The sequence below is a fragment of the Rhodococcus sp. 06-221-2 genome, assembly GCF_002258365.1.
GTDB lineage: Bacteria > Actinomycetota > Actinomycetes > Mycobacteriales > Mycobacteriaceae > Rhodococcoides > Rhodococcoides fascians.
Map to the genome: position 1 here is coordinate 115343 of NZ_NOYJ01000025.1, position 57671 is coordinate 173013.

General features: G+C 65.9%; 56 protein-coding genes (2 of these 56 running past the window's edge). 43 read left to right on the forward strand and 13 right to left on the reverse strand.

Annotated elements, in window-relative coordinates; translation table 11 throughout:
• The 3 genes in view from aroC to aroB are tightly spaced (at most 10 nt apart) and all read left to right on the forward strand, a layout consistent with a single transcriptional unit that may run on beyond the window.
• Positions 1 to 231, forward strand: partial view of a chorismate synthase gene (aroC, locus tag CH281_RS13165; RefSeq protein ID WP_027496973.1) — the 3' end only. 957 nt of this gene lie to the left of the window's left edge; the window shows 231 of its 1188 coding nt (coding positions 958-1188); its start codon lies beyond the left edge, outside the window; its stop codon occupies positions 229 to 231.
• Positions 228 to 782, forward strand: a complete 555-nt coding sequence (locus CH281_RS13170; protein ID WP_027496974.1) for a shikimate kinase — start codon at positions 228 to 230, stop codon at positions 780 to 782. The genes aroC and CH281_RS13170 overlap by 4 nt, the downstream gene beginning before the upstream one ends.
• A gap of 10 nt (positions 783 to 792) precedes the next feature.
• A complete protein-coding gene (aroB, locus tag CH281_RS13175) occupies positions 793 to 1905 on the forward strand; it encodes a 3-dehydroquinate synthase (RefSeq protein ID WP_032387325.1) in 1113 nt (370 codons plus the stop codon).
• Between the two features lie 101 nt (positions 1906 to 2006).
• On the opposite strand, the gene CH281_RS13180 is transcribed toward aroB, so the two are convergent.
• A complete protein-coding gene (locus CH281_RS13180; protein WP_027496976.1) occupies positions 2007 to 2657 on the reverse strand; it encodes a B-4DMT family transporter in 651 nt (216 codons plus the stop codon).
• A gap of 115 nt (positions 2658 to 2772) precedes the next feature.
• Here CH281_RS13180 and CH281_RS13185 point away from each other — a divergent pair, with 115 nt between their 5' ends.
• The 16 genes from CH281_RS13185 to CH281_RS13260 all read left to right on the forward strand — a co-directional run bounded on the left by CH281_RS13185 (position 2773) and on the right by CH281_RS13260 (position 20190).
• Entirely contained in the window at positions 2773 to 3864 is a 1092-nt protein-coding gene (locus CH281_RS13185; RefSeq protein WP_094694467.1) for a M24 family metallopeptidase, read from the forward strand.
• A 76-nt stretch (positions 3865 to 3940) separates the two neighbouring features.
• Positions 3941 to 4504, forward strand: a complete 564-nt coding sequence (gene efp, locus CH281_RS13190; RefSeq protein WP_027496978.1) for an elongation factor P — start codon at positions 3941 to 3943, stop codon at positions 4502 to 4504.
• A gap of 1 nt (position 4505) precedes the next feature.
• Positions 4506 to 5060 (forward strand): transcription antitermination factor NusB, encoded by a 555-nt coding sequence (gene nusB, locus CH281_RS13195; protein WP_032365740.1) that lies wholly within the window; start codon positions 4506 to 4508, stop codon positions 5058 to 5060.
• A 141-nt stretch (positions 5061 to 5201) separates the two neighbouring features.
• Entirely contained in the window at positions 5202 to 5789 is a 588-nt protein-coding gene (gene pyrR / locus CH281_RS13200; protein WP_094694469.1) for a bifunctional pyr operon transcriptional regulator/uracil phosphoribosyltransferase PyrR, read from the forward strand.
• Positions 5786 to 6754: an aspartate carbamoyltransferase catalytic subunit gene (locus CH281_RS13205; protein ID WP_032408284.1), complete on the forward strand. Its 969-nt coding sequence runs from the start codon at positions 5786 to 5788 to the stop codon at positions 6752 to 6754. Before pyrR ends, CH281_RS13205 begins: the two co-directional genes overlap by 4 nt.
• Positions 6751 to 8067 carry a dihydroorotase gene (locus tag CH281_RS13210; protein ID WP_032400778.1) on the forward strand — a complete coding sequence of 439 codons (1317 nt, stop codon included), beginning with the start codon at positions 6751 to 6753 and terminating at the stop codon, positions 8065 to 8067. The genes CH281_RS13205 and CH281_RS13210 overlap by 4 nt, the downstream gene beginning before the upstream one ends.
• Before the next feature lie 4 nt (positions 8068 to 8071).
• On the forward strand, positions 8072 to 8578 hold the full coding sequence (locus tag CH281_RS13215) for a PH-like domain-containing protein (protein WP_027496983.1): 507 nt from the start codon (positions 8072 to 8074) through the stop codon (positions 8576 to 8578).
• Positions 8464 to 9705, forward strand: coding sequence for a glutamine-hydrolyzing carbamoyl-phosphate synthase small subunit (gene carA, locus CH281_RS13220; protein ID WP_373453881.1), 1242 nt, complete (start codon positions 8464 to 8466; stop codon positions 9703 to 9705). Before CH281_RS13215 ends, carA begins: the two co-directional genes overlap by 115 nt.
• Positions 9705 to 13046: a carbamoyl-phosphate synthase large subunit gene (carB, locus tag CH281_RS13225; protein ID WP_032365742.1), complete on the forward strand. Its 3342-nt coding sequence runs from the start codon at positions 9705 to 9707 to the stop codon at positions 13044 to 13046. Before carA ends, carB begins: the two co-directional genes overlap by 1 nt.
• On the forward strand, positions 13043 to 13873 hold the full coding sequence (gene pyrF, locus CH281_RS13230; RefSeq protein WP_032408281.1) for an orotidine-5'-phosphate decarboxylase: 831 nt from the start codon (positions 13043 to 13045) through the stop codon (positions 13871 to 13873). Before carB ends, pyrF begins: the two co-directional genes overlap by 4 nt.
• A 205-nt stretch (positions 13874 to 14078) precedes the next feature.
• Positions 14079 to 14399: an integration host factor, actinobacterial type gene (mihF, locus tag CH281_RS13235; RefSeq protein ID WP_027496987.1), complete on the forward strand. Its 321-nt coding sequence runs from the start codon at positions 14079 to 14081 to the stop codon at positions 14397 to 14399.
• Between the two features lie 5 nt (positions 14400 to 14404).
• Positions 14405 to 15016: a guanylate kinase gene (gene gmk, locus CH281_RS13240; RefSeq protein WP_032391446.1), complete on the forward strand. Its 612-nt coding sequence runs from the start codon at positions 14405 to 14407 to the stop codon at positions 15014 to 15016.
• 72 nt (positions 15017 to 15088) lie between these two features.
• A complete protein-coding gene (rpoZ, locus tag CH281_RS13245; protein ID WP_008716576.1) occupies positions 15089 to 15394 on the forward strand; it encodes a DNA-directed RNA polymerase subunit omega in 306 nt (101 codons plus the stop codon).
• A 23-nt stretch (positions 15395 to 15417) separates the two neighbouring features.
• Positions 15418 to 16671 (forward strand): bifunctional phosphopantothenoylcysteine decarboxylase/phosphopantothenate--cysteine ligase CoaBC, encoded by a 1254-nt coding sequence (gene coaBC, locus CH281_RS13250; RefSeq protein WP_094694473.1) that lies wholly within the window; start codon positions 15418 to 15420, stop codon positions 16669 to 16671.
• 180 nt (positions 16672 to 16851) lie between these two features.
• Positions 16852 to 18066 (forward strand): methionine adenosyltransferase, encoded by a 1215-nt coding sequence (gene metK / locus CH281_RS13255; protein ID WP_032365746.1) that lies wholly within the window; start codon positions 16852 to 16854, stop codon positions 18064 to 18066.
• A 156-nt stretch (positions 18067 to 18222) separates the two neighbouring features.
• Positions 18223 to 20190, forward strand: coding sequence for a primosomal protein N' (locus CH281_RS13260; protein WP_174557248.1), 1968 nt, complete (start codon positions 18223 to 18225; stop codon positions 20188 to 20190).
• Between the two features lie 96 nt (positions 20191 to 20286).
• Here CH281_RS13260 and CH281_RS27525 read toward each other — a convergent pair whose 3' ends face one another.
• Positions 20287 to 20709 (reverse strand): hypothetical protein, encoded by a 423-nt coding sequence (locus CH281_RS27525; RefSeq protein WP_032408279.1) that lies wholly within the window; start codon positions 20707 to 20709, stop codon positions 20287 to 20289.
• Here CH281_RS27525 and CH281_RS27530 point away from each other — a divergent pair.
• From CH281_RS27530 to CH281_RS13275, 3 genes are all read left to right on the forward strand, one after another.
• Positions 20704 to 21123: a PadR family transcriptional regulator gene (locus tag CH281_RS27530; RefSeq protein ID WP_032365748.1), complete on the forward strand. Its 420-nt coding sequence runs from the start codon at positions 20704 to 20706 to the stop codon at positions 21121 to 21123. The two genes, CH281_RS27525 and CH281_RS27530, sit on opposite strands and share 6 nt — an antisense overlap.
• An 87-nt stretch (positions 21124 to 21210) precedes the next feature.
• The gene (fmt, locus tag CH281_RS13270; protein ID WP_032408278.1) at positions 21211 to 22134 is read left to right on the forward strand and encodes a methionyl-tRNA formyltransferase; all 924 of its coding nucleotides are present in this window, start codon (positions 21211 to 21213) and stop codon (positions 22132 to 22134) included.
• Positions 22131 to 23600, forward strand: a complete 1470-nt coding sequence (locus CH281_RS13275) for an RsmB/NOP family class I SAM-dependent RNA methyltransferase (protein ID WP_032388415.1) — start codon at positions 22131 to 22133, stop codon at positions 23598 to 23600. Before fmt ends, CH281_RS13275 begins: the two co-directional genes overlap by 4 nt.
• Here the strand turns inward: CH281_RS13275 and CH281_RS13280 are convergent, their stop codons facing one another.
• A complete protein-coding gene (locus CH281_RS13280; RefSeq protein WP_032408277.1) occupies positions 23601 to 23990 on the reverse strand; it encodes an MmcQ/YjbR family DNA-binding protein in 390 nt (129 codons plus the stop codon).
• 36 nt (positions 23991 to 24026) lie between these two features.
• Here CH281_RS13280 and rpe point away from each other — a divergent pair, with 36 nt between their 5' ends.
• The 16 genes from rpe (at position 24027) to CH281_RS26605 (ending at position 40453) form a co-directional block, all read left to right on the forward strand.
• Positions 24027 to 24701 carry a ribulose-phosphate 3-epimerase gene (rpe, locus tag CH281_RS13285; RefSeq protein ID WP_032391441.1) on the forward strand — a complete coding sequence of 225 codons (675 nt, stop codon included), beginning with the start codon at positions 24027 to 24029 and terminating at the stop codon, positions 24699 to 24701.
• 38 nt (positions 24702 to 24739) lie between these two features.
• The gene (gene ribD / locus CH281_RS13290; protein ID WP_032391612.1) at positions 24740 to 25732 is read left to right on the forward strand and encodes a bifunctional diaminohydroxyphosphoribosylaminopyrimidine deaminase/5-amino-6-(5-phosphoribosylamino)uracil reductase RibD; all 993 of its coding nucleotides are present in this window, start codon (positions 24740 to 24742) and stop codon (positions 25730 to 25732) included.
• Entirely contained in the window at positions 25733 to 26344 is a 612-nt protein-coding gene (locus CH281_RS13295; protein WP_032391440.1) for a riboflavin synthase, read from the forward strand.
• Positions 26345 to 26431: 87 nt separating this feature from the next.
• Positions 26432 to 27733 (forward strand): bifunctional 3,4-dihydroxy-2-butanone-4-phosphate synthase/GTP cyclohydrolase II, encoded by a 1302-nt coding sequence (locus CH281_RS13300; RefSeq protein WP_052053351.1) that lies wholly within the window; start codon positions 26432 to 26434, stop codon positions 27731 to 27733.
• The gene (gene ribH / locus CH281_RS13305) at positions 27730 to 28227 is read left to right on the forward strand and encodes a 6,7-dimethyl-8-ribityllumazine synthase (RefSeq protein ID WP_032382074.1); all 498 of its coding nucleotides are present in this window, start codon (positions 27730 to 27732) and stop codon (positions 28225 to 28227) included. The genes CH281_RS13300 and ribH overlap by 4 nt, the downstream gene beginning before the upstream one ends.
• On the forward strand, positions 28224 to 28697 hold the full coding sequence (locus CH281_RS13310; protein ID WP_027497001.1) for a PH domain-containing protein: 474 nt from the start codon (positions 28224 to 28226) through the stop codon (positions 28695 to 28697). Before ribH ends, CH281_RS13310 begins: the two co-directional genes overlap by 4 nt.
• 80 nt (positions 28698 to 28777) lie before the next feature.
• A complete protein-coding gene (uvrC, locus tag CH281_RS13315; protein ID WP_052053350.1) occupies positions 28778 to 30871 on the forward strand; it encodes an excinuclease ABC subunit UvrC in 2094 nt (697 codons plus the stop codon).
• Positions 30872 to 30957: 86 nt separating this feature from the next.
• Complete coding sequence (rapZ, locus tag CH281_RS13320; protein WP_032365838.1) at positions 30958 to 31824, forward strand: RNase adapter RapZ; 867 nt, start codon at positions 30958 to 30960, stop codon at positions 31822 to 31824.
• On the forward strand, positions 31821 to 32849 hold the full coding sequence (locus CH281_RS13325) for a gluconeogenesis factor YvcK family protein (RefSeq protein ID WP_052053305.1): 1029 nt from the start codon (positions 31821 to 31823) through the stop codon (positions 32847 to 32849). Before rapZ ends, CH281_RS13325 begins: the two co-directional genes overlap by 4 nt.
• Positions 32840 to 33823, forward strand: a complete 984-nt coding sequence (gene whiA, locus CH281_RS13330; RefSeq protein WP_027497005.1) for a DNA-binding protein WhiA — start codon at positions 32840 to 32842, stop codon at positions 33821 to 33823. The genes CH281_RS13325 and whiA overlap by 10 nt, the downstream gene beginning before the upstream one ends.
• A 121-nt stretch (positions 33824 to 33944) precedes the next feature.
• Positions 33945 to 34964 (forward strand): type I glyceraldehyde-3-phosphate dehydrogenase, encoded by a 1020-nt coding sequence (gap, locus tag CH281_RS13335; protein ID WP_008716538.1) that lies wholly within the window; start codon positions 33945 to 33947, stop codon positions 34962 to 34964.
• 5 nt (positions 34965 to 34969) lie between these two features.
• A complete protein-coding gene (locus CH281_RS13340) occupies positions 34970 to 36181 on the forward strand; it encodes a phosphoglycerate kinase (RefSeq protein WP_027497006.1) in 1212 nt (403 codons plus the stop codon).
• Positions 36182 to 36184: 3 nt separating this feature from the next.
• Complete coding sequence (gene tpiA / locus CH281_RS13345; protein ID WP_032372465.1) at positions 36185 to 36970, forward strand: triose-phosphate isomerase; 786 nt, start codon at positions 36185 to 36187, stop codon at positions 36968 to 36970.
• A 119-nt stretch (positions 36971 to 37089) separates the two neighbouring features.
• Entirely contained in the window at positions 37090 to 37323 is a 234-nt protein-coding gene (gene secG, locus CH281_RS13350; RefSeq protein ID WP_027497008.1) for a preprotein translocase subunit SecG, read from the forward strand.
• A gap of 51 nt (positions 37324 to 37374) precedes the next feature.
• Positions 37375 to 40206 (forward strand): phosphoenolpyruvate carboxylase, encoded by a 2832-nt coding sequence (ppc, locus tag CH281_RS13355; RefSeq protein ID WP_032372464.1) that lies wholly within the window; start codon positions 37375 to 37377, stop codon positions 40204 to 40206.
• A gap of 61 nt (positions 40207 to 40267) precedes the next feature.
• On the forward strand, positions 40268 to 40453 hold the full coding sequence (locus CH281_RS26605) for a hypothetical protein (RefSeq protein ID WP_139278435.1): 186 nt from the start codon (positions 40268 to 40270) through the stop codon (positions 40451 to 40453).
• 53 nt (positions 40454 to 40506) lie between these two features.
• On the opposite strand, the gene pgl is transcribed toward CH281_RS26605, so the two are convergent.
• The 5 genes from pgl to tkt are packed head-to-tail and all read right to left on the reverse strand — an operon-like array spanning position 40507 to position 46935.
• Positions 40507 to 41250: a 6-phosphogluconolactonase gene (gene pgl / locus CH281_RS13360; protein WP_094694475.1), complete on the reverse strand. Its 744-nt coding sequence runs from the start codon at positions 41248 to 41250 to the stop codon at positions 40507 to 40509.
• A complete protein-coding gene (gene opcA, locus CH281_RS13365; RefSeq protein WP_027497011.1) occupies positions 41243 to 42151 on the reverse strand; it encodes a glucose-6-phosphate dehydrogenase assembly protein OpcA in 909 nt (302 codons plus the stop codon). The genes pgl and opcA overlap by 8 nt, the downstream gene beginning before the upstream one ends.
• Positions 42148 to 43704, reverse strand: coding sequence for a glucose-6-phosphate dehydrogenase (gene zwf / locus CH281_RS13370; RefSeq protein WP_032372462.1), 1557 nt, complete (start codon positions 43702 to 43704; stop codon positions 42148 to 42150). Before zwf ends, opcA begins: the two co-directional genes overlap by 4 nt.
• 3 nt (positions 43705 to 43707) lie before the next feature.
• Entirely contained in the window at positions 43708 to 44832 is a 1125-nt protein-coding gene (gene tal, locus CH281_RS13375) for a transaldolase (RefSeq protein WP_094694477.1), read from the reverse strand.
• Positions 44833 to 44835: 3 nt separating this feature from the next.
• Entirely contained in the window at positions 44836 to 46935 is a 2100-nt protein-coding gene (tkt, locus tag CH281_RS13380; protein ID WP_032372782.1) for a transketolase, read from the reverse strand.
• 442 nt (positions 46936 to 47377) lie between these two features.
• On the opposite strand from tkt, the gene CH281_RS13385 reads away from it, so the two are divergent.
• Positions 47378 to 48382 (forward strand): heme o synthase, encoded by a 1005-nt coding sequence (locus CH281_RS13385; protein WP_027497015.1) that lies wholly within the window; start codon positions 47378 to 47380, stop codon positions 48380 to 48382.
• Positions 48383 to 48410: 28 nt separating this feature from the next.
• Here the strand turns inward: CH281_RS13385 and CH281_RS13390 are convergent, their stop codons facing one another.
• Entirely contained in the window at positions 48411 to 49376 is a 966-nt protein-coding gene (locus CH281_RS13390) for a quinone oxidoreductase family protein (RefSeq protein ID WP_032372461.1), read from the reverse strand.
• 135 nt (positions 49377 to 49511) lie between these two features.
• Here CH281_RS13390 and CH281_RS13395 point away from each other — a divergent pair, with 135 nt between their 5' ends.
• Positions 49512 to 49886, forward strand: coding sequence for a hypothetical protein (locus CH281_RS13395; RefSeq protein ID WP_027497017.1), 375 nt, complete (start codon positions 49512 to 49514; stop codon positions 49884 to 49886).
• A 190-nt stretch (positions 49887 to 50076) separates the two neighbouring features.
• On the opposite strand, the gene CH281_RS13400 is transcribed toward CH281_RS13395, so the two are convergent.
• The 4 genes from CH281_RS13400 to mptB form a co-directional block, all read right to left on the reverse strand.
• Complete coding sequence (locus CH281_RS13400; protein ID WP_094622132.1) at positions 50077 to 51081, reverse strand: COX15/CtaA family protein; 1005 nt, start codon at positions 51079 to 51081, stop codon at positions 50077 to 50079.
• Positions 51082 to 51148: 67 nt separating this feature from the next.
• Positions 51149 to 51949, reverse strand: coding sequence for an ABC transporter permease (locus tag CH281_RS13405; RefSeq protein WP_032372459.1), 801 nt, complete (start codon positions 51947 to 51949; stop codon positions 51149 to 51151).
• A complete protein-coding gene (locus CH281_RS13410; protein WP_032372458.1) occupies positions 51946 to 52890 on the reverse strand; it encodes an ABC transporter ATP-binding protein in 945 nt (314 codons plus the stop codon). Before CH281_RS13410 ends, CH281_RS13405 begins: the two co-directional genes overlap by 4 nt.
• Positions 52887 to 54545, reverse strand: coding sequence for a polyprenol phosphomannose-dependent alpha 1,6 mannosyltransferase MptB (mptB, locus tag CH281_RS13415; protein ID WP_230595128.1), 1659 nt, complete (start codon positions 54543 to 54545; stop codon positions 52887 to 52889). The genes CH281_RS13410 and mptB overlap by 4 nt, the downstream gene beginning before the upstream one ends.
• A gap of 172 nt (positions 54546 to 54717) precedes the next feature.
• Here mptB and CH281_RS13420 point away from each other — a divergent pair, with 172 nt between their 5' ends.
• The 3 genes in view from CH281_RS13420 to sufD are tightly spaced (at most 24 nt apart) and all read left to right on the forward strand, a layout consistent with a single transcriptional unit that may run on beyond the window.
• On the forward strand, positions 54718 to 55644 hold the full coding sequence (locus CH281_RS13420; protein ID WP_371828217.1) for a helix-turn-helix transcriptional regulator: 927 nt from the start codon (positions 54718 to 54720) through the stop codon (positions 55642 to 55644).
• Positions 55641 to 57086 carry a Fe-S cluster assembly protein SufB gene (gene sufB, locus CH281_RS13425; protein ID WP_027497021.1) on the forward strand — a complete coding sequence of 482 codons (1446 nt, stop codon included), beginning with the start codon at positions 55641 to 55643 and terminating at the stop codon, positions 57084 to 57086. The genes CH281_RS13420 and sufB overlap by 4 nt, the downstream gene beginning before the upstream one ends.
• Positions 57087 to 57110: 24 nt before the next feature.
• A protein-coding gene (sufD, locus tag CH281_RS13430; protein WP_094694594.1) for a Fe-S cluster assembly protein SufD crosses the window boundary here: on the forward strand, positions 57111 to 57671 show its start. The gene runs 630 nt beyond the window's last position; the window shows 561 of its 1191 coding nt (coding positions 1-561); the start codon lies at positions 57111 to 57113; its stop codon lies off the right edge, out of view.

The following is a 57671-nucleotide window of genomic DNA, read 5'->3' on the forward strand; positions in this document are numbered from 1 at the left end:
GTTCCCCGCGCCCTGTCGACGGTGGACATGTCGACCGGCGACGAAGCGGTCGCCATCCACCAGCGCTCGGACGTATGCGCTGTTCCGGCCGCCGGGGTCGTGGCAGAGACGATGGTTGCCCTCGTGCTCGCGCAGGCAGCGTTGGAGAAGTTCGGTGGGGATTCGCTGGCGGAGACGACGAGCAACGTCGACCACTACGTGAAGGGCACCGCCGCCCGACCTCCGCGATGAGCCCGTACGCGGTCCTCGTCGGACCGCCGGGTGCAGGGAAATCGACCATCGGACGGCGACTGGCCCAGGCGTTGAATCTGGATCTGTTCGATACCGACGTGGCCATCGAACGAAAAACCGGGCGAACCATTGCGGATATCTTCTCGCACGACGGTGAGCCTGCATTTCGCGAGATCGAAGAGCGGATAGTCGCCGATGCCCTGGCCTCGCACGACGGCATTCTTTCCCTCGGCGGCGGAGCCGTGTTGTCGGCTGCAACCCGGAAGCTGCTTGCTGCGCACACTGTGGTCTATCTGGAAATCAGTGTGTCGGAGGGGCTTCGGCGAACGGGAGCCAACACGTCTCGGCCACTGCTCGCGGGCCCGGACCCGCGCGCCAAGTACCAGGAATTGATGCGTCACCGCCGCCCGCTCTATCGCTCGGTTGCCACCGTGCGAGTGCGGACGGACAGTCGTAGTCCGGCCCGAGTCGTGAATCAGTTGGTGGCCAAGCTCACTGCTCTCGCACCGGTGCCCGTTCGCGAAGTGAACGACGAAACCCCCAGTAGATGAAGGTGATTCGATGACAGAGCCCGTACGCGTCCAGGTCGAGAGTGCCAACCCTTACCCGGTGATCATCGGCCGAGGCCTGTTGACGGACCTCGTCGACGAGCTCGCCGGAACCGCGACGGTCGCGATCTTCCATCAGCCACCCCTGGCCGAGACGGCCGAAGCAGTGCGAGCAGCGTTGGCGGACAAGGGGATCGATGCACACCGCATCGAAATTCCGGACGCCGAGGACGGCAAGGACCTCGCGGTCGCCGGATTCTGTTGGGAGGTGCTGGGACGCATCGGCCTGACCAGAAGTGACGCCATCGTCTCGCTCGGCGGCGGCGCGGCCACCGATCTCGCCGGTTTCGTTGCGGCGACGTGGATGCGCGGCGTTCGAATCGTCCACGTTCCGACGACTCTGCTGGCCATGGTCGACGCCGCCGTCGGTGGAAAGACCGGAATCAACACCGATGCCGGCAAGAACCTGGTCGGCTCGTTCCACGAACCGGCCGCGGTGCTGGTCGACCTCGCGACACTCGAGACAGTGCCGAAGAACGAGATCGTGTCGGGCCTGGCCGAGGTGATCAAGACCGGCTTCATCGCCGACCCGGCGATTCTGGACATCATCGAATCAGACCCCGCCGCGGCGCTCGATCCGACCGGCGACGTACTGCCGGAGCTCATCAGACGGTCCGTGGAAGTCAAGGCCAGGGTCGTGGCCGCCGATCTGCGGGAATCGAATCTACGGGAGATCCTGAACTACGGGCACACCCTCGCCCACGCCATCGAGCGACGCGAGCAGTATCGCTGGCGGCACGGAGCCGCGGTGTCGGTCGGGCTCGTGTTCGCCGCCGAGCTCGGTCGTCTGGCGGGCCGGCTCGACGACGCGACCGCGGACCGCCATCGGACGATTCTCGAATCGGTCGGTCTGCCGGTGACCTACGACGAGCACGCATTCGCGGATCTGCTCAAGGGAATGCAGACGGACAAGAAGAACCGCGCAGGCCTGCTTCGATTCGTCGTCCTCGACGGATTGGCCAAGCCCGGTCGACTCGAGGGCCCGGACCCGGCTCTGCTCGTCGCGGCTTTCTCGGCTGTGGGGCGCGAGGCTCCGGCGGCCGGTGGTTCCGCCATCATGTTGTAGATCCAGGTGTTGTACGCCTGCGACACGCTTTGAACACACAACGGGCGGTGGTCGATGCATCGGTGCATCGACCACCGCCCGTTGGACGTGTGCCGCGTGGATCAGGAGCCGTCGGCGCTCCCGTGACGGTTGCCGCGCTTGTCCATCCGGGGCTTGCCGTCGGCGTCGACAGCCGAGAACACCTCGGTGTCGGCCTCGCCGTGCTCGGGTGCCCATTGCGGTTCGGCCTGCGACCGTGTGCCCGCCTGGTCCGCCCGCTCGGCCGAGCCCGCGTTCACCAGCTGGCGCTCGTGTGCTCGCTCGGCGTCGGAGGTGGCCAACTTCTTCTTCGCCTCGCGGTTGACGATCTGCCTGCCGACGAACATCGCGATGCTCGCGACGACGAACACCGTCAGGATCGTGAACGCTGCACCCGAGGTCAGCTCGAAGATCAGTCCGTTCTGGCCCAGGCTGAAGTCGACGAAGAAATCGATGATCCAACTGATCAATCCGGCAAGCAGGCCGCCGACCACAGCAGCCTTCAGCCAGACCATCGTCAGGTCCTCGCCCTTGTCCGGGTCGGGGTTCCTGCGTCGGTCGCGGATCCCGTCGATGCCGGCCCAGACGGCGATGACGAGCACGACGAGGGCATACGCCACCCATCGCAGCGCCGAACCGCTCAGAGGCCACATCGACACCGCTGCCCCCAGCAGCAGTCGAGCGACGACGTTGATCAAAGCCATACCTATGCCACGCACTGCCCACCCAGTCATGCGGCACAGCATATCCGCACGTGGCCGATTGTGTGTCGGGGCCCACAGGTTCGCCGTGGGGGCGGCGCAGCCGAGGCTCCCGATCCGTTGACGGCCGACCAGTAATGTCGGGAACATGTCTGCTGATTTCGGCGCCCGCCGCGGTGCCTTGCGAGAGCTGTTGATCCAGGACGGCCTCGACTCGATTCTGATCACCGACCTGCTCAATGTGCGCTATCTGACCGGCTTCACCGGCTCGAATGCCGCGCTGCTCGTGTCGACCGGTGGTGACGAGCGAACAGTGATCTGCACCGACGGCCGCTACGTCACCCAGGTCGCCGAGCAGGTTCCCGATCTGCGCGCAGAGATCGACCGCGCGTCGGCGCTGCACCTGCTCGGTGCCGGTATTTCCGGTCGCGGCACCCGTGTCGGCTTCGAGAGTCATGTGGTCACGGTCGACGCCCATCGCGCGTGGGCCGAGCTCGACGGCGGCCTCGAACTGGTGCGCGCGCCGGGAGTCGTGGAATCGCTGCGCATGGTCAAGGACGAGTACGAGGTGGGTGTGCTTCGAGACGCGTGCCGCGCCGCCGACGACGCGCTCGCCGAGCTTCTGAGCGGCGGCGGGATTCGCGCGGGCCGGACCGAGCGTGAGGTGGCTCGCGAGCTCGAATCGCTGATGCTCGATCACGGTGCCGACGCCGTCTCGTTCGAGACCATCGTCGCCTCCGGAGTGAACTCCGCGGTGCCGCATCACCGCCCGACTGACGCCGTCCTGGCCGAGGGAGACTTCGTGAAGCTGGACTTCGGTGCGCTGGTGGCCGGGTACCACTCGGACATGACGCGGACCTTCGTCATCGGTGCGCCGGCGCAGTGGCAGCGCGAACTATACGAACTGGTGCAGCGGTCGCAGGCCGCAGGCCGAGAGGCGCTGGCACCCGGTATCGAGACCGCTTCGGTCGACGCCGCATCGCGGTCGGTCATCGAGGAGGCAGGGTACGGCGAGTACTTCCTGCACGGGCTCGGTCACGGAGTCGGCCTCGAAATTCACGAAGCGCCGGGAATCGCGAAGTCGAGCACCGGTACACTGCTGAGCGGTGCAGCGGTCACCGTCGAACCGGGTGTCTACTTCTCCGGCCGCGGCGGCGTTCGGATCGAGGACACACTCGTCGTTCGCGACGAGGGTCCGGAACTGCTCACCCTGACAAGCAAGGAACTCACGTCCGTCTAGCGCGCGGGCGGGAGCGAATCCCGCACGTGACCGACGGCGCGTCACGCGCACAAACGATTGAGGAGACGCGAAGCAAGTGGCTTCCACCAGCGATTTCAAGAACGGACTGGTTCTCAACCTGGAGAACCAGCTGTGGTCGATCATCGAATTTCAGCACGTCAAGCCCGGTAAGGGGCCTGCGTTCGTGCGAACCAAGCTCAAGAACGTGCTGTCGGGCAAGGTCGTCGACAAGACGTTCAACGCCGGTGTGAAGGTCGAGACCGCAACGGTCGACCGACGCGACATGACGTACCTCTACCACGACGGTAGCGACTACGTGTTCATGGATGCCGACACCTACGACCAGCTCTCCATCGGTGAGGCGACCGTCGGCGACGGCGCGCGATTCCTGCTCGAGAACCTTCGCGTCCAGGTCGCGATGCACGAGGGCGTCCCGCTGTACGTCGAGCTTCCCGTCACCGTCGAGCTCGAGGTCAAGCACACCGACCCCGGCCTGCAGGGAGACCGCTCGACCGGTGGCACCAAGCCGGCCACGCTCGAGACCGGAGCCGAGATCTCGGTGCCGTTGTTCATCAACACCGGCGACAAGCTCAAGGTCGATTCCCGTGACGGCAACTACCTCGGGCGTGTGAACTCCTAACGTGTCATCGAAGAAGTCGACATCCTCCGGTTCGCAGAACGGCGTCCCCGGCGCGAAGAAGCTGGGTGCGCGCCACAAGGCCCGCAAGCGTGCCGTGGATTTCCTGTTCGAGGCAGAAGCGCGCAACGTCGACCCGGTGAATCTGACCAGCGAACGGATCGAACTCGCGCGCGGCGACGACACGATCGCACCGGTCAGTGAGTACACCTCCACGCTGGTCGAGGGGGTGGCAGAGAACCTGGACCGACTGGACGGCGTGATCGCCGATCATCTCAAGGACTGGACGATCGGTCGCCTGCCCGCAGTCGATCGGGCGATCTTGCGGGTCGCGGTGTGGGAGCTCTTCCACGCCACCGACGTCCCACCGGTCGTTGCTGTCGACGAGGCCGTCGAGCTGGCCAAGCAGCTGTCCACCGACGATTCGCCGGGCTTCGTCAACGGTGTACTCGGCCAGATCGTGCTCGTGGCACCGCAGGTTCGCGCCGCTGCGGCTGCTGTGTCGTCGCGTCCCCAGGCCGCAGGCCCGGACGATGCGACGGTCGACTCCGATCTGTGACACACCCGTCCACGGCAGTGTGACCGAACGCTCTGCGAGCCTGGTGGGTTCGGTTCGCAGAGCGTTGCTAGGCTTTACGCAGTTCTAGTGCCAGACATCCTTTAACGATCCGTCCAGAGAGGCGGAGAAGGAGGTCGTAGTTTGCCTGCGCCCGAAAGTTCATCCGCCGATTCTGCCGTCCGTGAGCTGCTGTCCGCAGCCGATGTAGGTCGGACCATCTCTCGCATGGCTCACCAGATCATCGAGAAGACCGCGCTCGACGCTTCCGACTCGCCGCGTGTCGTGCTACTGGGCATTCCCACTCGCGGTACCACCCTGGCCGAGCGTCTCGCCGAACGTATCGAGGCGTTCTCCGGCGTGCGGCCCCCGCTCGGCTCGCTCGACATCACCCTGTACCGCGACGATCTGCGCAACAAACCGCACCGTCCACTCGAACGCACCTCGGTGCCGACCGGCGGAGTCGACGATGCTTTGGTCGTTCTGGTCGACGACGTGCTGTTCTCCGGCCGTACCGTCCGCTCGGCGCTCGACGCGCTGCGCGATCTCGGACGCCCTCGCGCCGTCCAACTCGCGGTCCTGATCGATCGCGGCCACCGCGAACTTCCCCTCCGGGCGGATTACGTGGGCAAGAACGTGCCCACGGCCCGCTCCGAGGACGTCTCGGTACTGCTCTCCGAGCACGACGGGCGGGATGGCGTCAGCTTGTCCGAGGGAGGATCGACGCGATGAAACACCTGCTGTCGGTCGCCGACCTCACTGCGGAATCCGCCACCGAACTGCTCGACGAGGCCGAGCGTTTCGAGCAGGCACTGCTCGGTCGCGAGGTCAAGAAGCTGCCGACGTTGCGCGGCCGGACGATCATGACCGTCTTCTTCGAGAACTCCACCCGAACTCGGGTGTCGTTCGAGGTCGCGGGCAAATGGATGAGCGCCGATGTGATCAACGTCAGTGCCAGTAGTTCGTCGGTATCCAAGGGGGAGTCCCTCCGCGACACTGCGATGACCCTGCGCGCGGCCGGTGCCGACGCACTCATCGTCCGCCACCCTGCGTCGGGTGCCGCGCACCAGATCGCTCGGTGGACCGCCGACCAAGGCGCTGGTCTCGATGGTCGTTCCACCGGTGCCGGTCCGGCGGTCATCAATGCGGGCGACGGTACCCACGAACACCCCACACAGGCGTTACTCGACGCGCTGACGGTCCGGCAACGCCTGGGCGATATCTCCGGTCGCCGGATCGCGATCGTCGGCGATGTTCTGCACAGCCGGGTAGCGCGATCGAATGCGATTCTCCTGTCCACCCTCGGAGCCGACGTCGTGCTGGTAGCGCCGCCGACTCTGCTGCCGGTCGGTGTCGAGGGCTGGCCGGTTCGGGTCTCGCACGACATCGATGCCGAGCTACCCGGGTTGGACGCGGTGTTGATGCTTCGGGTGCAGGCCGAGCGGATGAACGGCGGGTTCTTTCCGTCGGCGCGGGAGTACTCGATCACGTACGGGCTCTCGCAGCGCCGACTCGACTTGCTGCCCGAGCACGCCGTGGTGCTGCATCCGGGGCCGATGCTGCGCGGTATGGAGATCGCGTCCTCGGTGGCCGACTCGCCCAAAACTGCAGTCTTGCAACAAGTTACGAATGGAGTTCACGTGCGGATGGCAGTACTGTTCCGATTGCTGGTCGGTTCGGACGGGGGAGCATCATGACCGCTCCGGCACCGTCGGTACTGCTGCGTGGAGTCCTGCTGTACGGCGAGGGCCCCGAAACGAACGTCCTGATCACTGGCGAGGAGATCGTCGAGATCGGGCCTGACGTCGACGCCGACGGTGCCGACGTGGTCGAGGCGCGCGGCCAGGTTCTGCTGCCCGGCTTCGTCGACATGCACACCCATCTGCGGGAGCCCGGTCGGGAAGACACCGAGACCATCGAATCCGGCTCCGCCGCAGCCGCTCTGGGTGGGTACACCGCCGTGTTCGCCATGGCCAACACCTCGCCGGTCGCGGATTCGGTCGTCGTGACCGACCATGTGTGGCGCCGCGGACAGGAAGTCGGGCTCGTCGACGTGCACCCCGTCGGGGCCGTCACCGTGGGGCTCGAAGGCAAGCAGTTGGCCGAGATGGCCACGATGGCTGCCGGGGTCGGTCGGGTCAAGATGTTCTCCGACGACGGCCACTGCGTCGACGACCCACTGATCATGCGTCGCGCACTGGAGTATTCGAGTTCGCTCGGAGTGTTGATCGCCCAGCATGCGGAAGAGCCGCGATTGACCGTCGGTTCGGTCGCTCACGAGGGTCCCAACGCCGCCCGGCTCGGTCTCACCGGTTGGCCGCGTGCCGCCGAGGAATCGATCGTCGCGCGCGATGCCCTCCTCGCTCGGGACGCGAATGCGCGGGTGCACATCTGCCATGCCTCCACTGCCGGCACCGTCGAGTTGCTGAAATGGGCTCGGGGGCAGGGAATTTCGATCACCGCCGAGGTAACGCCCCATCACCTGCTCCTCGACGACTCGCGTCTGGAGACGTACGACGCCGTCAACAAGGTGAACCCGCCGTTGCGCGAGAAGTCCGACGTGGACGCGTTGCGCAGGGGTCTGGCCGACGGCGTGATCGATTGTGTGGCAACCGATCACGCGCCGCATGCCGAGCAGGACAAATGCTGTGAGTTCTCCATCGCGCGGCCCGGGATGCTCGGACTGGAGACCGCGCTGTCGATCGTCGTCGACACGATGGTGAACCCGGGTCTGCTGGACTGGCGCGGTGTGGCGAGGGTCATGAGCGAACGCCCGGCCGAGATCGTCGGCCTGGCCGATCAGGGCCGTCCGATCGAGGTGGGCGAAATCGCCAACCTGACGCTGGTCGATCCGCAGGCCGACTGGACGGTGTCGGGCAAGAAGCTCGCCAGCGTCGCACACAACACACCGTTCGAGGACATGAGCTTCTCGTCCAAGGTGACCACGACCGTCTTCCGTGGACGTATCACCGTCCGCGACGGAGTCGTGGCGAACAGGGCAGGGGAGTAGAGCCGTGGACAGAGTTCTCATCGTCATCGGCTTCATCCTGTTCTGGGCGCTGATGATCGCGCTGATCTTCTGGGGTTGGCGCGGGCGTCAGAAGCGTCAGGAAGGACGCATCGGCGAGTTCCCGGCCGTGCCGGACGATCTGGGTGCCAACCGAATCCAGCCGGCCACCGGGCTCTACGTCGGCAGCACCATTGCGCCGAGTTGGCAGGACCGGATCGCCGTGGGCGACATCGGCCACCGCGCCACCGGCGAGCTGTCACGACACGAGAAGGGAATCCTCCTCGATCGGGACGGCGAGTCACCCATCTGGATTCCGAACGAATCGATCCGGGCGATCCGTACCGAGCGCGGACTCGCAGGCAAGGTCATGACCAAGGACGGTCTCCTGGTCATCCGATGGGAATTGCCGACGGGGACCGAAATAGACACCGGCTTCAGGGCCGACGACAAGCAGATCTACCCGGTGTGGACAGAGGGTTTCACCGGAGAAACCAAGGAGGAAACCGCGTGAGCAGCGCAGTTCTTGTTCTGGAGGACGGCCGGACGTTCCGCGGCACCGCGTTCGGGGCCCAGGGGCGCACGCTCGGCGAAGCCGTCTTCTGCACCGGTATGACCGGATACCAGGAGACGCTGACCGATCCGAGCTACCACCGCCAGATCGTGGTGGCCACGGCTCCGCAGATCGGCAACACCGGCTGGAATCAGGAGGACGGCGAGGCGGCCAGTGCCCAGGATCCCAACAAGATCTGGGTCGCCGGTTACGTCGTCCGAGATCCAGCGCGCCGCACCTCGAGTTGGCGTTCGACCGGAACTCTGCAGGATCAGCTCGAGGCGCAGAACGTCGTCGGCATCGCCGGAATCGACACGCGCGCCCTCGTCCGCCACCTGCGCACCCGCGGTTCGATGCGAGCGGGAGTGTTCTCGGGCGACGCCCTCGGCACCTCGGACGAGATGCTCGAGCAGGTGGTCGGTCAGCAGTCCATGCTCGGTGCCGATCTCGCCGGTGAGGTGACCACCGGTGCCGGGTACACCATCGAACCGACCGGCGATGCTCGATTCACCGTCGTGGCAGTCGATCTCGGTATCAAGACCAATACTCCACGGATGTTCGCCGAGCGCGGTATCCGCGTGCACGTGGTGCCGTCGAACACCAGCATCGAGCAGGTTCTCGAACTGAACCCGGACGGTGTGTTCCTGTCCAACGGCCCGGGAGACCCGGCCACGGCAGACACGAGTGTCGCGCTGACCAGGCAGGTACTCGAACGAGAGCTGCCGCTGTTCGGCATCTGCTTCGGCAACCAGATCTTCGGGCGGGCACTGGGTCGCGGCACGTACAAGATGAAGTTCGGCCACCGCGGCATGAACATCCCGGTGATCGAGCACACCACCGGTCGCATCGCGATCACCGCACAGAATCACGGATTCGCACTCGAAGGCGAAGCAGGCGAGGAGTTCGACACCGACTTCGGCCGGGCGCGCATCAGCCACACCTGCGCCAACGACGGCACCGTCGAGGGCGTCGAGCTGATCGGCGGCAGCGCCTTCTCGGTGCAGTACCACCCCGAGGCCGCGGCCGGCCCGCACGACGCCGCCTACCTCTTCGACCGTTTCACCAGCGTCCTTCAGGAGAAGAAGTAATGCCACGCCGCACAGACCTGAACCACGTCCTGGTCATCGGATCCGGCCCGATCGTCATCGGCCAGGCCTGCGAGTTCGACTACTCCGGCACCCAGGCATGTCGAGTGCTTCGTGAGGAAGGCCTACGGGTCAGCCTCGTCAACTCGAACCCGGCCACGATCATGACCGACCCGGAGTTCGCCGACGCGACGTACGTCGAGCCGATCACCGCGGAGTTCATCGAGAAGATCTTCGCTCGCGAGGCCGAGCAGGGCCACCCCATCCAGGCCGTACTCGCGACCCTGGGCGGACAGACGGCTCTCAATGCTGCTGTCGCTCTGCACGATCAGGGCATTCTCACCAAGTACGGCGTCGAACTGATCGGGGCCGACTTCGACGCGATCCAGCGCGGCGAGGACCGACAGAAGTTCAAGGACATCGTCGCCAAGGTCGGTGGGGAATCCGCCAAGTCGGCCGTCTGCTACACGATGGACGAGGTACGCGAGACCGTCGCCGAGCTCGGTTTCCCGGTCGTCGTCCGGCCGTCGTTCACGATGGGTGGGCTCGGTTCGGGATTGGCCTACAACGACGAGGATCTGACTCGGATCGCGGGAGGCGGCCTGGCGGCGTCCCCGACGGCCAACGTGCTGATCGAGGAGTCCATCCTCGGCTGGAAGGAATACGAGCTCGAGCTCATGCGTGACGGCCGCGACAACGTGGTCATCGTCTGTTCCATCGAGAACGTGGATCCCGTCGGCGTGCACACCGGTGACTCGGTCACCGTCGCGCCGGCGATGACGCTGACCGACCGCGAGTACCAGAAGATGCGCGACCTCTCCATCGACATCCTGCGCGAGGTGGGCGTCGACACCGGTGGCTGCAACATCCAGTTCGCGATGGATCCGGCCGACGGCCGACTGGTCGTCATCGAGATGAACCCGCGAGTGTCACGCTCGTCGGCTCTGGCGTCCAAGGCCACGGGCTACCCGATCGCCAAGATGGCCGCCAAGCTGGCCATCGGGTACACCCTCGACGAGATCGTCAACGACATCACCAAGGAGACGCCGGCCTGCTTCGAGCCGACGCTGGACTACGTGGTGGTCAAGGCACCGCGATTCGCGTTCGAGAAGTTCCCCGGTGCCGACGGCACACTGACCACGACGATGAAGTCCGTCGGCGAGGCGATGTCCATCGGCCGCAACTTCACCGAGGCCTTCGGCAAGGTGATGCGCTCGCTCGAAACCAAGCGCGCGGGCTACTGGACCGGCCCCGAGGTCGAGGCAGAAAGTCTGGACGCGTTGCTGAAGGACCTGTCCGTACCGCAGGACGGTCGGATGTACGGGATCGAGAAGGCATTCGCTCTCGGTGCCACCCTCGAGCAGCTGTTCGAGGCGACCAAGATCGACCCGTGGTTCCTCGACCAGTTCCAGCAGATCCACGAACTCGGCGTCCAGGTTCGCGAGGCGGCCGAATTCGACGAGGCGCTGCTGCGTCAGGCCAAGTACCACGGTCTGTCCGATCGCCAGATCGCCGCTCTGCGACCCGAACTCGACGGTGAGGACGGAGTGCGGGCGCTGCGCGACGAGCTCGGTGTGCACCCGGTCTACAAGACTGTCGACACCTGTGCGGCGGAGTTCGAGGCCAAGACCCCGTACCACTACGGCACCTACGAGCTCGACCCCGAAGCCGAGACCGAGGTTGCCCCGCAGCCGGACCGGCCCAAGGTCCTGATCCTCGGATCCGGTCCCAACCGCATCGGTCAGGGCATCGAATTCGACTACAGCTGTGTGCATGCGGCGCTGACGCTGTCCGAGGCCGGCTACGAGACGGTCATGGTCAACTGCAACCCCGAGACCGTCTCCACCGACTACGACACCGCCGATCGCCTGTACTTCGAGCCGCTGACGTTCGAGGACGTGCTCGAGGTGTACCGGGCCGAGGCCGCCTCGGGAACGGTGCGCGGGGTCATCGTGCAGCTGGGCGGACAGACCCCGCTCGGTCTGGCGAAGCGACTGAAAGCCGCAGGCGTACCCATCGTCGGAACCTCTCCCGAGGCCATCGACCTCGCCGAGGACCGCGGAGAGTTCGGCAAGGTACTGGACGCGGCAGGACTGCCGGCAGCCAAATACGGCACCGCGACGACGTTCGACGGGGCCCGTGAGATCGCCGCAGGAATCGGTTACCCGGTGCTGGTGCGCCCGTCGTACGTGCTGGGCGGACGCGGTATGGAGATCGTCTACGACGAGGCATCCCTGGCGACCTACATCTCCAATGCGACGGAGATCTCGGACGACCGACCGGTGCTGGTCGACCGGTTCCTGGAAGATGCCGTGGAGATCGACGTCGACGCGCTGTGCGACGGCACCGAGGTGTACATCGGCGGCATCATGGAGCACATCGAGGAGGCCGGCATCCACTCCGGCGACTCCGCATGTGCACTCCCGCCGATCACGCTCGGCAAGACCGACCTGGAGAACGTGCGTCGATCGACCGAAGCCCTCGCGAAGGGAATCGGTGTCCAGGGCCTGCTGAACGTGCAGTACGCCCTCAAGGACGACATTCTGTACGTCCTCGAGGCCAACCCTCGAGCCAGCCGGACGGTGCCGTTCGTGTCCAAGGCGACGGCCGTGCAGCTGGCGAAGGCTTGCGCCCGAGTGATGTTGGGGGAGAGCATCGCCGAACTTCGGACTGCGGGAATCCTGCCGGAGACCGGAGACGGTGGCACCGTCCCGGCGGGTGCGCCCATCGCCGTCAAGGAAGCGGTGTTGCCGTTCAACAGGTTCCGCCGCGCGGACGGAACCGGCGTCGACACACTGCTCAGCCCGGAGATGAAGTCCACCGGTGAGGTGATGGGTATCGACTTCGATTTCGGCACTGCCTTCGCCAAGAGTCAGACCGCCGCGTACGGTTCGCTGCCCGCCGGCGGTGCAGTATTCGTATCGGTGGCGAACAAGGACAAGCGGTCGTTGATCTTCCCGGTGAAACGACTCGCCGATCTCGGGTTCGACATCCTGGCCACCGAAGGAACCGCAGATGTGTTGCGGCGCAACGGAATCAAGTGCGAGCAGGTGTACAAGCAGTCGGGCGAGGATGTCCCGGAGGGTGAGCAGACGATCGTCGACCGAATTCTGGCCGGCGACATCGCGATGGTCATCAATACCCCGTACGGCAACTCCGGTCCCCGCGTCGACGGATACGAGATTCGTAGTGCCGCTGTGGCGCAGAACATTCCGTGCATCACCACGGTGCAGGGTGCGTCGGCCGCAGTGCAGGGCATCGAGGCAGCCATCGCCGGTGGAATCGGTGTTCGTTCCCTGCAGGATCTGCATGCGGGTCTGAAGGAAGGCCTGGTTCTGCCGTGAGTCATCACCACAGTTGGTCGGACCGGCTCCGGGCAGCGGTCGCCGCGCGCGGTCGGCTGTGCGTCGGCATCGATCCGCATCCGGCTCTGCTCCAGGCGTGGGGCCTGCCGCGCTCGGCGGACGGTCTCGAGGTCTTCGCCGAGCTGTGTGTGGAGGCGTTCGTCGGTGAGGTGGCTGTCGTCAAGCCTCAGGTGGCGTTCTTCGAGTCGTACGGTTCGGCCGGCTATGCGGTTCTCGAGCGCACTGTCGGGGTGTTGCGGGACGCAGGCACGTTGGTGATCGCCGATGCCAAGCGCGGCGATATCGGAACGACGATGGATGCGTACGCGCAGGCGTGGCTGGAGCCGGGTTCTCCGCTGTCGTCCGATGCCGTCACGGTGTCGCCGTACCTGGGGTTCGACTCGTTGGGTGCGGCAATCGACCGAGCTGTCGCTCACGACCGCGGCGTGTTCGTCCTTGCCCGGACGTCGAATCCGGAAGGTTCCGCGCTGCAGCACGCGTCGATGTCGACGGGTGGGTCCGTTGCGCAGTCGATCGTCGACGCGGCGGCTGCGCGCAACCGTGTCGATGCAGACACGGTCGGCCTGGTGGTCGGCGCCACCCGCGATCACGGCCTCGATCTGTCGGGCTACCGCGGGCCGGTGCTCGCGCCCGGCCTGGGTGCCCAGGGTGCCACGGTGAACGATCTGGCAGAGATCTTCCGTGATTGCCGAGAGCTGCTGTTGCCGAACTCTTCTCGGAGTGTGCTGGCGGCGGGTCCGTCGGTGACGGCGTTGCGTGCGGCGGCGACGCAGTTGCGTGACGAGATCGAAGCGGGTCTCGCATAGTCCATGGTCGCGTCGGCGAGCGTGTGGGGGTGGGTTAGCGGTGAGCGCCCGTCGTCGGTACGGTCGCTAACGCTGCCGACGACAATGCGAATCGACCGGGAATCCCTGCACGGATGGTCCTCGGCAGGCACCTACCGATGAGCGGCGAACCGATCCTGATCGGACCGGTCGCTCGCCCCGAAACGAGAAGACGGAGGAACCGACAGTGGCCCTTCCCCAGTTGACCCCCGAGCAGCGCGCTGCTGCCCTCGAAAAGGCAGCTATCGCCCGCAAGGCTCGCGCCGAGCTCAAGGAGCGCCTCAAGCGCGGCGGCACCGACCTCAAGCAGGTTCTCAAGGACGCCGAGACGGACGAGATTCTCGGCAAGATGAAGGTATCCGCATTGCTCGAGGCGTTGCCGAAGGTGGGCAAGGTCAAGGCCGCGGAGCTGATGACGGAGTTGGAGATCGCGCCCACTCGTCGACTGCGCGGACTCGGGGATCGGCAGCGCAAAGCGCTGTTGACGAAGTTCGATTTCGAGGCCTGACGACGGTGAGTGACACTGCGGCGACGTCCGTGCCGGAGAAGAAGCGGGGCCGGTTGGTGGTGCTGTCCGGCCCTTCCGGCGTCGGCAAGTCCAGTGTCGTTCGGCTCGTGCGCGCGGCGCTACCGGAGCTGGTCTTCAGTGTGTCGGTCACGACGCGATCGCCGCGGCCTGGCGAGGTGGACGGTCAGGACTACCACTTCGTGTCGTCCGAGGAGTTCGACCGGATGATCGCCGACGGTGAGCTGTTGGAGTGGGCGAGTATCCACGGCGGCCTGCAGCGATCGGGAACACCTGCCGCCGCAGTGGACGCGGCCTTGGAGGCCGGCAGCCCGGTGCTGCTCGAGCTCGATCTGGCCGGTGCCCGCGCCGTTCGGGTGTCCAAGCCGGAAGCTCTGCTGGTGTTCATGGCACCGCCCACGTGGGAAGACCTGGTCTCTCGTCTGGTCGGTCGAGCGACGGAGGAGAGCGCCGCCACCGAGCGACGATTGGAAACGGCGAGAGTGGAATTGGCGGCGCAGGACGAGTTCGACACGGTCGTTGTCAATACCGATGTCGACCATTCGTGCGAACAGTTGGTATCCTTGTTGGTCGGTAGGTCGTCGGTCGGCAACAGCTGACCATTTTCACGGCGCATGAGGCCCCGACCAGCTAGTTCGTAGCACCAACGATGCAATTTCAGGAGATCATCAGTGAGCAGCACTTCAGCGGCCGTTTCCGACTTCGACGGACGCAGCGCTCTGCCGGCCTACGACACGCCGCTCGGCATCACCAATCCACCCATCGACGAATTGCTTGCGCGCACCTCGTCCAAGTACGCGCTCGTCATCTACGCAGCCAAGCGCGCACGCCAGATCAACGACTACTACAACCAGCTCGGTGACGGCATCCTCGAATACGTGGGACCGCTGGTCGAGCCCGGTCTGCAGGAAAAGCCGCTGTCCATCGCGCTTCGCGAGATCCACGCCGACCTCCTCGAGCACACCGAAGGCGAATAAGAACCCGACAGGGGACACCTGACGTGCATGTGGTCGTCGGAGTAGGCGGCGGTATCGCCGCCTACAAGAGTTGTGCGCTCATTCGAAAATTCACCGAGAACGGCCATCAGGTTCGAGTGATTCCGACTGCGTCGGCGCTCGAATTCGTAGGCCGCGCAACATTCGAGGCATTGTCCGGCCAGCCGGTGCACACCGGCGTGTTCGCCGATGTGCCCGAAGTGCCGCACGTCCGGCTGGGGCAGGAAGCGGATCTCGTCGTCGTCGCGCCGGCCACCGCGGACCTGATGGCTCGAATTGCGGGCGGGCGGGCGGACGATCTGCTCACCGCGACGTTGCTGACCGCTCGGTGCCCCGTCGTGTTGGCCCCGGCCATGCACACGGAGATGTGGGAACACCCGGCCACCGTCGCGAACGTCACTACGCTCCGATCGCGCGGTACCCAGGTGATCGAGCCTGCGTCCGGCCGGTTGACCGGACGCGACACCGGTTCGGGCCGACTGCCCGAGCCCGAGGAGATCTTCGCTCTCGCCATGCTGCTGACCGAACGTGCGGACGCGATGCCGCGCGATCTCGAGGGACGGCGAATACTGATCTCGGCCGGTGGTACGCGGGAACCCCTTGATCCCGTTCGTTTTCTGGGGAATCGGAGTTCCGGCAAGCAGGGGTACGCGTTGGCTCGAGTCGCAGCCCAGCGCGGTGCCCACGTGACCTTGATCGCCGGCTACACCAGCGACCTCGAGGCACCCGCGGCGGTCGATGTGGTCCACGTGAAGACCGCGTCCGATATGCAGGACGCGGTGCGCTCGCATGCGACCGACGTCGACGCAGTGGTGATGGCGGCTGCGGTCGCCGACTTCAGACCCGAGTCCATCGCGAGCAGCAAGATCAAGAAGGGCTCGAACGAACCGTCGTCGATTCCTCTGGTCCGCAACGACGACATCCTCGCCGGTCTCGTGTCGGCTCGGCACAGCGGAGACGTCCGATCGTCGACGGTGATCGTCGGATTCGCCGCCGAGACGGGCGACGCCGACGGTGACGTGCTCACCTACGCGCGAGCCAAGCTCGAACGCAAAGGCTGCGATCTGCTCGTCGTCAATGCGGTGGGTGACGGCAAGGCCTTCGAGGTCGACCACAACGACGGCTGGTTGTTGGGATCCGACGGCTCCGAGGCCGCGCTGGGGGAGGGCTCGAAAGCTCTGCTCGCCAGCAGGGTGTTGGATTCGGTCGCCCAGATGCTTCGTTCCCGCGATACGCCGCCCACTTCGGACACCCGCTGATGTCGAGGGTGCACGATCGATGTCGTAGCAGCTAGCGTTCTGGGTACCAGGGCGACAGCGCCGTAAAGGTTTGCGTGGCTCCCACAGGGGCGATAACACCGAGGGAACATCAATTTTCGTGGAGTGCTCGGCCGGCATCATCCGTCGGGTCGGGCAAGAACATGCGTCGAGAGGAAGTCCGTGAGCAAGTCCGGTAGTCGGCTTTTCACCAGCGAGTCCGTTACAGAAGGTCATCCAGACAAGATCTGTGACGCCATCAGCGATTCCATCCTCGACGCTCTTCTCACCGAGGATCCGCGAGCCCGAGTGGCGGTGGAGACGCTCGTCACCACGGGCCAGGTCCACGTCGCAGGTGAGGTGAACACCACCGCCTACGCGGACATCCCGAAGATCGTGCGCGAGAAGGTGCTCGAAATCGGGTACGACTCGTCCGCCAAGGGATTCGACGGAAACTCCTGTGGTGTGAACGTCGCCATCGGCGCGCAGTCACCCGAGATCGCGCAGGGCGTCGACCATTCGCACGAGGCCCGCGTCGAGGGATTGTCCGACGACGAGATCGACCGTCAGGGTGCCGGCGACCAAGGATTGATGTTCGGCTACGCCAACACCGATACACCCGAGTTCATGCCGCTGCCGATTGCGTTGGCACACAGGCTGTCTCGGAGACTGACCGAGGTTCGCAAGAGCGGTGTGCTGCCGTATCTGCGTCCGGACGGCAAGACTCAGGTCACGATCGAGTACGACGGGGACGACGCCGTTCGTCTCGATACCGTCGTGATCTCGACCCAGCATGCAGCAGACATCGACCTCGACAACCTGCTCACTCCCGACATCCGCGAGAAGGTCCTGGGCTCGGTACTCGCAGAGCTGGACGTACCGACTCTCGACACCTCGAACGTCCGGTTGCTGGTCAATCCCACCGGAAAGTTCGTGCTCGGTGGTCCGATGGGAGACGCCGGTCTGACCGGCCGAAAGATCATCGTCGACACGTACGGCGGCATGGCTCGGCACGGCGGCGGAGCATTCTCGGGCAAGGACCCGTCGAAGGTCGACCGCAGCGCCGCATACGCGATGAGGTGGGTCGCCAAGAATGCGGTCGCAGCCGGTCTGGCCGACCGCATCGAGGTGCAGGTGGCCTATGCGATCGGCAAGGCAGCACCGGTCGGTCTGTTCGTCGAGACGTTCGGCACCGAGAAGACCGATCCCGCGCGTATTCAGGCGGCGATCAGCGAGGTCTTCGACCTCCGTCCCGGTGCGATCATCCGCGACCTCGACCTGCTGCGCCCGATCTACGCGCAGACGGCCGCGTACGGTCACTTCGGACGTACCGACATCGATCTTCCGTGGGAATCCACCGATCGCGCCGACAAGCTCCGGGACGCGGCAGGCCTGTAGGTCCCTCCACTCCGGCAGCGATGCTGCCGCACGTACCCTGTTCGCACCGGCTCGGTGCTCCCACGACGAGTGTGGGGTGACGATCGAGAAGGAGGTGCGGTGGCTGGTGTGACGCCGGTAGCGGCAGCCGATCTGCCGATCGCGCGCATTCTTCCGATGCTTCCGCTGCCGCACCTCGACCGCGAGTTCGATTACCTCGTTCCCGAGGACGCCAGCGACGATGCCCAGCCCGGTGTGCGGGTACGCGTTCGTTTTGCCGGCCGGCTCGTCGACGGGTTCGTACTCGCCAGGCTGGCCGAGACCGACCATCCCGGTCGTCTCGGCTGGCTCGACCGGGTCGTGTCCGCCGAGCGCGTACTGACTCCCGAGATCGCCGAGTTGGTGTCGGCGGTGGCCGATCGCTACGCAGGAACGCGAGCGGATGTGCTGCGTCTGGCGGTTCCGGCTCGCCACGCACGGGTCGAGGCAGAGCCCCCTCCGGTCGTCGACGAGGCAGCAGAGCCGGTCGTCGATCGCACGGGCTGGGCGGCGTATACCCATGGCTCCAATTTCCTCGATGCCCTTGGCGAGCACCGTGTTCCGCGTGCGGTGTGGCAGGCCCTACCCGGCGAGGTGTGGCCCGCTCGATTGGCCGAATTGGCTGCCGTCACAGTGGGGAGCGGACGGTCCGCAGTGGTCGTGGTGCCCGACCAACGGGATCTCGATCGTCTGGAGGGCGCGTGCGCTGCGGCAGTCGGGGCCGACCGTGTGGTGGCGCTGTCGGCCGGTTTGGGACCGGCCAAGCGGTACCGGCAATGGTTGCGCTGTCTGAGGTCGGGCCCCGTTGTCGTGGTGGGCACACGCAGTGCGGTGTTCGCGCCCGTGTCGAACCTCGGCCTGATCGTGATCTGGGACGACGGCGACGACAGTTTCGCCGAACCACGCTCACCGTATCCGCATGCACGTGAGGTGGCGTTGCTCCGCGCGCACGTGTCGGGAGCCGCGGTCGTCGTCGGCGGACATTCCCGGACGGCCGAGGCCGAGGCTCTCGTCGATTCCGGCTGGGCCCACGACCTGGTCGCCCCACGTGAGCTGGTGCGTGAACGGCAACCTCACGTGGTCGCGCTGGCCGACTCGGACCACGCGCTCGCTCGGGATCCGGCAGCCCGGGTCGCGCGGCTACCGGCGATCGCTTTCGAGGCCGCACGTGCGGCGCTGAAAGCGGATACCCCTGTGCTGGTTCAGGTTCCACGCGCCGGTTATGTTCCGTCGCTGGCGTGTGCGAAGTGCCGCCATCCGGCTCGGTGTCGACGCTGCAACGGTCCGCTCGCCCTGCCCTCGGCTCCGGGCAGCGACGGCGCGGGCAGCCCGACGTGTTCCTGGTGCGGAATCGCCGATGCCGCACACCGCTGCACGGTCTGCGGGTCGCGCAACCTGCGCGCCGTGGTGATCGGAGCGGGACGCACGGCCGAGGAGCTCGGCCGCGCCTTCCCTGGCGTGCCGATACACAACTCCGGTGGGGCCACCGTCCTCGATACCGTGCGCCCCGGTGGTTCGCTCGTGGTGTCGACCGTCGGTGCCGAGCCGACCGTGGACGGCGGATACGGCGCCGCGCTGCTGCTCGACGGTTGGGCGCTGCTGGGCCGGGCGGATCTGCGTGCGGCAGAAGAGACACTGCGCCGCTGGATGACGGCTGCGTCGATGGTTCGGCCCGGGGCGGCTGGGGGACGTGTGGTCGTGGTGGCCGAGTCCGAGATCCCCACCGTCCAGGCCCTGGTGCGCTGGGATCCGCTGTGGCACGCGCGCAGTCAGCTGGACGAACGAGTCGAGGTTCGGTTTCCACCGGCCGTTCACGTGGCGGCGATCGACGGGACCACCGACGCGATAACAGCGTTGGTCGACAGTGCAGATCTACCCGAGACGGTCGAGGTACTGGGTCCCGTCGATCTCCCGGACGGTCAACGCGCACCTGCGGGTAGCGGCGAGGACGGGTTGTCCGGAGACGTGCAGCGGCTCCTGATCCGGGTTCCGCGAAGCACCGGAGCAGCGCTGGCGCGAGCGCTGTCGACTGCGCAGGCGTCCCGAAGCGCCAAGAAGCTCGGCGCGGGCGTACGGATTCAGATCGATCCCATTCGGATCGGGTGATGGGCTTTCTCTGTCCTGTTGCGTTCCCGTCGTCCAGATAGAGAGGCAACCTCAGGGACTTGTCAAAGTTGTATTGCCGATATATCGTCGACTTGTTCAATCGATACGAAGGAGAACGAGATGAACTACGCATTCGAAGGCTTTGCACACGAATTCGGACGCCGCGGAGGTCCCCGGATGGGACTCGCAGGCAATCGGCACGGAGACCCGCGCCGACGCGGCGCGCCGTTCCAGATGTGGGTTGCGCAGGACGATGAGCACGGCCCGGCAGAAGACGGAGAACCAGACGGCGGAGAACGACACGAGAGAGGTCGGGGAAGGAGAGGTCACGGAGAACACGGCAGACGTCGGGGAGCTCCTGTCGGGCGGGGGCGTGACGGTATGTGGCCCGGTGGTGTCGGGGCCGGCGGTTTCGGGCCGAATGCCGACTTCGGTCGTGGTCGGGGCCGAGGCGGTCGGGGCCGACGTGGCGATGTCCGCGCTGCGATCCTCCTGCTGCTCGAGGACCGGCCGATGCACGGTTACGAACTCATCCAGCAGATCGCCGAGAAGAGCAACGGAACCTGGAAGCCGAGTCCGGGATCGATATACCCGGCCCTGTCGCAGCTCGAAGACGAGGGCTTGGTGCTGATCGACAAGGTGGCCGGCCGGAAGACGGCAGCACTGACGGCCGAGGGCAGGCGTCATGTCGACGACCATCGAGCAGATCTCGGCAGTCCTTGGGACGACGTAGCCGATTCCGTCGGCATCGATGCGCGTGATCTTCGGGCACTGATCGGACAATTGATGGGAGCGGCCGGTCAGGTGGCCGGAGTCGGAACCGTGCGTCAGGTCGACCAGGCAGCCGAGGTGCTCATCGAGGCACGCCGATCGCTGTATCGCATCCTCGCAGAGGACGCTTCCGACAGTTCCGACAGCACCGACGCGACGTGATCGTCGGTGCGGAATCGTCGCACGCTGCCGTGACTCCCTAGGATGGACAACCGACATCGTTTCGTCCATCCCAGGGAGTTGCCTTCAGTGCGCGTCGTCTTCGCCGGAACACCGGAACCTGCGGTCCCGTCACTCGCGCGACTGGTGGAGTCCGAACGGCACGAGGTGATCGCCGTGGTCACCCGGCCCGATGCCGCAGCCGGCCGTGGACGCAAGACCGTGCGCTCGCCCGTCGGAGTGTTGGCGGACGAGCACGGCATCCCGGTGCTCACTCCCGCGAGGCCGTCGGACCCGGAGTTCGTGGCGGCGCTGACCGACCTCGCCCCCGACGTGTGCCCGGTCGTTGCGTACGGCGCGTTGTTGCCGCAACAGGTACTCGACATACCTCGGTACGGCTGGATCAATTTGCACTTCTCACTGTTGCCCGCGTGGCGTGGCGCGGCACCGGTACAGGCCGCGATCGCCGCGGGCGAGGACGTCACAGGCGCATCGACGTTCCTTCTCGACGTCGGGATGGACACCGGTCCGGTACTCGGTGTCACCACCGAACGGATTCGGGATTCCGACACCACGGGTGATCTGCTCGGGCGTCTGGCGTCGAGCGGAGCCCACTTGCTCGCCGCGACGTTGGACGCGATCGAGGACGGAACGGCGGCAGCGCTACCGCAATCCGAGGACGGTGTGTCCTACGCGAGCAAAGTGACAGTCGATGCCGCGCGCATCGACTGGACGAGATCCGCGGCATTCGTCGACCGACACATCAGATCCGTCACACCGGCCCCGGGCGCGTGGACGACCATCGGGGATCTCCGCGTCAAGATCGCTCCTGTTCAGCTGTCGCCGGACACGTTGGAGCCGGGAACGATCGACGTACGCAAGACCGGTGTACACATCGGAACCGGAACCGGCGCAGTCGTTCTCGGTGATATTCAACCTCAGGGCAAGAAGGTCATGAGGGCACTCGACTGGGCGCGCGGCGCTCGGCTGGACGATACGGCGGTGGCACGATGACAGAGCCCGACAGGCCTCGTAAGCGCGAGTCGAGCCAGCCCCGCAAGTACGTCAAGAAGTCACCGGGGGCACGTGGGCCCAAAGGGAACCGGCCGCCGCAGGGCACCGGACCCCGTGCGGTCGACGCGATCGATCCGGCACGGCGTGCGGCCAGAGACGTGCTCAAAGCGGTGCGTGAGCGCGATGCTTACGCGAACCTGGTGCTGCCCGGGTTGCTCCGCGAGCGCAAGTTGGATTCTCGCGATGCCGCGCTGGCCACCGAACTCGCCTACGGCGCATCACGCGCTCGGGGTGTGCTCGACGCCGTGATCGCACACGCGGCCGGGCGGCCTGCCGCAGAGATAGACGGACCACTGCTCGACATCCTTCGGCTCGGGGCTTATCAGCTGCTGCGCACCCGGGTTGCCCCGCACGCAGCCGTCGCCACGTCGGTGGATCTCGCCCGCTCCGAATTCGGTTCCGGCAAGGCAGGTTTCGTCAACGCCGTGCTGCGACGAGTGTCCGAGCGAACCGCAGCGCAGTGGGTCGACGAGCTGGCACCGGCGACGACGGCGGATCCGGTCGGTCACCTGGCATTCGAATACGCCCATCCCAAGTGGATTGCGCAGGCCTTCGCCGATGCGCTCGGAGCCGATGCCGGCGAACTCGCCGCGGTCCTCGAGGCGGACGACGCGCGTCCCTCGGTCCACCTCGTCGCGCGACCGGGAGAGATTTCCGCCGAAGAATTGGCGCTGATCACCGGGGGAGAGGAAGGTCCCTATTCGCCGTACGCGGTGCACCTCGACGGCGGCGACCCCGGCAAGCTCGATGCTGTCCGGGACGGACTGGCCGGAGTCCAGGACGAGGGCAGTCAGCTCGTCGGCCGCGCGCTGACGTTGGCACCGTTGCTCGGCGACGACGGTGGCCGATGGTTGGACCTGTGCGCCGGTCCGGGCGGCAAGGCCGCCCTGCTCGGTGCCCTGGCGGAGATCGACGGCGCACGGGTCGACGCCGTCGAACCGACCCCGCACCGCGCCGACCTCGTGTCCAAGACCACCAAGGACCTACCGGTGACGGTGCACATCGTCGACGGCCGCGAGTCCGGACTCGACGCGGGTTACGACCGCGTGCTCGTCGACGCGCCGTGCACCGGTCTCGGAGCGCTGCGTCGTCGCCCCGAAGCGCGGTGGCGTCGGCAACCGTCCGACGTGGCGGCATTGGTCACCCTGCAGAAGGAATTGCTGGCGGCAGCGATCGATCTGGTCCGGCCCGGCGGGGTGGTGCTGTACTCGACGTGCTCGCCGCATCTGTCCGAGACAGCGGCCGTCGTTGCAGACGCCGTACGCCGGTACGGCGTCGAACAGCTCGACACCCGCGCGCTCGTGCCGGGAGTACCGCAACTGGGTGACGGCCCGTCGGTGCAACTGTGGCCGCATCGGCACGGTACCGACGCGATGTTCATGGCGGCGCTGCGCAAGCCGGTCTGATCACCCTCCGGCCAGGAACGCCTCGGCGACGTCTGCGGGTGCGTACACCAGCCACCCGTTGACGAGGAGTTCGCGCAGTTCGTCGTCCTCGGCGTTGTCGACGTCGATCAGAACGGCAGAGAACCCGTCGAAGTGCGGGATCGTGAAGCACGAGCGCGGATGTGCGGCGAGGATGGCTTCCTTCTCGTGCAGGTCGGCAGTCCTGACGGCCAGGATCGGTCCGGCGGGCGGGGTCTCGTCGCCGAATCGTTTCAGGTCGGCCTTGCTGAACGGTCGTACCCACGCGAACACGTGCTTGCTGATGCCCCAGGCGGGATTCCCGTACCGAACGCTTTCGGTGACTTCGGGCAATTCGGCAAGGACGGCGCTCGCGGAGTCCATGGTGGCCATGTCGGCACCATACCGGCTCGACTAGGCTCACCAGTCGTGGTTTCCCCGATGATCGCTCCCTCGATTCTGTCCGCCGATTTCGCGCGCCTCGCCGCCGAAGCCGATGCCGTCACGGGGGCCGATTGGCTCCACGTCGACGTCATGGACGCACACTTCGTCCCCAATCTCACCCTCGGGCTACCGGTGGTCGAGAGTCTGCTCAAAGCAACGAGTATTCCCCTCGATTGCCACTTGATGATCGAGGATCCGGCGCGCTGGGCCCCGCCGTATGCCGAGGCCGGGGCATACAACGTCACGTTCCACGCCGAAGCAACGGATGACCCCACCGCCGTGGCGCGCGACATCAGGGCCGCCGGTGCGAAAGCCGGCCTGTCGGTGAAGCCGGGTACCCCGATCGAGCCCTACCTCGAGATTCTGCGCGACTTCGACACTCTGCTGGTGATGAGTGTGGAGCCCGGTTTCGGCGGCCAGTCGTTCATGCCCGAAGTGCTGTCCAAGGCCAAAGCGGTTCGGGCACTTGTCGATTCTGGAGATCTACGCTTGGTGGTCGAGATCGACGGCGGCATCAACTCCGACACCATCGAGCAGGCCGCCGAGGCCGGCATCGATTGCTTCGTGGCCGGTTCGGCCGTGTACAACACCGCCGATCCCGCCGCCGCAGTGCGCGATCTCCGTGGCCGGGCCGCCCGCGCATCGCACCACCTGTCGTGACCGACGCCCCGGGCCCGGCCGTGTCGGTCGTCGAGGCGATGGCTCTGGCCGTCGACGCGTCCGAGGCCGCTCGGGGTATCAGCAGCCCCAACCCCGCGGTCGGTGCCGTGATCCTCGACGGCCGCGGCGTCGTCGTGGGCACCGGCTCCACCCGTCCACCCGGCGGCCCGCACGCCGAGATCGTCGCACTCACCGAAGCCGGCGACCGTGCGCGCGGCGGCACCGCGGTGGTGACACTCGAGCCGTGCAACCACACGGGCCGCACCGGACCGTGCTCGCAGGCCCTCGTCGCAGCCGGGGTCGCGTCGGTCGTGTTCGCGGTAGCGGATCCGAACCCGCTCGCGTCCGGCGGGGCAGACACACTGCGGAACGCCGGGATTCGCGTCGAACAGGGCGTCGGTGCGCGCGAGGTACAGCAGGGCCCACTGCGGGCCTGGTTGCACAAACAACGCACCGGACGGCCACACGTCACCTGGAAGTACGCCGCGACACTCGACGGACGTAGCGCGGCTGCCGACGGTACGAGTCAATGGATCACCGGACCCGAGGCGCGGGCGCACGTGCACGCCGAACGGGCCAAGCTCGACGCCATCGTCGTCGGAACCGGAACCGTACTGGCCGACGATCCACGGCTGACCGCCCGTCGCCCCGACGGCACCCTATCGTCGCATCAGCCGGTTCGAGTTGTCGTCGGATCGAGGCCCGTACCGGCGACCGCCGCGATCCGCGGTCCGGAGGCACCGACGGTGTTTCTGGACACACATGACCCGGCTGCGGTGATCGACGCGCTGAGCGAGTACACCGACATCCAGATAGAAGGTGGTCCGACTCTGGCCGGCGCGTTCCTCGCCGCCGGTCTCGTGGACCGCATTGTCGCCTACATCGCACCTGCGGTGTTGGGGACCGGCCCGGCTGCGGTGGAGAATGCGGGGATCGGAACAATTGCCGACGCAATTCGGTTCCGCACGGAGACAGTCACCATGATCGGCAACGACGTTCTTCTGAGTGTCGTGCCCGAAGGAGCGAAGTAGATGTTCACCGGAATCGTCGAAGAGCTGGGCGAGATCGTGGCCAAGGACGAACTGCCCGACGCCGCTCGCTTCACCGTCCGGGGCCCGGTGGTGACCTCCGATGCTGGCCACGGGGATTCCATTGCGGTGAACGGAGTATGTCTGACCGTCGTCGAAGTACTTCCCGACGGCGGATTCACCGCCGACGTCATGCAGGAGACGTTGAACCGATCGAGCCTCGGCGCTCTGGATATCGGCAGTCGCGTCAACCTCGAACGCGCAGCGGCACTCGGTAGCAGGCTCGGCGGGCACCTCGTCCAAGGACACGTCGACGGAACCGGCACGGTAGCCGGACGCAGCCCGTCCGAGAACTGGACCGTCGTGCGCATCACGATGCCCACGTCGGTAGCGCGCTACGTCGTCGAGAAGGGATCCATCACGGTCGACGGTGTCTCGCTCACCGTGTCCGGGCTCGGAGTCGACGACGGCGGGCACTGGTTCGAGATCTCGCTGATCCCCACCACCCTCGACCTGACCACACTCGGCACGGCCGAGGTGGGTTCACCGGTCAACCTCGAAGTCGACGTCATCGCCAAGTACGTGGAGCGGCTGCAGGCGATCGACGCACAGTAAGTACTGTTGAAGTGCACGCAGGTAACGGTGCATCGGAGACATATCCAGGGCGCTGAGCCAGGCCCGAGACCTATGGAGCGCACTTTCGTGACCAGGTTCGACAGTATCGAGCGCGCAGTTGCGGACATCGCTGCGGGCAAAGCAGTGGTGGTCGTCGACGACGAGGACCGCGAGAACGAAGGCGACCTCATCTTCGCCGCCGAGAAGGCCACCCCGGAACTGGTTGCCTTCATGGTCCGCTACACCTCGGGCTACCTCTGTGTCCCGCTGTCCGGTGAGGATTGCGACCGACTCGGCCTGCCGCCGATGTTCGCCACCAACCAGGACAAGCACGGAACGGCGTACACCGTCACCGTCGACGCACGAGAAGGTATCGGAACCGGTATCTCCGCCTCCGACCGAGCAGCCACGATGCGCCTGCTCGCCGACCCCGACACCGGAGCGAACGACTTCACCCGCCCCGGCCATGTCGTCCCGTTGCGCGCCAAGGAAGGCGGCGTACTGCGCCGCCCCGGCCACACCGAGGCGGCCGTGGACCTCGCCCGCATGGCCGACCTCCGCCCCGCCGGAGTCATCTGCGAGATCGTCAGCCAGAAGGACGAGGGAGCGATGGCGCAGACCGACGAGCTGCGGGTGTTCGCCGACGAACACGACCTCGCACTGATCTCGATCGCCGATCTGATCGCGTGGCGCCGTAAGCACGAGAAGCACGTCGTCCGCGTCGCCGACGCGCGCATCCCCACCAGCCACGGCACCTTCCGGGCCGTCGGTTACCAGAGCATCTACGACGAGGTCGAGCACGTCGCGCTGGTGCGCGGCGACATCTCCGGCCCCGACGCCGACGGCAGCGACGTGCTGGTCCGGGTGCACTCCGAATGCCTCACCGGCGACGTCTTCGGATCGCTGCGCTGCGACTGCGGCCCTCAGCTGGACGCCGCCCTCGAAATGGTGGCGGCCGAGGATCGCGGAATCGTGCTGTACATGCGAGGACACGAAGGACGCGGAATCGGCCTGCTGCACAAACTCCAGGCCTACCAACTCCAGGACGCAGGCTCGGACACCGTCGACGCCAACCTGCAGCTCGGTCTGCCCGCAGACTCCCGCGACTACGGAATCGGCGCCCAGATCCTCGTCGACCTCGGGGTCTCGTCGATGCGCCTGCTCACCAACAATCCGGCCAAACGAGTCGGGCTCGACGGCTACGGCCTGCACGTCACCGAGCGGGTGCCGATGCCGTTGCGCGCCAACGCCGAAAACCTCACCTACCTGCGCACCAAACGCGACCGCATGGGCCACGACCTGGTCGGCCTGGACGACTTCGAGCAAAATGACCCCGCAGGTCATTCCGCAGGCTCCACTCCTGCCCGCGAGAACGGGGTCAACCCATGAGCGGCGACGGCGAACCCACCCTTCAGCTGGCAGGCGCGAGTGATCTGAAGTTGGCTGTCGTGGCCGGTCAGTGGCATCGGACGATCTCCGAGGCGCTGCTCGCCGGTGCGCTCCGCAAAGCCGAGTCCGCCGGGGTACGCGACGTCACGGTCATACGCGTCGCCGGAGCCATCGAACTACCCGTCGTCGCCCAGGCCCTGGCTCGCACCCACGATGCCGTCGTCGCTCTCGGCGTGGTCATCCGCGGCGGCACACCGCACTTCGAGTACGTCTGCGATGCCGTCACCGCAGGCCTGACACGGGTATCGCTCGACGAGGGCACTCCGGTCACCAACGGGGTGCTCACCACCAACGACGAGCAGCAGGCGCTCGATCGCGCCGGTCTGCCCGACTCGTTCGAGGACAAGGGTGGGCAGGCCACCGCGGCCGCCATCGACACGGCCCTGACCCTCAAGCACCTCCGGCAGCCGTGGACCAATCAGGACTTCCAATGACGCGCGACGAATCCCCGTCCGAATGGGACATGGAAGTGAAGTCCCGTAAGTCGGCCCGGTACGCGATCGCTGCCGCGGTGTTGCTCGTCGTCGCTCATTCGACTGTCGCGGTGCTGCTTCGGGTGTCGCCGACCGGGGTGTACTTCAGGACCGCCGATCAGCTGGCGATGGCGGGAATAGGCGTGTTGCTGGCGGGCCTGGCTCTGCTGCTCACCCGCCCGCGCATTCGCGTCGGTCCGGCAGGTGTGGCGGTCCGAAACGTGTTCTCGGAGCGGATGATCGAGTGGGATCTTGTCCGCGGCCTGTCATTTCCCGACGGGGCGATGTGGGCCAGGGTCGACATCCCCGACGACGAGTTCATCAATGTGATGGCCATCCAGTCCAACGATCGTGAGCACGCCGTCGCGGCCGTCCGAAAGTTCCGTGCGCTCGAGCGCGAGTACGCGCCCGCTCGCGTCGATCAGGACTGACTCTCTGCCGCACGCTCTCGGGCACCGCTGCTGAGCTGGAGATGCGGAGAACGTCGGACCCGACCGCTAACGTGGAAGGCGTGTCCGACCCCGCTACCTATCGTCCGGCCACCGGAACCATCCCGGTGGAACCGGGCGTGTACAAATTCCGCGATCCGCACGGTCGCGTCGTCTACGTAGGCAAGGCCAAGAGCCTGCGCAGTCGCCTCAATTCCTACTTCGCCGACGTGGCCTCGCTGCATCCGAGGACCCGGCAGATGGTCACCACCGCGGCGTCCGTGGAGTGGACGGTGGTCACCACCGAAGTCGAGGCACTGCAGCTCGAGTACAACTGGATCAAGGAATTCGATCCACGGTTCAATGTCCGCTACCGCGACGACAAGAGCTACCCGATGCTCGCGGTGACGATGAACGAGGAATTCCCACGCCTGTTCGTGTACCGCGGACCCCGCCGTAAGGGCGTGCGCTACTTCGGTCCCTACGCTCATGCGTGGGCCATTCGCGAGACGCTCGACCTGCTGCTGCGCGTGTTCCCGGCACGAACGTGCTCGACCGGAGTCTTCAAGCGGCACAACCAGATCGGTCGCCCCTGCCTGCTCGGGTACATCGACAAGTGCTCGGCACCGTGCGTGGGACGCGTCAGCGCCGAGGAACACCGCAGTACCGTCGAGGACTTCTGCGACTTCCTGGCCGGCAAGACCGACAAACTCGTGCGGCAGCTCGAGAAGAAGATGCAGGCGGCCTCGGAGGATCTCGACTTCGAGACCGCAGCACGGTTACGTGACGACGTGGGCGCGCTGCGTCGGGCGTTGGAGAAGCAGGCCGTGGTGCTCGGTGACGGTACCGACGCAGATCTGGTCGCGTTCGCCACCGACGCCCTCGAAGCCGCCGTTCAGGTCTTCCACGTCCGCGGTGGCCGTGTACGGGGACAGCGCGGGTGGGTGGTCGAGAAGGCGGGTGAGGTGATCGAGCGGCAGGACGAGGCCGACCTCCCCGCCCTCGTCGAACAGTTTCTCACCCAGTTCTACGGCGAACAGGCGGCGTTGTCCGCGCAGACCCCGGGCACCGACGACGGCGGGTCCAACGCCGTTCCTCGCGAGGTTCTGGTGCCGGTGCTACCGGACAACGCCGACGAAGTGCAGGTGTGGCTCAGCGAGTTGCGTGGATCCAACGTCACGTTGCGGGTTCCGCAGCGCGGCGACAAGAAGGCACTGGCCGAGACCGTCGAACGCAACGCCAAAGAGGCTCTGCAGCAGCACAAGCTGAAGCGTGCGGGTGATTTCACATCGAGATCTGCTGCGCTGCAAGGTATTCAGGAGGCGCTCGACCTCGATTCGGCGCCGCTGAGAATCGAATGCATCGATATCTCGCACGTACAGGGCACCGATGTGGTCGCGTCACTGGTCGTGTTCGAGGACGGATTGCCTCGCAAGAGCGACTACCGCCACTACGCGATCAAGGAAGCGGCGGGCGACGGGCACTCCGACGACGTCGCCAGCATCGCCGAAGTGACCCGCCGTCGTTTCCTCCGTCATTCCGCAGACGGAGCCAATGCTGTCGGGAGCGGTGGCGATCTTGCTCCCGAAGCCGCGCTCGATCCCCAAACCGGGAGGCCACGCAGGTTCGCTTATCCGCCCAACCTGTTCGTCGTCGACGGCGGTGCACCGCAGGTCGCAGCTGCCGCAGCAGTGCTGGACGAACTCGGTGTCACCGACGTCGCCGTCGTCGGGCTCGCCAAACGACTGGAAGAAGTGTGGGTGCCGGGGGAGGAGGATCCGGTGATCCTGCCGCGTACGAGCGAATCTCTGTACCTCCTGCAGCGAGTGCGCGACGAGGCGCACCGATTTGCCATCACCTTCCATCGGAGCAAGCGATCGCGCCGTATGACTGCGTCGGCCCTCGACTCGGTGCGCGGGCTCGGCGAGTCGAGGAGAACCGCGCTGGTGGCGCACTTCGGATCGGTGGCCAATCTCAAGAAGGCAACGGTCGAAGAAATCGTCGAGGTCCCCGGAATCGGCACCACTACCGCCAAGTCGGTGCTGGCCGCATTGGGTTCCGACCCGAGCGGGGCCGATGTAGGCGATGATGGCAGCGCAACGGCAACGACACCGGGCGAGAACACGGCCGACCATGCGATCGAACCGCGTGTGGAATCGGCGGGACAGGCTTCGTAGTGAGCGAACACCAGACACAGGCACACCCTCCGTCCGAGCCGCACCCCGGAAACCCCGACGAGCGGGCAGATTCGCCGCGCGACGGCATCGAAGTGGCGTTGGTCACGGGCGTGTCCGGCGCCGGGTTGCGCACGGCCGCCAAGATTCTCGAAGATCTGGGTTGGTACGTGGCCGACAACCTGCCGCCCGAGCTCATTTCCAAGATGGTCGATCTCGGGCTGGAGTCGCAGCCCCGTATCGAGCGTCTCGCCTTGGTGATGGACGTGCGCAGCCGCCTGTTCACCGGCGATCTGGGCTGGGTGGTCAAGGAACTCGACTCCAAGGGTGTGCGCAATCGCGTGCTGTTCCTGGATGCGTCCGACGCCGTGCTGGTCCAGCGGTTCGAATCGAATCGGCGCAGTCACCCGTTGCAGAACGACGGCCAGGACGGAACTCTGACCGAGGGGATCACCGCCGAGCGACTACGGCTCGCGCAGGTCAAGGCGGCCGCCGACCTGACCGTCGACACGACCTCGTTGTCGGTGCACCAGCTTCGGCGCAAGATCGAAACGGTCTTCGGGGCCTCCGACACTGTCGGCGTCGGCGTGACGGTCCAATCCTTCGGCTTCAAGTACGGCTTACCGATGGATGCCGACCTGGTCTGCGACGTGCGTTTTCTGCCCAATCCGCACTGGGTGCCCGAACTGCGCGAACACACCGGTCAGGACGCGGATGTGCGCGACTACGTCCTCGGACAGAACGGGGCGCACGACTACCTGCAGACGTACACGCACCTGTTGAATCTGACCATCGAGGGATACGTGCGGGAAGGCAAGCGATACATGACGGTGGCCGTGGGCTGCACCGGAGGAAAACACCGAAGCGTCGCGATGACGGAGGCCCTGGCCGGTATTCTCGCCGAACAGGGGGACGTATCGGTCCGCGTCCTGCACCGTGATCTGGGCCGCGAATGAGCGATACTCCGCACCGTCCGGTATCGGGATCGGGTCCCAAGATCGTCGCTCTGGGCGGCGGCCATGGTTTGTACGCGACGCTGTCGGCAGCTCGGCTGCTCAGCAGCGATGTCACTGCAGTCGTGACGGTCGCCGACGACGGCGGGTCCTCGGGTCGTCTGCGGGCAGAACTCGGCGTCATCCCGCCCGGCGATCTCCGGATGGCGCTGGCTGCCCTGGCGCGCTCGGACGCCAGGACCCAGCTGTGGACCGACGTCATTCAGCACCGATTCGGGGGCACCGGTGCCTTGGCCGGCCACTCGGTGGGCAATCTGGTGCTCGCCGGGCTCACCGAAGTACTCGGCGACCCGATAGCTGCCCTCGACGAGATGGTGCACATGCTCGGTATCGACGGACGAGTGCTGCCGATGTCACCGATTGCGCTCGACATCGAAGCCGATGTGTCCGGCCTCGAGGACGACCCACGCGTGAGTCGCGTCATTCGCGGTCAGGTCGCCGTCGCCACGACGCCCGGCAAGGTTCGACGCGTGCGTCTGTTGCCACCGGATCCGCCTGCAACGCCGGCGGCGCTGGCCGCCATCGCCGCGGCGGACCTGGTCGTGCTCGGTCCCGGATCGTGGTTCTCGAGTGTCATTCCCCATGTTCTGGTGCCGGATCAGCTCGCTTCACTGGCGCGCACGAGCGCGCCCAAGGTACTGGTCCTCAACCTGGCACCGGAGCTGGGGGAGACCACCGGATTCTCCGCCGAGCGACATGTCCACGTACTCTCCCAACACGCACCTGATTTGGGAATCGACCACGTGTTGGTCGATTCTGCCTCGGTCCCGGAGGGCAGCAACCGCGAGCACGTTGCGCGCGCCGCGGCCCGGCTCGGCGCTGGGGTCGTCTACGTCGACGTTGCCGAAACCGGCACTCACGCACATCATTACGGAAAGCTGGCTGCTGCTCTCGGAGCCATCGTGTCGTCCACCGACGGCTCGGTACCGACAGCGGCGCGCAGAGAGGGGATCACTTCGTGGCCATGACAGCGGAGGTCAAGGACGAGCTGAGCAGGCTCACCGTCAGTCAGGTCAGCTGCCGCAAGGCCGAGGTGTCCGCCCTGCTGCGTTTCGCCGGCGGGTTGCACATCGTCGCGGGTCGAGTGGTGGTGGAGGCCGAGGTGGATCTCGGCTCCATCGCACGGCGGCTGCGACGCGAGATCTTCGAGCTGTACGGCTACTCCTCGGATGTCCACATGCTCAGTGCCGGAGGCCTGCGCAAGACGTCTCGGTACGTGGTGCGCGTGGCCAAGGACGGTGAGGCTCTGGCCCGCCAGACCGGGCTGCTCGACCTCCGTGGACGTCCCGTGCGTGGCCTGCCCGCTCAGGTCGTGGGCGGCACGGTCGGCGACTCCGAGGCCGCGTGGCGCGGCGCGTTTCTCGCCCACGGCTCGCTCACCGAGCCGGGCCGGTCGTCCGCGCTCGAGATCAGCTGCCCCGGGCCCGAAGCAGCGCTCGCCCTCGTCGGTGCCGCTCGGCGCCTCGGAGTGGCAGCCAAGGCACGTGAGGTGCGCGGCACCGATCGAGTCGTCGTACGAGACGGCGAAGCAATCGGAGCGTTGCTCACGCGCATGGGCGCTCAGGACACCCGGTTGGTGTGGGAGGAGCGCCGGATGCGCCGCGAGGTGCGGGCCACCGCCAACCGTCTGGCCAACTTCGACGACGCCAACCTGCGCCGGTCCGCTCGGGCCGCGGTTGCGGCCGCCGCTCGCGTCGAGCGGGCTCTGCACATTCTCGGCGACGACGTACCCGATCATCTCGCTGCGGCAGGTTCGCTTCGGGTTCAGCACCGCCAGGCCTCACTGGAGGAACTCGGTCAGTTGGCCGACCCGCCGATGACCAAGGATGCGGTGGCCGGTCGGATCCGGCGTCTGCTGTCCATGGCCGATCGGAAAGCGAAGGAGACCGGGATACCCGACACCGAGTCGGCGGTCACCGCAGAGCTGCTCGACGAGGCGTAGAGCGCCTCGATCGAGTGATGCGCGCGCTCCGCCGGAGCGCACACTAGGGTAGGAACCGCGTGTGGCACCCCGCATGCAGGCACGACCAGACATCTGTTTTCACAACTTTTAGGAGCGAACAGTGACGATCCGGGTAGGCGTCAACGGCTTCGGCCGCATCGGGCGTAACTTCTTCAGGGCTGTCGACGCGCAGAAGGCGCTCGGTACCACCGACATCGAAATCGTTGCTGTCAACGACCTGACCGACAACGCATCGCTCGCACACCTGCTCAAGTACGACTCGATCCTGGGCCGCTTGCCGCACGACGTCTCGCTCGAAGGCGAAGACACCATCGTCGTCGGCGGCCAGAAGATCAAGGCTCTGTCGCTGCGTGAGGGACCGTCCGCACTTCCGTGGGGTGACCTGGGTGTCGACGTCGTCGTCGAGTCCACCGGCATCTTCACCGATGCTGCGAAGGCTCAGGGTCACATCGACGCCGGTGCCAAGAAGGTCATCATCTCCGCGCCCGCCAAGGGCGAGGACATCACCATCGTCATGGGCGTCAACGACGACAAGTACGACGGCAGCCAGAACATCATCTCCAACGCGTCGTGCACCACCAACTGCCTCGGCCCCATCGCCAAGGTTCTCGACGACGAGTTCGGCATCGTCTCGGGTCTCATGACGACCATTCACGCGTACACGCAGGATCAGAACCTGCAGGACGGCCCGCACAGCGATCTGCGTCGTGCACGTGCCGCAGCTCTGAATGTCGTCCCCACCGGTACCGGTGCAGCCAAGGCCATCGGCCTGGTTCTCCCGCAGCTGCTCGGCAAGCTCGACGGCTACGCACTTCGGGTGCCGATCCCCACCGGCTCTGTCACCGACCTGACCGCTCTGCTGAAAAAGAAGGCCAGCGCCGAGGACATCAACGCCGCGATGAAGGCTGCCGCGGAGGGCCCGCTGAAGGGCATCCTGAAGTACAACACCGATCCCATCGTGTCCTCGGACATCGTCACCGATCCGCACTCGTCGATCTTCGACGCGCCGCTGACCAAGGTCATCGACGACCAGGTGAAGATCGTCTCCTGGTACGACAACGAGTGGGGCTACTCCAACCGCCTCGCCGACCTCATCGGTCTCGTCGGCAAGTCCCTCTGACACCGATGGCTGTCAAGACACTGCAGGATCTGCTCGATGCCGGTGTCGAAGGACGTGGCGTCCTCGTGCGATCGGACTTCAACGTCCCGCTCGAGGACGGCACGATCACCGACCCCGGCCGCATCCAGGCGTCGATTCCGACCCTTCGTGCACTGGTCGAAGCCGGAGCGAAGGTCATCGTCACCGCTCACCTCGGTCGCCCCGACGGCAAGCCCGATGCGAAGTACAGTCTGGCTCCGGTCGCTGCCAAGCTCGGCGAACTGCTCGGCCGGCACGTCCAGCTCGCGGGAGACGTTGTGGGTCAGGACGCCGAGGCACGCGCCGAGGGCCTGACCGACGGCGACGTACTGCTGCTCGAGAACATCCGCTTCGATCCGCGTGAGACCAGCAAGGACGAGTCCGAGCGAGCCGCACTGGCTCGCGAGCTCGTTGCTCTCGCCGGCGACGATGCGGCATTCGTCTCCGACGGATTCGGCGTCGTGCACCGCAAGCAGGCGTCGGTCTACGACGTGGCGCAGCTGCTTCCGCATTACGCGGGCACACTCGTCGCGGCCGAGGTCGAGGTGTTGGCCAAGCTGACCGAGGATGCGGCTCGTCCGTACGCGGTGGTGCTCGGCGGCTCCAAGGTCTCGGACAAGCTCGGCGTCATCGAGGCGTTGGCTCCCAAGGTCGACACCCTCGTCATCGGCGGCGGCATGGCGTTCACTTTCCTTGCGGCGCAGGGCTATTCGGTCGGTAACTCGCTGCTTCAGGAGGATCAGATCGGGGTCTGCAAGGACCTGCTCGAGCGCTTCGGCGACGTGATCCACCTTCCGGTCGACATCGTCGTAGGAGACAAGTTCGCGGCCGACGCCGAGTCGAAGACCGTGAAGGCGTCCGAAATTCCGGACGGCTGGATGGGTCTGGACATCGGACCGGACTCGGTCAGTCGTTTCGCCGTCGTGCTGTCCAATGCGAAGACGATCTTCTGGAACGGACCTGCAGGCGTCTTCGAGTTCGACAAGTTCTCGGCCGGTACCAAGGGCATCGCAGAGGCGATCATCGGAGCCACCGAGAAGGGCGCGTTCAGCGTGGTCGGTGGTGGTGATTCCGCGGCTGCGGTACGCACCCTCGGGCTGCCCGACGACGGCTTCTCGCACATCTCCACCGGTGGCGGTGCATCCCTCGAATACCTCGAGGGCAAGCAGCTGCCCGGTCTATCCGTCCTGGAGGCGTAACGCATGGCACGTAAGCCGCTCATCGCGGGCAACTGGAAGATGAACCTCAACCACCTCGAGGCCATCTCGCTTGTGCAGAAGATCGCCTTCTCGCTGCCCGAGAAGTACTTCGACAAGGTGGACGTCACGGTCATTCCGCCGTTCACCGACATCCGCAGCGTCCAGACGCTCATCGAAGGCGACAAGCTCCTGCTCACCTATGGTGCGCAGGACGTCTCCGCCGAGGACAGCGGCGCATTCACGGGCGAGATCAGCGGGTCGATGCTGGCCAAGCTGGGATGCACCTTCGTCGTGGTCGGCCACTCCGAGCGACGCACGTTGCACCGCGAGGACGACGCCGTCGTTCTGGCGAAGACGAAGGCTGCCTTGAAGAACGGGCTCACACCGATCGTGTGCATCGGCGAGGGTCTGAACATCCGTGAGGCCGGTGAGCACGTGGCCTACAACGTGGCTCAGCTCCGCGGTTCGCTCGACGGCCTCTCGGCCGACGACATCGCCAAGGTCGTCATCGCCTACGAGCCGGTATGGGCCATCGGCACGGGACGCGTGGCCTCGGCGTCGGACGCTCAGGAAGTGTGCGGTGCCATTCGGGAGGAATTGAAGGAATTGGCGTCGGCCGAGGTCGCCGCGGGCGTCCGCGTGCTGTACGGCGGTTCGGTCAACGCCAAGAACGTCGGCGAGATCGTCGGCCAGCCCGACGTCGACGGCGCGCTGGTCGGTGGCGCTTCGCTCAAGGCGGACGAGTTCGCCACATTGTCGGCCATCGCCGCAGGGGGACCGTTGCCCTGATCGGCCATCGTCACCGCTGCACAGAACTGGTTTCGGACACCTCGCTTCGGCGGGGTGTCCGAAGTCGTTCGTGGGGCCAGGTAGGCTGCTGAGGGCATCGAATCGAGTTTGAGGTGGACATGGATCTGTTTCTGGATATTCTGCTGGTCATCACCAGCCTGGCGCTGATCTTGCTGATCCTGCTGCATCGCGGCAAGGGTGGCGGTCTGTCCAGCCTGTTCGGTGGCGGCGTGCAGTCCAGCCTGTCCGGCTCCACGGTCGTCGAGAAGAACCTCGACCGCCTCACCGTATTCACCGGCCTCATCTGGCTCATCGCGATCCTCGGGATCGGTCTCGAGATCAAGTACACCTGATCCGTCCCGGCTCCGAGTGCGAGTTGACGGCCGAGCGACGATACTGGGGGGATGAGCGAATCCTCTTACGAGTCAGTCGGTTCCCCGGCATTCGTCACACCGACAGCTCGCGGGCGAGAGTTGACCGAGCCACTGCGGGAGGACATCCGCTATCTCGGCGGCATCCTCGGTGAGATCATTCGGGAACACGAGGGCGACGAGGTCTTCGAGCTCATCGAGTCCGCGCGAGTGGAATCCTTCGCGGTGCGCCGCTCGGAGATCGAACGCGACGACTCTGTCGGCCGGTACACCGATGTCGAAGTGGCTCAAGCTGTTCCGTTGATCCGCGCGTTCAGCCACTTTTCGTTGCTGGCGAACCTGGCCGAGGATCTTCACCGTGAGCGCCGGAGAGCCATTCATCTGGACAACGGAGACCCGCCGCAGGACAGCAGCCTGGACGCCACGTGGTCGAAGATCGACGCCGCCGCTCCGTCGCGCGAGCAGGTCGCCGCCGCGCTGACCGACGCGTTGGTGGCCCCGGTCATCACCGCGCACCCCACCGAAACGCGTCGTCGAACGGTGTTCGACGTCCAATCGAAGATCACCGCACTGATGCGTCGGCGCGAGGTCGCGTCGGCTGCCCCGGAGGGCAAAGCCGCCGGAGCCGCCAAGGAATTGGCCGTGATCGACGTGCAGATTCGCCGGCAGGTGCTGACGCTGTGGGAAACCGCCCTGATTCGGCTGTCGCGATTGCGCATCCAAGACGAGATCGAAGTGGGTCTCCGATACTTCGAGTCCTCGCTGTTCGATGTCATGCCCGCCCTCAATGCCGATGTCCGCGCGGCGCTGCGAGCGCGATGGCCGGAGGACGACCTGCTGCCGCGGCCGATACTTCGGCCGGGGTCGTGGATCGGAGGAGACCGCGACGGTAACCCGAACGTCACCGGCGAGGTGGTGCACACGGCCACTCATCAGGCCGGTTACGTGGCGTTCGAGCACTACCTCGACGAACTGGTTGCGTTGGAGAAAGAGTTGTCGATGTCCGCGCGGCTCGTCGCGGTCACCGAGGAACTGGAGGCTCTGGCCGAGGCGTCTGCGGAACCGGACGACCGCCGGGCCGACGAACCGTACCGTGTTGCCGTTGTCGGTATCCGGGCCCGGCTGACAGCAACGGCACGGGCGGTGCTCGACGCGGTTCCGGTGTCCGGAATCGATCTCGGTGCCAACCCGTATGCGAGCCCGCAGGAAGTCCTCGACGATCTCGACACTCTGGACCGCGCGCTCCGGGCCGACGGAGACGGTCTGATCGCCGACGATCGGCTGCTTCGACTGCGGCAATCGGTCGAGACGTTCGGATTTCATCTCCAGGCTCTGGACATGCGGCAGAACTCCGAGACCCACGAGGAAGTGGTCGCGGAGCTGTTGGCCTGGGCCGGGGTTCATCAGGACTACCGGTCTCTCGACGAGGACGAGCGCGTGTCGGTGCTGTCCCACGAACTCGCCACTCGGCGTCCCTTGATCGGGCCCACCGCGCAACTCAGCGACCTCGCTGCGAAGGAACTGGGCATCGTCAAGGCGGCCAAGGAGGCCATCGACCACCTGGGCCCGGACACCGTTCAGAACTACATCATCAGCATGTGTCAGTCCGTCAGTGACATGCTCGAGGCGGCCCTGCTGCTCAAGGAAGCGGGGATCTTCGATCCCGGCGTCGACGGTTCGGCACCTACGTCGACGGTGGGTGTCGTGCCGCTCTTCGAGACGATCGAGGACCTGCAGCAGGGTGCCGCGACGCTGCTCGCCACTCTCGACGTTCCGATCTATCGAGCTCTCGTCGCCGGTCGAGGCATGAACCAGGAGGTCATGCTCGGTTACTCGGACTCGAACAAGGACGGTGGCTATCTCGCGGCCAACTGGGCGCTGTATCGGGCAGAACTCGACCTGCTCGAAGCGTCCCGTAAGACAGGAATTCGGTTGCGACTCTTCCACGGTCGCGGTGGCACCGTCGGGCGCGGCGGCGGCCCCAGTTACGACGCGATTCTGGCGCAACCGCCCGGCGTGGTGCAGGGATCGCTTCGTCTCACCGAGCAGGGCGAGATCATTGCAGCGAAGTACGCCGAACCGTCGATGGCGCGGCGCAACCTCGAATCGTTGGTCGCGGGCACACTCGAATCGACGCTGCTCGACCTCGAAGGATTGGGTGACGGCGCCGAGGCCGCCTACGACGTTCTGGACGATCTCGCGGCCAAAGCTCGGGCAGCGTACGGCCGGCTGGTGCACGAGGAGCCCGGGTTCGTCGAGTACTTCCGCACGTCCACGCCCGTTGCCGAGGTCGGCGAGTTGAACATCGGGTCGCGTCCGGCGTCGCGTAAGCCGACGAATTCCGTGTACGACCTGCGTGCTATCCCCTGGGTGATGTCGTGGAGTCAGTGCCGCGTCATGCTGCCCGGCTGGTACGGCACCGGATCGGCGTTCGAGGAGTGGGTCGGTGACGACGACTCCAAGCTGGAGGTACTCGCGGATCTGTATCGAAAGTGGCCGTTCTTCCGCACTGTGCTGTCCAACCTGGCGCAGGTCATGGCCAAGTCCGATCTGGGCATCGCCGCTCGGTATGCGGAACTCGTTCCCGACGCCGACCTCCGCGCACGCATCTTCGGCATGATCGAGGCCGAACACGCCACCACCGTTCGGATGTATCTGAAGATCACCGGTCACAGTCGACTGCTTGAGGACAACCCGGCGCTGGAGCGATCGGTACACAACCGGTTCCCGTACCTGGAACCTCTCAACCAGATGCAGGTCGAGATGTTGCGTCGATACCGCAACGGCGACGACGACGAACGGGTCAAACGAGGAATCCTGCTGACGATGAACGGCCTGGCCACGGCACTACGCAACAGCGGCTAGCACCGTACGTCTCGCTGCGCTGCCGCGGAACCGGTGGCCGACAGTCTGCGTCCAACCGGGTATGAGGACGTGCAGAAACACTCTCGACGCGTGGCGGGACGGGACGGCGTATCGGGTGATCGCTCGATCGCGGTATGCGGACTTCCGAGGCGGACTCGGTGACGACGGCGAGTCCATGCGTGGTTCGGACGGCAGTGCTTCGGACGGCGTCGGTTCGAACGACTACGGCGTCGATTCAGGGGAGTGAATCTCCTGAATCGACGCCGCAGTACGTCTGCTGTCAGCTGTGGCTCGAGCCGATCACCGGTCCAGCTGTGAGGCCGCTGCCTCGTCGACGAACCAGACCGTCGATTCCGCGCCGATGGCACCGGCCGACGGCCAGTCGTCGGACGCTGCTCCGCCGACGGCGGCGGCAACGGCCTCGGCCTTCCCTGCACCGGACACCAGCAACCACACGTGCTTCGCCCTCCGGACGGCGGGCAGGGTGAGTGTGATGCGTACCGGCGGCGGCTTGGGGGAGTCCTCGACGGCCACGACAAAGCGATGCTGTTCGCGCACCGCGTCGGTGTGCGGGAAGAGCGAGTTGATGTGGCCCTCGCCGCCCATACCCAACAGGTGGATGTCGAAGTCGGGGCATTGACCGTCGTCGGCCCGTGAGTGCAGCGTCTGTGCGTACGCCGCCGCAGCCGTTTCCGGGTCGGAGCCGTAGGCACCGTCCGACGTCGCCATCGTGAACAGTCGATCCGGGTGCACGTCCACGTGCTTCAGCAGCGCGTCCGATGCCTGGACCTCGTTGCGCTCGAGGTCGCCCGAGGGCAGAAAGCGCTCGTCACCGAAGTAGATATCCACCCGCGACCAGTCGATGGCCCCGGAATCCGCGCGCAATGCCTCGAGGAGGGCGATTCCTGTCCCGCCTCCGGTCAACACCACCGACGCGACACCGCGCTCGGCCTGCGCCGCGACGACAACGTCGACGAAGCGAGTGCGGGCGGCATCGACCAGCCCTTGTGCGTCGAGGTATCGGAGGACCGACTGATTACTCATAGCTCACTTTCGACAGACCGTGGAGGGCGAGTTCGTAGATTTCGTCCGTATCGAGCCGCCGCAGTTCCTCGGCCAGGCACTCGCGGGTGTTGCGACGTGCCAGAGCAACCTGAGCGTCGGGCTGACCGGTACGCCGCAGTGTGGCGGTTTTTCCGGTCTGCGGACGGGTCAGCGAAATACTGCTGTTCTCCCTGGTCAGCTCGACCTTGAGCTCGCCGGCTCGCCGGTAGACCGGCACGTCGAGCTTCGCCGCCAACCAGCCGGCCAGAATGTCGAGTGCAGGCTCCTCTGCCAGTCCCGACACGGTGGCCGAGGTGACGGCCTCGAACGGTGCCTGATCGAGGGCAGTCGCCAGCAGGCCGCGCCAGTAGGTGATTCGGCTCCACGACAGATCCGTATCACCCTCGGTGTAGCTGCTCAGCCGTCCCTTGATCGCTGCGGTGGTATCCGACGAATTGGTGGCGTCGGTGATCCGCCTGATCGCCAACCGGCCCAGTGGATCCTTCGCCGGTACCGTCGGTGCCTCGTCCGGCCACCAGGCGACGATCGGCGTATCGGGCAGCAGGAACGGAATGACGACGCTGTGTTCGTGATCGGCGAGCTCGCCGTTCAGTCGTAGTACGACGACCTCGGACGCGCCGGCGTCTCCACCGACGCGGATCTGGGCGTCGAGACTCGACTCGGCGGACCGATCACCGTGGATGAGGACGATGACGCGACAGGGATGTTCCCGGCTCGCCTCGTTGGCGGCATCGATCGCCCGTTCGGCCTTGCTCGCATCACGGCTTGCGACGATCAAGGTCAGTACACGGCCGATGGTGACCGCGCCACCTGCTTCACGAACCTCGACGAGCTTCTTGCCGACCTCGGCCGTCGTGGTGGCGGGAATGTCGACAATCAAGGCCTTCTCCATTCGCGTCCGGTGCGGTGCATCATCTCGTCACCCGAGGACGGACCCCAGGTGCCGGCCTCGTACGGTTCGGCGGTGCCGCCCGAGGCCCAGTACTCGAGAATCGGGTCGAGAATCTTCCACGACAGTTCCACTTCGGCGTTGACCGGGAACAGTGAGGGCTCACCCAGGAGTACGTCGAGTATCAGTCGCTCGTACGCCTCGGGAGATGACTCGGTGAACGCCTGGCCGTAGCTGAAGTCCATGCTGACGTCGCGCACCTGCATGCTGGACCCGGGAACTTTGGAACCGAAGCGCATCGTGACGCCCTCGTCCGGCTGGACTCGAATGACCAGTGCGTTCTGCCCCAGTTCCTCGGTCATGGTGGCGTCGAACGGCAGATGGGGGGCACGCTTGAACACCATTGCGATCTCGGTGACTCTGCGGCCCAACGCCTTTCCCGTACGCAGATAGAACGGAACTCCACCCCAGCGCCGAGTGTCGACCTCGAGGGTGATGGCGGCGTAGGTTTCGGTGTTCGACTCGGAGTCGAACCCCTCTTCCTCCTTGAGCCCCTTCACTTTCTGGCTGCCCTGCCACCCGGCGGAGTACTGCCCGCGGGCGGACGTGCGATCGAGCGGCTCGGCGAGCTTGGTCGCCGAGAGCACCTTGATCTTCTCGGACTGCAGCTCGGTGGGGTTGAAACTCACCGGCTCCTCCATCGCAGTGATCGCGAGCAACTGGAGGAGATGGTTCTGAATGACGTCGCGGGCTGCCCCGATTCCGTCGTAATAGCCTGCGCGGCCACCCAATCCGATGTCCTCGGCCATCGTGATCTGCACGTGGTCCACATAGTGCGCGTTCCAGATCGGATCGAACAACTGGTTGGCGAAGCGCAGCGCGAGAATGTTCTGCACCGTCTCCTTGCCCAGGTAGTGATCGATCCGAAAGACGGTGTCCTCGGGGAACACTCGGTTCACGATCGCGTTGAGCTCCTTGGCGCTCTGCAAATCGTGACCGAACGGCTTCTCGATGACGACGCGTCGCCAGTTGCCGTCCTGCGCCTGGGCCAGTCCGGAGCGTGAAAGTTGTTGCAGTACAACAGGGAACGCGCCGGGTGGGATCGAGAGGTAGAAGGCATGGTTTCCGCCGGTGCCGCGGGTGGCGTCGAGCTCGGTGAGAGTCCGCGACAACTCGTCGAACGCGGCATCGTCGTCGAACGAACCCTGAACGAACCGGAAGCCCTCGGCAAGGGTGTTCCACACCTCTTCGCTGAACGGAGTTCGAGCATGATCGCGTACCGAGTCGTGCACGATCTTCTCGAAATCCTGGTTCTGCCACTCACGGCGAGCGAAGCCGACCAGGGCGAAACCGGGGGGTAGGAGCCCCCGGTTCGCCAGGTCGTACACCGCAGGCATGAGCTTCTTACGCGCGAGGTCACCGGTCACCCCGAAGATGACCATGCTGCACGGCCCGGCGATGCGGGGGAGCCGCTTGTCTCGCGCGTCGCGAAGTGGATTACGCCAGTCCGCGGAATTCAGGTTTTCTGTGTCTGCGGTGGGCACAGGTCAGCTCTTCTGACCTGCTTGGCGGAGCTGCTCCTCGGTAGCTTCGAGCAGCTCGTTCCACGCAGCCTCGAACTTCTGGACGCCCTCGTTCTCCAACGTCAGGAAGACGTCGGTGAGGTCGATTCCCAGGGCGGAGATGCGGTCGAAGATCTCCTGCGACTCCGGTCCCTTACCCGAGACGGTGTCGCCGACGATCTCGCCGTGGTCTGCGACCGCGTCCATGGTCTTCTCCGGCATCGTGTTCACGGTGTTCGGAGAGACGAGCTCGGTGACGTACATGGTGTCCGGGTAGGCGTCGGACTTGACGCCCGTCGAAGCCCACAGTGGCCGCTGCGGACGTGCACCGTTGCCCGCGAGTTCGCGGAACCGAGGAGCCACCTCGAAGACCTGCTGGTACGCCACGTACGCGAGGCGCGCATTGGCCAGCGCGGCCTTGCCCTTGAGGGCCTCGGCGTCGGGGGTGCCGATGGCGTCCAGGCGGGAGTCGATCTCGCTGTCCACGCGGGACACGAAGAACGACGCCACGGAATGGATCTTGTCGAGGTCGTGACCGGCGGCGCGGGCGGCCTCGAGACCCTTGAGGTACGCGTTCATGACCAGCTCGTAGCGCTCGACGGAGAAGATCAGGGTCACGTTGACGCTGATTCCCTCACCGATCACCTTGGCAATGGCGGGGATGCCTTCTTCGGTTGCCGGAATCTTGATGAGGAGATTCGGACGGTCGACGATCTTCCAGAGTTCGACGGCCTGCTCGTACGTCTTGTCCGCGTCGTGCGCCATGCGGGGGTCGACCTCGATCGACACGCGGCCGTCGACGCCCGCGCTGGCCTCGTACTGCGGTACGAGGATGTCGCACGCCTCACGGACGTCGTCGGTGGTGACGGTGCGAATCGTGGTCTCGACATCGGCACCTTCGCCGGCGAGCTTGGTGACCTGCTCGTCGTAAGCATCGCCCTTGCTCAATGCGGCCTGGAAGATCGACGGGTTGGTCGTCACGCCGACGACGCTCTTGGTGTCGATCAGGTCCTTGAGGTTGCCCGACCGAATGCGGTCGCGGGACAGGTCGTCCAGCCAGACCGAAATTCCGGCGGCGGACAGCTCGGCAAGGTTTTTGTTCTGGGTCATGAGTTATCCCTTCACGTTGGTGATGGAGCGCTGCGCGGCCGCGACGACGGCGTCGGCCGTGAAGCCGAACTCGCGGAAAAGTGTTGCCGCATCGGCAGATTCGCCGTAGTGCTCGAGCGAGATGATCTCGCCGAAACCGCCGACGATCTTCCACCACGGCATCGCGATGCCGGCCTCGATGGACACCCGCGCCTTGACGGTGGGCGGAATGACCTGGTCGCGGTAGTTCTGGTCCTGGCTCTCGAACCACTCGACACACGGCATCGACACCACGCGTGCCGCGATGCCCTGCGCCTCTAGCAGTTTCTGGGCCTCCACTGCGTACTGCAGTTCGGAACCGGTGCCGATCAGGACGACGTCAGGGCTGGCCTTCGACGATTCGGAGAGGATGTAGCCACCCTTCGAGACGCCCTCGAAGCTGGTGCCTTCCAGGATCGGGATGCCCTGACGCGTCAGCGCCAGGCCGACGGGCCCGCTGCTGCTCGACCTGGCGAGCACCGACTGCCAGGCGTAGGCCGTCTCGTTGGCGTCACCGGGGCGTACGACAGACAGGTTGGGAATCGCACGCAGGGCCGCGAGGTGCTCGACCGGCTGGTGCGTCGGGCCGTCCTCGCCGAGGCCGATGGAGTCGTGGGTCCATACGTAGATGGGATCGATGTCCATCAGCGACGCCAGGCGAACCGACGGCCGCATGTAGTCGCTGAACTGCATGAACGTTCCGCCGTACGCGCGGGTCGGACCGTGCATGACGATGCCCGACAGGATCGCACCCATGGCGTGCTCGCGGATACCGAAGTGCAGCGTGCGGCCGTAGGGCTCGGCGTCCCAGTCGTCGGTGGAGATCGACGTGGGGCCGAAGGACTTCGCACCCTTGATCGTGGTGTTGTTGCTGCCTGCGAGGTCGGCCGAGCCGCCCCACAGTTCCGGAAGAACGGGTCCGACGGCGTTGAGGACCTCGCCCGACGCCGCACGCGTGGCGACGGCCTTGCTGCCGGGCTCCCACGTGGGCAGCACGTCGGTCCAGTTCTCGGGCAGCGTGCCCTGCTGAAGACGGTCGAGCAACTGCTTGCGCTCGGGCTCACGGGCTGCCCAGGACTCGAACTGCGTCATCCACTCGTTGTGTGCCGCGCGGCCGCGTTCCTGGAGCTTGCGAGTGTGGCCGATGACCTCGTCGCTGACCTCGAACGTCTTGGCCGGGTCGAAGTCCAGGGCCTGCTTGACCTTCGCGACCTCGTCGTCGCCCAGCGCGGCACCGTGGACGGCACCGGTGTTCATCATCGTCGGAGCCGGGAACCCGATGATGGTCCGCAGCACGATGATCGACGGCTTGTCGGTGACGGCCTTGGCGGCCTCGATGGCGTCCTCGATCGCGGTGACGTTCTCGCCGCCCTCGACGACCTGTACGTGCCACCCGTAGGCCTCGTACCGCGCGGCGGTGTTCTCGGACAGGGCGATGTCGGTCGAGTGCTCGATCGAGATCTTGTTGTCGTCGTAGAACAGGATCAGGTTGCCGAGCTGCTGGGTGCCAGCGAGCGACGACGCCTCGGACGTGACGCCCTCTTCGATGTCGCCGTCGGAGGCGATCACATAGATGAAGTGATCGAACGGGCTCTCGCCGAGCGCAGGTTCGGGATCGAACAGTCCGCGTTCACGGCGCGATGCCATTGCCATTCCCACAGCGGATGCCAGTCCCTGGCCGAGTGGGCCGGTGGTGATCTCGACGCCGTCGGTGTGGCGGAACTCGGGGTGCCCCGGGGTCTTGGACTTGTAGGTCCGCAGTGCTTCGATGTCTGCGAGCTCGAGACCGAAACCGCCCAAGTAGAGCTGCAAGTACAGGGTGAGGCTCGAGTGACCGCACGACAGTACGAACCGGTCGCGGCCGATCCAGTGGGTGTCGGTGGGGTCGTGGCGCATGGTGCGCTGGAAGAGGGTGTACGCGAGGGGAGCCAAGCTCATCGCGGTTCCGGGGTGGCCGTTGCCGACCTTCTGCACTGCGTCCGCTGCCAGGACACGAACGGTGTCGACCGCCCGGGTGTCCAGGTCCGTCCAGTCGCTGGGGTGGTGCGCCGTGGTGAGGACGTCAATATCGTCTGTGATCGACACGAGCAGAAATCTCCTGACATTCGTTCGAGTTGTGGCTCCGAGGATTCGTCGCTCGGCGGTAACTGCACAGCGCCTGCGTGAGGCGCGAACGTAGTCGATGCCGAAGGACGTCCCCCACCAGCCTAGTTCCGACCGACGCTACTGTCGTGCCTTCCCCCGTCGGAGCACGAACGTGTGTGGCGTCGCCGCATCGTTCTTCGGTTTGGGTGCCCTGCGAATTGGACGTGCAAACCCCGCCGTCTACCATCGTCTGTAGTAGGCGCATGCTCGACGGCTCCCGGGGGCAATTTCCGAACCGGGACCATCCGCGTGCGCGTCGGTGGCCGAGGTCCTCGTGAGGGTTCTCCCAGGATCGGTCGGCCGCCAGGAACGAACCCGCGTGCCCGACGGCGCGTGGCAAGTGGCCGAGCGCCAGAGAACGACAGTCGTGCGAGGAGACGCAGTGCGAATTGGGCAGCAGCCGGGCGGACACGGTTTCGCCGGCGGCCCCGGATTCGGAGCAGACGACCAGGGCGACACCGAACACGCCGCGCCGGCGTCGGCGCCGCGCAGAGCGTGGGCTCTCTTCCTGGCCTATGTCGCGCTGACGAAGCCTCGGGTCATCGAACTACTTCTCGTCACGACCATTCCCGCGATGCTGCTGGCAGATCGCGGTCACGTGGACCCGTGGCTGATTCTCACCACACTGTTCGGTGGAATGCTGGCCGCGGCGAGCGCGAACACCTTGAACATGGTGGTCGACGCAGACATCGACAAGGTGATGAAGCGCACCGAGAAGCGGCCGTTGGCCCGCGGCGCGATGCCTGTGTCGCACGCACTGGTGTTCGGTCTCGTCCTCGGGGTGTTCTCGTTCTTCTGGCTCTGGGCGACGACCAACCTCCTCAGCGGCGTGCTGGCCGTCGTCACGATCTGCTTCTACATCTTCGTCTACACCCTGGTGCTCAAGCGCCGAACTTCGCAGAACGTGGTGTGGGGCGGTGCCGCCGGCTGCATGCCGGTCATGATCGGCTGGTCCGCCGTCACCGGCACGATCGGCTGGCAGGCGCTGGTGATGTTCCTCGTCATCTTCCTGTGGACACCGCCGCACACCTGGGCCTTGATGCTTCGCTACAAGGAGGACTACCAGGCGGCCAACGTCCCGATGCTTCCTGCCGTCGCGTCGGAGACCAAGGTGACCAAGCACATCGTGCTCTACGCGTGGGCCACGGTTGCTGCGACGTTGGCACTGGCCCCGGGCTCCGGCGTCGTCTACGCGGTGATCGCGGTGGCATCGGGAATTTGGTTCCTCGTCGTGGCGCATCGCCTGTACGCAGGCGTGCGGGCTGGAACACCGGTCAAGCCTCTCAAACTGTTCATCCTGTCCAACGAATACCTGGCGCTGGTGTTCTGCGGCCTCGCCGTCGACTCTGTCCTCGGCTGGCAGACGCTCGCCCAGCTGGTCTCCTGAGCGAGCGCCTCCTCACATCTGCACCCGATCAGGGGACGAGAACGATCGAACCGGTCGTCTTACGTCCTTCCAGGTCCATATGTGCCTGCGCGACATCTTCGAGCGCGTAGCGAGCGCCGACCTCGACCGTCAGAGCGCCGCTCGACAACGCCTCGAACACATCGCCCGCACGCCATTCGAGCTCGGCCCGGTCCCGTATGTGATGCGCCAGCGTGGGTCTGGTCAGAAACACCGATCCGGCCCCGTTGAGCCGTTGTGGGTCGAACGGCGGTACCGGTCCGCTCGCAGCACCGAACAGGGCCAGCGTGCCTCTGATGCGCAGCGACGCCAGACTGGCCTCGAACGTGTCGGCTCCGACACCGTCGTAGACGGCATGGACGCCCTCGCCGCCGGTGAGCTCGCGAACCTGGGCCGCAATGTCGTCGTCGTACCGCAGTACGTGGGCGGCACCGGCCTGGGCCGACCGCTCTGCTTTGGCATCGGTGGACACCGTCGTGATGACCCGTACCCCCTTTCCGACCGCCATCTGGGTCAGCAGTAGTCCGACGCCTCCCGCGCCCGCGTGCACGAGGACCGTGTCGCCGCTGCGCGCCGGGTAGGTGGACTCGATCAGGTAGTGCGCAGTCATGCCCTGGAGCAGCGCCGACGCCGCCTGATCGGCCGGAACGCCGTCGGGAACGGATATGGCGGACGAGGCGTCCACGACGACGAACTCGGCATAGCTACCCGGCGCGGCCGCCCAGGCGATGCGGTCCCCAGGAGCGAACGCGGTGACGTCAGGGCCGGCCTCGTGGACAACTCCGGAACCCTCGTCGCCGGGGATGTAGGGCAGGGACCGTGGATACAGGCCGCGGCGGAAGTAGGTGTCGATGTAGTTGATCCCGATGGCGTCGACGCGCACGAGAACCTGCCCCGGTCCGGGCTCGGGAATGGGCACGTCCACGACGACCATGACCTCGGGTCCGCCGGTGTTGTCTACTCGAATGGCACGCATATCCCTGTTCTACACGGGAGCGATGTGAGTTCGAGAGCGGACGCACGCTTCCACGACGGGTGCGACAAGTTACCGATCAGTAGCGATTCGGCGGGCCGATGCCGCCACGGTGGACGACCTCGGTATCGTGTCTGCATGGCTACCGAAATCGACAGTGCGGGCAACGAGAAGGACACGTCCAACGAGGTTCCGAAGGGAACTCTCGCGGCTGTGAAGGCTTTTCTCGCCGATCACGGCAACTCGGCAAGTGTGGTGATCCAACCCATCGGTCGGGCCGGAACCCGGCTCACGCTGGTCGGCGCAGACGGAGTGCTCGGAGACCAGGTGGTTCCGTCCACAGCGGTCGCACACGCGATAGTCGCCAGGTTCGACGAACTGACCGAGGCGGAGTGGGACCGCGAGCTGGTCAGTTCGGTCAATCCGGCACCGGGCCATTACGAGAAGATGGCCGGCTGGGTCGCTCGGCAGAAGAAGTTCCCCAAGGCCCGCAACCAGGCCATCGTCGGGTAGGACGAGAGTCGCAAAGTTTTTTCGACTCGACGGGAACCGTCTCGCGGTCCTATGCGTCGAAATCAGTGGAGGGGCAGTCGGCCATCTGAGGGGGAGGTCGGCTGCCCCTCCACTGCGATTCGAAACTGCTGTGCTCGGACACGCGCGTGTCGAGCCGGCTGAGGAGCCGACACCCGAAGACTGCCGGGCCTCAGGACGCTGCGGCGACCCTGTCCACGTCGGCTTCCCGATCGGCAACCGCAGGCCCGCGTGTTCTGCACGATGCCCACAGCGCAGCCGTGGCAGCCGTGCAGGCACCGGCACCGGCAACGTGGAACGCGACGAGTACTGCGGGAACGCCCGTGAAGTACTGCACCAGGCCGATCAGGGACTGGGCCAGCACGATCGCCACCAGAACGTGCAGCCGCTGCTTGACGGCAGTCGGCGCTCCGACCGCGTACAGAGCGAAACCGAGCCCGACGAGCAGCGCGAGATACCCGACCAGGAATTGCGAGTGGGCGTGCACCAGCGTGACGATCTCGATGCCCAGGCGCGGTACCGGCTCGTCGATGCTCTTGTCGCCGGCGTGCGGGCCGGCACCGGTCACCATCGTCCCGGCGATCAGTACGCCGGTCAGCGCGACGCCGGACAGGGCAGTGAGCCCGCGTAGCGCGGCGGGGACGGTGGGCAGCGACTTCGGCGCGGCGTCGGTTTCACCCACCTTGACGAACAGCAGGGTAGCCAGCCAGACCATTGCCATCGACACCACGAGGTGAATGGCCACTGTCCACCACAGCAGGCCGGTCAGCACGGTGACGCCACCGATGACGGCCTGCACGACGGTTCCCAGCGGCATGAACCACGCGAAGAGCAACACCTCGCGCCGCCGGGCCGCGCGAGTGACAGCGAGAACGACCGCCGCAGCGGCGATGACCACCACGAAGGTGAGCAGTCGATTGCCGAACTCGACTGCCTGATGCAGCACCGGAACCTCGGATACTCCGACCGGCGTGAAGCTTCCGGGGAAGCACTGTGGCCAGGTGGGGCACCCGAGCCCGGAGCCGGTCACTCGGACCACCGCACCGGTGACGGCTATGCCGCCCTGGGTGAGGATGGCGATGAACGCCAGCACCCGCTGTACCCGCAGCGAGGGCAGGGGCAGGTAGGCCACGAGGCGCAGGAACACGCCGTAGAGCTTCCGTAGGAGGTAGGGCACTCCACGATGGTAAACGCCGATCAACTACACAGCGTCGTTGGGTAGAGCGACCGGCGGAAAGCCTCGCTCAGGTGAATTTGAAGGTTCGGACCGCAAGAGTGCCGCAGACCGCAGCCCAGACGAGCAGCACGGCGATCCCGAAGAGGTCGAACGACGAGGCCACACCGCGGTTGAGCGCCTCGCCGAGTGCGCCGGACGGGACTATCCGTGCGACGATCTGCAGGCCCTGCGGAATCTGGTCGTCGACGAACACCGCGCTGCCGATCCCGAGCATCACGAACCAGGCGACGTTGGCCAATGCCAACACGATCTCCGCCCGCAGGGTGCCGCCGAGTAGCAACCCCATCGAGGCGAACGTGACCGTCCCCAAAGCGATGACGACCGCTCCCAGCAGCAGACCTGCCGGACTCGGTCGCCAGCCGAGGGCGACGCCGATCGAGCCCAGCAGAACCGACTGCATGATCACCACGATCACGACGGCTACCGACTTGCCGCCGATGATTCCCCACCGTGGGAGCGGCGTGGCACCGAGTCTCTTGAGGGCGCCGTAGCGTCGATCGAACCCGACGGCGATCGCCTGTCCGGTGAATGCCGTCGACATGATGGCCACCATCATCACCGCCGGCACGACCCGCGCGACGCGGTCGTCGCCGAGCTCACCGAACGGCAGCAGAGTGAGTCCGATCAGCAGCGTGATCGGAATGAACATCGTCAACAGCAGCTGCTCACCGTTGCGCAGCAACAACTTCAGCTCGAGACGCGACTGCGCGAACAGCATCCGGGCGGCCGACGCCGGCTGTGGGCGCGGCGCGAACAGTCCTGTCTCGAAACGGTTGTCGGCGAGCCGGGCTTCTCTGCGCACCGTCACATCCTCAATTCTCTGCCGGTCAGTTCGAGGAAGACGTCCTCGAGCCGCCGCTGATCGACCTGCAACTCCGTCGCAAGCACGTTCTGTTGTGCGCACCAGGAGGTGACGACCACCAGGATCTGCGGTTCGATCACTCCGGTGACCACGTACGACCCCGGTGACGTCTCCGACGGTACGTAACCGGAGGGCAGGGCCGCGTCGAGCAGGGACAGATCGAGACCTGGGGGAGCGGAGAAGCGCAGCTGTCCCTCGGCTCCCTGCTTGGTGAGCTCGGACGGGGATCCGGAGGCGACGATGCGGCCGTTGTCGATGATCGTCAACCGATCCGCCAGCTGCTCGGCCTCGTCCATCAGATGTGTGGTCAGTAGAACGCCGACGCCGTCGCGTCGAAGTGCGTCGATCAATTCCCACACCAGCAGTCGGGCCTGGGCGTCGAGTCCGGCTGTCGGTTCGTCGAGAAACACCAACTCGGGGCGGCCGACGATGGCACAGGCCAACGCCAGTCGCTGCTGCTGGCCACCGGACAACCGCCGATAGGGTGTGCGGACCGCCGAGGTCAGGCCCAGACAGTCGAGCAGCCACGTCGTGTCGAGAGGGTCGGCCGAGTACGAGGCGACGAGCTCGAGCATTTCGCCTGCCTTGGACCCCGGGTAGGCACCGCCTCCCTGCAGCATGACGCCGATGCGGGGTCGGAGCTGGGCGGACTCGGCGATGGGGTCGAGGCCGAGAATTCTGACCGTGCCGCTGTCGGGTACGACGAAGCCTTCGCACATCTCGACGGTGGTGGTCTTTCCGGCTCCGTTCGGGCCGAGCAGCGCGAGAACTTCACCCGCACCGATGCTCAGGCTCAGTCCGTCGACGGCGGTGGTGCCGTCGTAGGACTTGCGCACGTCGGTCAACTGCACGACAGGTTGCGCCGCATTCGACGTCCCGGAGATCACGAGGACTCAGCGTATTCGTCGGTGTGCCGCTCGGGTGCCGGTGGTCCGATGCGCGTGGGCCACGGCAGCCGGTTCCGTGTCAGCAGATACAACACGACGATGGTCAGGATGGTCATCACTGCGGCCTGCACGATCTGGAACGGCTGGTATTCGCTGCCGTTCGGCATGAGGATCACGCTGACCAGAGACGAGAAGGCAATGGCGGGACGCCGGAAGGACGGAGTGGTGGCCCATGCGGCCAGCGGAATCACCGCCCACAGCAGGTACCAGGGCTGGACTACCGGGAACAGCAGAACCACTGCTCCCAGCGCCACCCCCAGCGCTCCCACCGAGTGCAGTCGGCCCCTCAGAACAGCGACCAGCATGCGGATGACGATGACGCCGGCGACGACGGCTGCGATCGGCCGAGTGAGACTCAACACAGCGGTGGTGTGATCGCCGAGGCCGAGCAGCACGCCGACGAATCCGGTAGCCAGGCCGAGAATCGTGGGAATCGACATCCAGCTGCGCACCACCCCCGCGGTACCCAGAGTGTGGATCCAACCGAATCCGAGTCCGCTACCCAGGCTCACGGCGACTTGGACGGCAACGGCGATCGTGCCGAGCAGCAGCGCAGCGTAGACGACCGATCTCAGAGTGCCGCCCCACCGTCTCGACAGCGCCATGCCGACGAACCCCAGCGCTATCAGCGACGGGATCTTGATCGTCGACGAGAGTGCGATCACACCCGCTCCGCCGACGAGGAACGCGATATCGGTGCTGCGCAACGCACCCGGGCGCTCGATCGCACGCAGCGCCAGTTCGGTACCCGCGAGCATGAGACCGATCATCAGGGCCTCGTTGTGAATTCCGGCGACCAGGTGGAACAGCAACAGCGGATTCGCTGCACCGAGCCACAGTGCCGTGACCGACGCGACCCCGCAACGGCGTGCGAGACGCGGCAGCGCCCAGACGATCAGCGCGACTCCCGCCAAGGCGAGCAGTCGGTGCAGGAAGATGCCGGCGACGATGTTCTCGCCGGTCAAGTACGTGATCCCGCGCCCCATCCACAGGAACAGCGGACCGTAGGGTGCCGGAGTCTCTCGCCAGATGTTGGGCACCGTCCGGGTCAGGACGTTGTCGGCCCCCAGTGCATCCACGGGGCCGATCTCGTAGGGGTCGAGACCGCGGGCCGTGATCTCGCTCTGGGCCAGGTAGGAGTAGACGTCGCGCGAGAACATAGGCGGTGCGACGCTCAGCGGCAGGATCCACAGCAGCAGAGTTCGGTCCATCTGCGATCGGGACAGGCGGCGGGGAGTCGCGCCCGATCGCGTCCGCCCCAGCGCGAACCTGCCGAGCAGTAGCCACGCGAGGACCACGACGACGGTTCCCGTCATGGTCACCGTCAGAGCCGACGTGGCCATGCGCGACGGCAGGCTCAGTAACCGGACGCCCGCGATCGGGTTCTGCAGTACCGGCTGCGCACCCGCGCCGAGCGCGCCGATCGCCATCAGCAGCGCGCCCGCGGCTCCGAAACGGCGAATGTTGCGTAGTTGAACGGTCTCGGCGGGATCGAGACCGGGTGCCTCCGGCTCGTCGCCGTGCAACGTGGCGACACCGGCACCCGGTGGGGTCGGTTCCAGGCCGAACACGCGCCGAGCAGGGGTGAGAATCATCCTGTGCAGCAGCGTGCCGCGCGCGGATTCGGGGTTCTCGGGATCGGGGGACGAGCTGGCACCGGTCGCGGAAGGCGAGTTCTCGGAACTCTGCTCACTCTCGGTCGATGGCACAGTGGGAGCGTAGCTGTGTGCAATAGCGCGATTCACCCGGTCCTCCGGACTCCGCGGCCTGCGTAGCTCGGCTCGGATTCACCTGAGGGATAGGGCACCCTTGCTGGACCAGGTGAAACAATTCCGTCACACTGGTGTTGTGAAAACAACCGAGAGCTCGCTCGTGCGTCCGGAAAGCGTCGATCCATCGACCGCCGGAGCAGGCGCGTCGTCGGTGCGACCGGCATCGGCCCCCGAGGGGCAGACGCGGGGCGCAGTGGTCACCCTACTGCTCGAAGAGGGCCCCATCACCGCGTCCGATATCGGCACTCGCCTTGGATTGAGCGCGGCCGGTGTCCGGCGCCACCTCGATGCGCTCATCGATGCAGGCGAGGCCAGGATCACCACCCCGGCCGGAGCACGTCAGCGTGGACGCGGGCGACCGGCCAAGCATTTCCAGCTCACCGCAGCCGGCCGCAATCGGCTGGGCCACACCTACGACGATCTGGCCGGAGCCGCCATGCGGCAGCTGCGCAAGATCGGTGGCAACGACGCCATCGAGACGTTCGCGCGGCAACGCGTCAACACCATCGTTGCCGACGTCGAACCCGCGACCGGTTCCGACGCACATGCCGTGGAAACGGCGGCGGGAAGAATTGCCGACGCGTTCAGTGCGGCGGGATTCTCGGCCACCACGCGGCAAGTCGGCAACGGAGTGCAGATCTGCCAACACCATTGCCCGGTGTCGCACGTCGCAGCAGAGTTTCCCGAACTGTGCGAGGCCGAACAAGCAGCGTTCGCCGAGATCCTCGGCACGCATGTGCAGCGTCTTGCCACCATTGCGAACGGCAACTGCGCTTGCACCACACACGTACCGCTCACCTCGACGCGATCGAGGAGCGGTCGATCCGATACCGACGTATCGACAGATAGTTCACACAAGATGACGTCCGACACGCAGCCCCGTGTCGGAGAACGCACACGCCTCCGGAAGGAGCCCGCATGACCGTCACACCAGACCAGGTGACACCCGCCGCGCCGCTGACTCAGGACGAGACCATCGCATCGCTCGGCACCTACGGATACGGCTGGGCCGATTCCGACGTGGCCGGCGCGAGCGCCAAGCGCGGCTTGTCCGAGGCTGTCGTCCGTGACATCTCGGCCAAGAAGAGCGAGCCCGAGTGGATGCTCGAAGCCCGTCTGAAGGCTCTCAAGACCTTCGACCGCAAGCCCATGCCCAACTGGGGTTCCGACCTGGACGGCATCGACTTCGACAACATCAAGTACTTCGTGCGGTCCAGCGAGAAGCAGGCCGCTACGTGGGACGACCTGCCCGAGGACATCAAGAACACGTACGACAAGCTCGGCATCCCCGAGGCCGAGAAGCAGCGCCTCGTCTCCGGTGTCGCCGCTCAGTACGAGTCCGAGGTCGTCTACCACTCGATCCGTGAGGACCTCGAGGCGCAGGGTGTGTTGTTCCTCGACACCGACACCGCACTCAAAGAGCAGCCGGAGCTGTTCCGCGAGTACTTCGGCACCGTCATTCCGGCAGGCGACAACAAGTTCTCTGCGTTGAACACCGCAGTGTGGTCCGGTGGATCGTTCATCTACATCCCGCCGGGCGTGCACGTCGACATCCCGCTGCAGGCCTACTTCCGGATCAACACCGAGAACATGGGCCAGTTCGAGCGCACGCTGATCATCGTCGACGAGGGTGCCTACGTGCACTACGTCGAGGGCTGCACCGCGCCGATCTACAAGTCCGATTCGCTGCACTCCGCCGTGGTCGAGATCATCGTCAAGAAGGGTGGTCGTTGCCGGTACACGACCATTCAGAACTGGTCGAACAACGTCTACAACCTGGTCACCAAGCGCGCCAAGGCAGAAGCAGGCGCAACGATGGAGTGGGTCGACGGCAACATCGGCTCCAAGGTCACCATGAAGTACCCGGCTGTGTGGATGACCGGCGAATACGCCAAGGGCGAGGTTCTCTCGGTCGCGTTCGCAGGGCCCGATCAGCACCAGGACACCGGTTCCAAGATGCTGCACCTGGCACCGCACACGTCGTCGAACATCGTCAGCAAGTCCGTCGCCCGTGGCGGTGGACGGACGTCCTACCGCGGTCTGATCCAGATCAACAAGGGCGCGCACGGCTCGCGTTCGACGGTCAAGTGCGACGCCCTGCTGGTCGACACGATCAGTCGGTCCGACACCTACCCGTACGTCGACATCCGTGAGGACGACGTGTCGATGGGTCACGAGGCCACTGTCTCGAAGGTCAGCGACGATCAGTTGTTCTACCTGATGAGCCGCGGCATGACCGAGGACGAAGCGATGGCCATGGTCGTCCGCGGATTCGTCGAGCCCATTGCTCGCGAACTGCCGATGGAGTACGCGCTCGAGCTCAACCGGCTCATCGAGTTGCAGATGGAAGGGTCGGTCGGATAAGTGAACAACCCCCTCACCGGAGTCATGGGTGCCGTGGCATCCGAGAACCCCGATTCCGCCAAGGAAGACAAGTCGAAGCTCGTCGCCAACAAGGGCGCTCAATTCACGTCGTACGACGTGAACGCGTTCGAGGTGCCGTCGGGCCGTGACGAACTGTGGCGCTTCACGCCGCTGCGTCGCCTTCGCGGCCTGCACGACGGTTCGGCAGTCGCCGACGGGACCGCTCAGGTCACCGTCGGGGCTGCGGACCAGGTGGTCGTGGAGACCGTGGGACGCGACGACGATCGACTCGGGAAGGCCGGCGTGCCTGCCGATCGGATTGCCGCACAGGCATATTCGGCCTTCACCGAGGCCACGATCGTCAGTGTTCCCAACGAGGTCGAGGTAGCGGAGCCGATCGAGATCACGATCGACGGACCGGGCGTCGACCACGTCGCCTACGGACACGTGCAGATTCGCCTCGGCACGTTTGCTCGCGCCACCGTGGTGATCGATCAGCGCGGCAGCGGCACGTACGCCGAGAACGTCGAGTTCGTGCTGGGTGACAGCTCGCAGTTGCACGTCGTGCTGATCCAGGACTGGCAG

Coding starts and splice junctions, on each gene's coding strand:
- CH281_RS13170 (WP_027496974.1), top strand. CDS start 228: ATGAGCCCGTACGCGGTCCTCGTCGGACCGCCGGGTGCAGGGAAATCG.
- aroB (WP_032387325.1), top strand. CDS start 793: ATGACAGAGCCCGTACGCGTCCAGGTCGAGAGTGCCAACCCTTACCCG.
- CH281_RS13180 (WP_027496976.1), bottom strand. CDS start 2,657: ATGACTGGGTGGGCAGTGCGTGGCATAGGTATGGCTTTGATCAACGTC.
- CH281_RS13185 (WP_094694467.1), top strand. CDS start 2,773: ATGTCTGCTGATTTCGGCGCCCGCCGCGGTGCCTTGCGAGAGCTGTTG.
- CH281_RS13205 (WP_032408284.1), top strand. CDS start 5,786: ATGAAACACCTGCTGTCGGTCGCCGACCTCACTGCGGAATCCGCCACC.
- CH281_RS13210 (WP_032400778.1), top strand. CDS start 6,751: ATGACCGCTCCGGCACCGTCGGTACTGCTGCGTGGAGTCCTGCTGTAC.
- carA (WP_373453881.1), top strand. CDS start 8,464: ATGGGAATTGCCGACGGGGACCGAAATAGACACCGGCTTCAGGGCCGA.
- carB (WP_032365742.1), top strand. CDS start 9,705: ATGCCACGCCGCACAGACCTGAACCACGTCCTGGTCATCGGATCCGGC.
- CH281_RS13260 (WP_174557248.1), top strand. CDS start 18,223: ATGCTTCCGCTGCCGCACCTCGACCGCGAGTTCGATTACCTCGTTCCC.
- CH281_RS27530 (WP_032365748.1), top strand. CDS start 20,704: ATGCACGGTTACGAACTCATCCAGCAGATCGCCGAGAAGAGCAACGGA.
- CH281_RS13275 (WP_032388415.1), top strand. CDS start 22,131: ATGACAGAGCCCGACAGGCCTCGTAAGCGCGAGTCGAGCCAGCCCCGC.
- CH281_RS13280 (WP_032408277.1), bottom strand. CDS start 23,990: ATGGCCACCATGGACTCCGCGAGCGCCGTCCTTGCCGAATTGCCCGAA.
- ribD (WP_032391612.1), top strand. CDS start 24,740: ATGGCTCTGGCCGTCGACGCGTCCGAGGCCGCTCGGGGTATCAGCAGC.
- CH281_RS13295 (WP_032391440.1), top strand. CDS start 25,733: ATGTTCACCGGAATCGTCGAAGAGCTGGGCGAGATCGTGGCCAAGGAC.
- ribH (WP_032382074.1), top strand. CDS start 27,730: ATGAGCGGCGACGGCGAACCCACCCTTCAGCTGGCAGGCGCGAGTGAT.
- CH281_RS13310 (WP_027497001.1), top strand. CDS start 28,224: ATGACGCGCGACGAATCCCCGTCCGAATGGGACATGGAAGTGAAGTCC.
- CH281_RS13325 (WP_052053305.1), top strand. CDS start 31,821: ATGAGCGATACTCCGCACCGTCCGGTATCGGGATCGGGTCCCAAGATC.
- CH281_RS13340 (WP_027497006.1), top strand. CDS start 34,970: ATGGCTGTCAAGACACTGCAGGATCTGCTCGATGCCGGTGTCGAAGGA.
- tpiA (WP_032372465.1), top strand. CDS start 36,185: ATGGCACGTAAGCCGCTCATCGCGGGCAACTGGAAGATGAACCTCAAC.
- secG (WP_027497008.1), top strand. CDS start 37,090: ATGGATCTGTTTCTGGATATTCTGCTGGTCATCACCAGCCTGGCGCTG.
- ppc (WP_032372464.1), top strand. CDS start 37,375: ATGAGCGAATCCTCTTACGAGTCAGTCGGTTCCCCGGCATTCGTCACA.
- CH281_RS26605 (WP_139278435.1), top strand. CDS start 40,268: ATGAGGACGTGCAGAAACACTCTCGACGCGTGGCGGGACGGGACGGCG.
- pgl (WP_094694475.1), bottom strand. CDS start 41,250: ATGAGTAATCAGTCGGTCCTCCGATACCTCGACGCACAAGGGCTGGTC.
- tal (WP_094694477.1), bottom strand. CDS start 44,832: ATGACCCAGAACAAAAACCTTGCCGAGCTGTCCGCCGCCGGAATTTCG.
- CH281_RS13390 (WP_032372461.1), bottom strand. CDS start 49,376: ATGCGTGCCATTCGAGTAGACAACACCGGCGGACCCGAGGTCATGGTC.
- CH281_RS13395 (WP_027497017.1), top strand. CDS start 49,512: ATGGCTACCGAAATCGACAGTGCGGGCAACGAGAAGGACACGTCCAAC.
- mptB (WP_230595128.1), bottom strand. CDS start 54,545: ATGATTCTCACCCCTGCTCGGCGCGTGTTCGGCCTGGAACCGACCCCA.
- sufB (WP_027497021.1), top strand. CDS start 55,641: ATGACCGTCACACCAGACCAGGTGACACCCGCCGCGCCGCTGACTCAG.